The 51,459-nt window shown below is 36.5% G+C and carries 54 protein-coding genes and 1 tRNA gene (1 of these 55 cut by a window edge); 20 read left to right on the top strand and 35 right to left on the bottom strand.

Annotated features, from left to right (window positions below; genetic code table 11):
• Nucleotides 1-249, bottom strand: the 5' portion of a protein-coding gene (locus A7A78_RS03695) for a pyrophosphohydrolase domain-containing protein (protein ID WP_068761102.1). 138 nt of this gene lie to the left of the window's left edge; 249 of the gene's 387 nt are visible here — the first part of the coding sequence; it begins with the start codon at nt 247-249; its stop codon lies beyond the left edge, outside the window.
• A 457-nt stretch (nt 250-706) separates the two neighbouring features.
• Between A7A78_RS03695 and A7A78_RS03705 the strand changes: the two genes are divergently transcribed.
• The gene (locus tag A7A78_RS03705) at nt 707-1,414 is read left to right on the top strand and encodes a hypothetical protein (protein ID WP_068761104.1); all 708 of its coding nucleotides are present in this window, start codon (nt 707-709) and stop codon (nt 1,412-1,414) included.
• Between the two features lie 76 nt (nt 1,415-1,490).
• Here the strand turns inward: A7A78_RS03705 and A7A78_RS03710 are convergent, their stop codons facing one another.
• On the bottom strand, nt 1,491-3,530 hold the full coding sequence (locus A7A78_RS03710) for a dipeptidyl-peptidase 3 family protein (protein ID WP_068761105.1): 2,040 nt from the start codon (nt 3,528-3,530) through the stop codon (nt 1,491-1,493).
• 150 nt (nt 3,531-3,680) lie between these two features.
• Here A7A78_RS03710 and A7A78_RS03715 point away from each other — a divergent pair, with 150 nt between their 5' ends.
• Entirely contained in the window at nt 3,681-4,736 is a 1,056-nt protein-coding gene (locus A7A78_RS03715) for an SRPBCC family protein (RefSeq protein WP_068761106.1), read from the top strand.
• The gene (gene crcB, locus A7A78_RS03720; RefSeq protein WP_068761107.1) at nt 4,737-5,108 is read left to right on the top strand and encodes a fluoride efflux transporter CrcB; all 372 of its coding nucleotides are present in this window, start codon (nt 4,737-4,739) and stop codon (nt 5,106-5,108) included.
• On the opposite strand, the gene A7A78_RS03725 is transcribed toward crcB, so the two are convergent.
• Nucleotides 5,105-5,710, bottom strand: a complete 606-nt coding sequence (locus tag A7A78_RS03725; RefSeq protein ID WP_068761108.1) for a DUF1684 domain-containing protein — start codon at nt 5,708-5,710, stop codon at nt 5,105-5,107. The two genes, crcB and A7A78_RS03725, sit on opposite strands and share 4 nt — an antisense overlap.
• 75 nt (nt 5,711-5,785) lie before the next feature.
• Between A7A78_RS03725 and A7A78_RS03730 the strand changes: the two genes are divergently transcribed.
• The 3 genes from A7A78_RS03730 to A7A78_RS03740 all read left to right on the top strand — a co-directional run bounded on the left by A7A78_RS03730 (nt 5,786) and on the right by A7A78_RS03740 (nt 8,541).
• Entirely contained in the window at nt 5,786-6,484 is a 699-nt protein-coding gene (locus A7A78_RS03730; protein WP_068761109.1) for a hypothetical protein, read from the top strand.
• An 11-nt stretch (nt 6,485-6,495) separates the two neighbouring features.
• Nucleotides 6,496-7,122, top strand: a complete 627-nt coding sequence (locus A7A78_RS03735) for a hypothetical protein (protein WP_068761110.1) — start codon at nt 6,496-6,498, stop codon at nt 7,120-7,122.
• A gap of 195 nt (nt 7,123-7,317) precedes the next feature.
• The gene (locus A7A78_RS03740; protein ID WP_068761111.1) at nt 7,318-8,541 is read left to right on the top strand and encodes an MDR family MFS transporter; all 1,224 of its coding nucleotides are present in this window, start codon (nt 7,318-7,320) and stop codon (nt 8,539-8,541) included.
• A gap of 2 nt (nt 8,542-8,543) precedes the next feature.
• Here the strand turns inward: A7A78_RS03740 and A7A78_RS03745 are convergent, their stop codons facing one another.
• On the bottom strand, nt 8,544-8,747 hold the full coding sequence (locus tag A7A78_RS03745) for a hypothetical protein (RefSeq protein WP_068761112.1): 204 nt from the start codon (nt 8,745-8,747) through the stop codon (nt 8,544-8,546).
• A gap of 101 nt (nt 8,748-8,848) precedes the next feature.
• Entirely contained in the window at nt 8,849-9,292 is a 444-nt protein-coding gene (locus A7A78_RS03750; RefSeq protein WP_068761113.1) for an Lrp/AsnC family transcriptional regulator, read from the bottom strand.
• Nucleotides 9,293-9,416: 124 nt separating this feature from the next.
• Here A7A78_RS03750 and A7A78_RS03755 point away from each other — a divergent pair, with 124 nt between their 5' ends.
• The gene (locus A7A78_RS03755) at nt 9,417-9,812 is read left to right on the top strand and encodes a hypothetical protein (protein WP_068761114.1); all 396 of its coding nucleotides are present in this window, start codon (nt 9,417-9,419) and stop codon (nt 9,810-9,812) included.
• Between the two features lie 61 nt (nt 9,813-9,873).
• Here A7A78_RS03755 and A7A78_RS03760 read toward each other — a convergent pair whose 3' ends face one another.
• On the bottom strand, nt 9,874-13,299 hold the full coding sequence (locus tag A7A78_RS03760) for a methylmalonyl-CoA mutase family protein (protein ID WP_068761115.1): 3,426 nt from the start codon (nt 13,297-13,299) through the stop codon (nt 9,874-9,876).
• Between the two features lie 316 nt (nt 13,300-13,615).
• Between A7A78_RS03760 and A7A78_RS03765 the strand changes: the two genes are divergently transcribed.
• The 3 genes from A7A78_RS03765 to A7A78_RS03775 all read left to right on the top strand — a co-directional run bounded on the left by A7A78_RS03765 (nt 13,616) and on the right by A7A78_RS03775 (nt 15,453).
• Nucleotides 13,616-14,356 carry a T9SS type A sorting domain-containing protein gene (locus A7A78_RS03765; protein ID WP_165593545.1) on the top strand — a complete coding sequence of 247 codons (741 nt, stop codon included), beginning with the start codon at nt 13,616-13,618 and terminating at the stop codon, nt 14,354-14,356.
• A gap of 81 nt (nt 14,357-14,437) precedes the next feature.
• Nucleotides 14,438-15,151: a DUF4197 domain-containing protein gene (locus tag A7A78_RS03770; protein WP_068761117.1), complete on the top strand. Its 714-nt coding sequence runs from the start codon at nt 14,438-14,440 to the stop codon at nt 15,149-15,151.
• A 119-nt stretch (nt 15,152-15,270) separates the two neighbouring features.
• Complete coding sequence (locus A7A78_RS03775) at nt 15,271-15,453, top strand: Lacal_2735 family protein (protein WP_068761118.1); 183 nt, start codon at nt 15,271-15,273, stop codon at nt 15,451-15,453.
• 2 nt (nt 15,454-15,455) lie between these two features.
• On the opposite strand, the gene A7A78_RS03780 is transcribed toward A7A78_RS03775, so the two are convergent.
• The 13 genes from A7A78_RS03780 to A7A78_RS03840 all read right to left on the bottom strand — a co-directional run bounded on the left by A7A78_RS03780 (nt 15,456) and on the right by A7A78_RS03840 (nt 29,714).
• A complete protein-coding gene (locus A7A78_RS03780) occupies nt 15,456-16,241 on the bottom strand; it encodes an ABC transporter substrate-binding protein (RefSeq protein ID WP_068761119.1) in 786 nt (261 codons plus the stop codon).
• Complete coding sequence (gene pyrF / locus A7A78_RS03785) at nt 16,228-17,049, bottom strand: orotidine-5'-phosphate decarboxylase (protein ID WP_068761120.1); 822 nt, start codon at nt 17,047-17,049, stop codon at nt 16,228-16,230. The genes A7A78_RS03780 and pyrF overlap by 14 nt, the downstream gene beginning before the upstream one ends.
• 24 nt (nt 17,050-17,073) lie before the next feature.
• A complete protein-coding gene (gene prfA / locus A7A78_RS03790) occupies nt 17,074-18,150 on the bottom strand; it encodes a peptide chain release factor 1 (protein WP_068761121.1) in 1,077 nt (358 codons plus the stop codon).
• Between the two features lie 111 nt (nt 18,151-18,261).
• Nucleotides 18,262-18,993, bottom strand: coding sequence for a hypothetical protein (locus A7A78_RS03795; protein ID WP_068761122.1), 732 nt, complete (start codon nt 18,991-18,993; stop codon nt 18,262-18,264).
• Between the two features lie 67 nt (nt 18,994-19,060).
• Complete coding sequence (locus A7A78_RS03800; RefSeq protein ID WP_068761123.1) at nt 19,061-20,239, bottom strand: AIR synthase related protein; 1,179 nt, start codon at nt 20,237-20,239, stop codon at nt 19,061-19,063.
• 82 nt (nt 20,240-20,321) lie between these two features.
• A complete protein-coding gene (locus A7A78_RS03805; protein ID WP_094746027.1) occupies nt 20,322-21,818 on the bottom strand; it encodes a carboxypeptidase regulatory-like domain-containing protein in 1,497 nt (498 codons plus the stop codon).
• A 7-nt stretch (nt 21,819-21,825) separates the two neighbouring features.
• Nucleotides 21,826-23,235 (bottom strand): CsgG/HfaB family protein, encoded by a 1,410-nt coding sequence (locus A7A78_RS03810; RefSeq protein WP_068761125.1) that lies wholly within the window; start codon nt 23,233-23,235, stop codon nt 21,826-21,828.
• Nucleotides 23,236-23,242: 7 nt separating this feature from the next.
• Entirely contained in the window at nt 23,243-23,614 is a 372-nt protein-coding gene (locus A7A78_RS03815) for a curli assembly protein CsgF (RefSeq protein WP_068761126.1), read from the bottom strand.
• Nucleotides 23,615-23,735: 121 nt separating this feature from the next.
• Nucleotides 23,736-24,488: a CsgE family curli-type amyloid fiber assembly protein gene (locus A7A78_RS03820; protein ID WP_068761127.1), complete on the bottom strand. Its 753-nt coding sequence runs from the start codon at nt 24,486-24,488 to the stop codon at nt 23,736-23,738.
• A gap of 48 nt (nt 24,489-24,536) precedes the next feature.
• Nucleotides 24,537-25,061 carry a hypothetical protein gene (locus A7A78_RS03825; RefSeq protein ID WP_068761128.1) on the bottom strand — a complete coding sequence of 175 codons (525 nt, stop codon included), beginning with the start codon at nt 25,059-25,061 and terminating at the stop codon, nt 24,537-24,539.
• Nucleotides 25,062-25,156: 95 nt separating this feature from the next.
• A complete protein-coding gene (locus A7A78_RS03830) occupies nt 25,157-25,945 on the bottom strand; it encodes a hypothetical protein (RefSeq protein WP_068761129.1) in 789 nt (262 codons plus the stop codon).
• A 489-nt stretch (nt 25,946-26,434) separates the two neighbouring features.
• A complete protein-coding gene (locus tag A7A78_RS03835) occupies nt 26,435-28,621 on the bottom strand; it encodes a glutamine synthetase III family protein (RefSeq protein WP_068761130.1) in 2,187 nt (728 codons plus the stop codon).
• 139 nt (nt 28,622-28,760) lie between these two features.
• A complete protein-coding gene (locus A7A78_RS03840; RefSeq protein ID WP_068761131.1) occupies nt 28,761-29,714 on the bottom strand; it encodes a calcium/sodium antiporter in 954 nt (317 codons plus the stop codon).
• A 157-nt stretch (nt 29,715-29,871) separates the two neighbouring features.
• Between A7A78_RS03840 and A7A78_RS03845 the strand changes: the two genes are divergently transcribed.
• A complete protein-coding gene (locus A7A78_RS03845) occupies nt 29,872-30,024 on the top strand; it encodes an SsrA-binding protein (protein WP_068761132.1) in 153 nt (50 codons plus the stop codon).
• On the opposite strand, the gene A7A78_RS03850 is transcribed toward A7A78_RS03845, so the two are convergent.
• Complete coding sequence (locus A7A78_RS03850) at nt 30,021-30,533, bottom strand: adenine phosphoribosyltransferase (RefSeq protein ID WP_068761133.1); 513 nt, start codon at nt 30,531-30,533, stop codon at nt 30,021-30,023. The two genes, A7A78_RS03845 and A7A78_RS03850, sit on opposite strands and share 4 nt — an antisense overlap.
• 75 nt (nt 30,534-30,608) lie before the next feature.
• Between A7A78_RS03850 and A7A78_RS03855 the strand changes: the two genes are divergently transcribed.
• Together A7A78_RS03855 and A7A78_RS15070 are read left to right on the top strand one after the other, a co-directional pair.
• Nucleotides 30,609-30,682, top strand: a tRNA-Arg gene (locus A7A78_RS03855).
• 102 nt (nt 30,683-30,784) lie between these two features.
• Complete coding sequence (locus A7A78_RS15070) at nt 30,785-30,943, top strand: hypothetical protein (protein WP_165593546.1); 159 nt, start codon at nt 30,785-30,787, stop codon at nt 30,941-30,943.
• Here the strand turns inward: A7A78_RS15070 and A7A78_RS03860 are convergent.
• From A7A78_RS03860 to A7A78_RS03900, 9 genes are all read right to left on the bottom strand, one after another.
• Nucleotides 30,940-31,215 carry an ATP-dependent Clp protease adaptor ClpS gene (locus A7A78_RS03860; RefSeq protein ID WP_068761134.1) on the bottom strand — a complete coding sequence of 92 codons (276 nt, stop codon included), beginning with the start codon at nt 31,213-31,215 and terminating at the stop codon, nt 30,940-30,942. The genes A7A78_RS15070 and A7A78_RS03860 overlap by 4 nt on opposite strands.
• A 31-nt stretch (nt 31,216-31,246) precedes the next feature.
• Nucleotides 31,247-32,083, bottom strand: a complete 837-nt coding sequence (gene prmA / locus A7A78_RS03865) for a 50S ribosomal protein L11 methyltransferase (protein ID WP_068761135.1) — start codon at nt 32,081-32,083, stop codon at nt 31,247-31,249.
• Nucleotides 32,083-32,832, bottom strand: a complete 750-nt coding sequence (gene tpiA, locus A7A78_RS03870; RefSeq protein WP_068761136.1) for a triose-phosphate isomerase — start codon at nt 32,830-32,832, stop codon at nt 32,083-32,085. The genes prmA and tpiA overlap by 1 nt, the downstream gene beginning before the upstream one ends.
• The gene (locus A7A78_RS03875; protein ID WP_068761137.1) at nt 32,829-33,305 is read right to left on the bottom strand and encodes a TlpA family protein disulfide reductase; all 477 of its coding nucleotides are present in this window, start codon (nt 33,303-33,305) and stop codon (nt 32,829-32,831) included. The genes tpiA and A7A78_RS03875 overlap by 4 nt, the downstream gene beginning before the upstream one ends.
• Before the next feature lie 8 nt (nt 33,306-33,313).
• Complete coding sequence (locus A7A78_RS03880) at nt 33,314-33,658, bottom strand: hypothetical protein (protein WP_068761138.1); 345 nt, start codon at nt 33,656-33,658, stop codon at nt 33,314-33,316.
• A gap of 15 nt (nt 33,659-33,673) precedes the next feature.
• On the bottom strand, nt 33,674-34,747 hold the full coding sequence (locus A7A78_RS03885; RefSeq protein ID WP_094746028.1) for an ABC transporter permease: 1,074 nt from the start codon (nt 34,745-34,747) through the stop codon (nt 33,674-33,676).
• 3 nt (nt 34,748-34,750) lie between these two features.
• Complete coding sequence (locus A7A78_RS03890) at nt 34,751-36,463, bottom strand: BT_3928 family protein (protein WP_068761139.1); 1,713 nt, start codon at nt 36,461-36,463, stop codon at nt 34,751-34,753.
• A 71-nt stretch (nt 36,464-36,534) separates the two neighbouring features.
• A complete protein-coding gene (locus A7A78_RS03895; RefSeq protein ID WP_242649246.1) occupies nt 36,535-36,891 on the bottom strand; it encodes a four helix bundle protein in 357 nt (118 codons plus the stop codon).
• A 60-nt stretch (nt 36,892-36,951) separates the two neighbouring features.
• A complete protein-coding gene (locus tag A7A78_RS03900; protein ID WP_068761141.1) occupies nt 36,952-37,509 on the bottom strand; it encodes a DUF1599 domain-containing protein in 558 nt (185 codons plus the stop codon).
• 115 nt (nt 37,510-37,624) lie between these two features.
• Here A7A78_RS03900 and folP point away from each other — a divergent pair, with 115 nt between their 5' ends.
• Together folP and cdaA are read left to right on the top strand one after the other, a co-directional pair.
• The gene (gene folP, locus A7A78_RS03905; RefSeq protein ID WP_068761142.1) at nt 37,625-38,449 is read left to right on the top strand and encodes a dihydropteroate synthase; all 825 of its coding nucleotides are present in this window, start codon (nt 37,625-37,627) and stop codon (nt 38,447-38,449) included.
• A gap of 50 nt (nt 38,450-38,499) precedes the next feature.
• Entirely contained in the window at nt 38,500-39,273 is a 774-nt protein-coding gene (gene cdaA / locus A7A78_RS03910) for a diadenylate cyclase CdaA (protein ID WP_068761143.1), read from the top strand.
• Nucleotides 39,274-39,275: 2 nt separating this feature from the next.
• On the opposite strand, the gene A7A78_RS03915 is transcribed toward cdaA, so the two are convergent.
• Both A7A78_RS03915 and truA read right to left on the bottom strand, forming a co-directional pair.
• Nucleotides 39,276-41,042, bottom strand: coding sequence for an ABC transporter ATP-binding protein (locus A7A78_RS03915; protein ID WP_068761144.1), 1,767 nt, complete (start codon nt 41,040-41,042; stop codon nt 39,276-39,278).
• Entirely contained in the window at nt 41,042-41,785 is a 744-nt protein-coding gene (truA, locus tag A7A78_RS03920) for a tRNA pseudouridine(38-40) synthase TruA (RefSeq protein ID WP_068761145.1), read from the bottom strand. The genes A7A78_RS03915 and truA overlap by 1 nt, the downstream gene beginning before the upstream one ends.
• Nucleotides 41,786-41,928: 143 nt before the next feature.
• On the opposite strand from truA, the gene A7A78_RS03925 reads away from it, so the two are divergent.
• The gene (locus tag A7A78_RS03925; RefSeq protein WP_068761146.1) at nt 41,929-42,420 is read left to right on the top strand and encodes a metallophosphoesterase family protein; all 492 of its coding nucleotides are present in this window, start codon (nt 41,929-41,931) and stop codon (nt 42,418-42,420) included.
• 164 nt (nt 42,421-42,584) lie between these two features.
• On the opposite strand, the gene A7A78_RS03935 is transcribed toward A7A78_RS03925, so the two are convergent.
• Nucleotides 42,585-42,995 (bottom strand): DUF4293 domain-containing protein, encoded by a 411-nt coding sequence (locus A7A78_RS03935; protein WP_068761148.1) that lies wholly within the window; start codon nt 42,993-42,995, stop codon nt 42,585-42,587.
• Nucleotides 42,996-43,197: 202 nt separating this feature from the next.
• On the opposite strand from A7A78_RS03935, the gene rho reads away from it, so the two are divergent.
• Nucleotides 43,198-44,904, top strand: coding sequence for a transcription termination factor Rho (gene rho, locus A7A78_RS03940; RefSeq protein WP_068761149.1), 1,707 nt, complete (start codon nt 43,198-43,200; stop codon nt 44,902-44,904).
• A gap of 52 nt (nt 44,905-44,956) precedes the next feature.
• On the opposite strand, the gene A7A78_RS03945 is transcribed toward rho, so the two are convergent.
• Together A7A78_RS03945 and A7A78_RS03950 are read right to left on the bottom strand one after the other, a co-directional pair.
• Nucleotides 44,957-45,652, bottom strand: a complete 696-nt coding sequence (locus A7A78_RS03945; protein ID WP_068761150.1) for a LytR/AlgR family response regulator transcription factor — start codon at nt 45,650-45,652, stop codon at nt 44,957-44,959.
• The gene (locus A7A78_RS03950) at nt 45,649-46,701 is read right to left on the bottom strand and encodes a sensor histidine kinase (protein WP_068761151.1); all 1,053 of its coding nucleotides are present in this window, start codon (nt 46,699-46,701) and stop codon (nt 45,649-45,651) included. The genes A7A78_RS03945 and A7A78_RS03950 overlap by 4 nt, the downstream gene beginning before the upstream one ends.
• 215 nt (nt 46,702-46,916) lie before the next feature.
• Here A7A78_RS03950 and A7A78_RS03955 point away from each other — a divergent pair, with 215 nt between their 5' ends.
• Together A7A78_RS03955 and A7A78_RS03960 are read left to right on the top strand one after the other, a co-directional pair.
• Nucleotides 46,917-48,170, top strand: a complete 1,254-nt coding sequence (locus A7A78_RS03955; protein ID WP_068761152.1) for a T9SS type A sorting domain-containing protein — start codon at nt 46,917-46,919, stop codon at nt 48,168-48,170.
• 111 nt (nt 48,171-48,281) lie between these two features.
• Nucleotides 48,282-50,021 carry a M14 family metallopeptidase gene (locus A7A78_RS03960; RefSeq protein ID WP_068761153.1) on the top strand — a complete coding sequence of 580 codons (1,740 nt, stop codon included), beginning with the start codon at nt 48,282-48,284 and terminating at the stop codon, nt 50,019-50,021.
• On the opposite strand, the gene A7A78_RS03965 is transcribed toward A7A78_RS03960, so the two are convergent.
• The gene (locus A7A78_RS03965; protein ID WP_068761158.1) at nt 49,983-50,612 is read right to left on the bottom strand and encodes an NUDIX hydrolase; all 630 of its coding nucleotides are present in this window, start codon (nt 50,610-50,612) and stop codon (nt 49,983-49,985) included. The two genes, A7A78_RS03960 and A7A78_RS03965, sit on opposite strands and share 39 nt — an antisense overlap.
• Before the next feature lie 7 nt (nt 50,613-50,619).
• Between A7A78_RS03965 and pyrE the strand changes: the two genes are divergently transcribed.
• Nucleotides 50,620-51,261: an orotate phosphoribosyltransferase gene (pyrE, locus tag A7A78_RS03970; protein WP_068761154.1), complete on the top strand. Its 642-nt coding sequence runs from the start codon at nt 50,620-50,622 to the stop codon at nt 51,259-51,261.
• The last annotated feature ends 198 nt before the right edge of the window (nt 51,262-51,459 follow it).

The following is a 51,459-nucleotide window of genomic DNA, read 5'->3' on the forward strand; positions in this document are numbered from 1 at the left end:
CTCAATTTTATGTTGCATTCCGTGCTCGATAATTGTCCCGCAGAGAATATAGAGCATGTCGCCCAAAGCATCGGCAACTTCCACCAAATCATTATTATTGGCAGCTTCAAGATATTCCTCATTTTCCTCGCGCATCAATTCATAGCGCAATAAATTCTTTTTTATTCCAAGATTGGCGGTTGGTGATTCTTTCATTCCGAGACCAAAAGCTTTGTGAAATTCAGAAACTGCGGCTATTTTATTCTTCATAATATAAGTTTAAGGTTGTAAATTTGCTTCGTAAAACTACAAATTTATGTTTACTACCGGCCAGTTGATTTTTGCTATTTTATTTTTTGTTGCTTTTGTGGGCATCCTAATTTATAGCTATCGTGGCGATAAGAAACTTCATAAAAAATATTATAAAGGGAGCCTTTGGATATTGTTGGGGTTTATTCTTTTTATCGTTTTTTTGCTGGCGATAAAAACATATATGAAAAATTAATTTCATTTCTCAAGATTACTCTTTTCTAGACCTTCAAAAATAAGTTTGACTTGAAGGTATCATCTTACCAATTCTAAAAATTTCTCCAAAACATTTTTCATAAGATGCAATATTAGTTCTGTTAATCTAAAATTTATCTCAATAAAGTTGATAATTTGCTTCAACTTTATATTTTAGCCAAAATTTTTAGAAATTAATACTAACCAACCAAAATTTAAAATTATGATTTTTAAAACAAAATTACTTTTTCCATTATTATTACTTATTTTTTCAATCTCCGTTTCTTGCGATAAGGAGGAAGACGAAATTTCTGGCTGTACAGACTCTTTAAGCTACAATTATAATCCTAGCGCTGTTTCTGACAATGGAACTTGTGAATATTACTACGGTGGTCGTGAGAAAGGTCAAATAGATGTTGGAGCAATAGTGGATTTAAACAATGAATACAATATTTATATAGATGGTGAATATATTGGCAGACTTACTTATTATTTCCCTAACGGACTAGAATGTGGAAACCCAGATGCGGTAGGCAGAATTTTTGATTCTGGATCCCATGTAATAAGGGCTGAAGGAAATGGTGGAAGTGAAATACGTGAAGGATTGGTAGTGTTGGATCCACAGGAATGCCTGGTAGTTTTGGTGGAAAATTTACCCATTATTGGCAACAATAAAGGGGATGTTAAATTTTGGGTAAATCAAGATTATGGTTGTGGATTAATAACTGTAAATTTGAATGGCGTGGGTTCTAGCACAATTAGCGGTTATTACAATGGTAGCCCAGATTGTATAGTAGATGGAGTTGGAGGGAACTTTAATGATCTTTTGCCAGGAATCTATAATTATTCAGCAAGTTGCCAAGGCTATAATTGGAACGGGTCAGTTACAATCACTCAAAATGGTTGTTTTAAGCTCCAGTTAGTTCTTTAAGTTTTTTTTTTAAAATTGTTTATAAAAAAAGCTCTTCGGATATTCGAAGAGCTTTTTTATTACTGTAAAATTTTTATTAATTAGTTGCAGGCAAATTGCTGTAGTTTTCAGAATAGAATAACATTTGTTCTGCAAATGTTTTTGGCTGCTCAATTGTGAAACTTTCAATCTCGCCGTTGTCATCCATCTTAGGCACAAGTACTGGATTTACAAATCCGCTGTAAGGCGCAGAAGTAAACTGTTTGTTGCGCTCCAAAATTTCTTTGTGAAGGGTTTGATCCACTTTTACACCGTAGGTTTCAACCAAATGTTCAACCGCTGCATAATCGCCTTCACTTTTAATGCGTTGTGTTTCGCGAAGCAATTCACCGAAAAGTTCGTGCAGTTTTTCATAATCGTTAATGTTATAATAGGTTTTTCCGTCACGTGTAATTTTTTCAATTACATTATCGGCTTTTCCTTTTTCAAAAACCCAAGCAGAAACCCATTGACGGTTACGCATATGCGCTTCTTCAACGTCATCACCTAAATTCAAACGAATCAATTGCGTCATCAAACCATTGCGAATGTAGCCGTCATAAGCTGCCATTCCCACTTTTTTCCAATCGTCAACCAAACCAAGTTCCTGTAATTTTGGGCTATATAAATAATAAAGTCCTACCAAATCTGCGCGACCTTCTTCCAAAGTAGAAGCGTAATTTTTAAGCGTTTCCTTCGTTTCGCCCACACCAGGATTTAATTGTCCGGAAGCGTGACCAATTACTTCGTGAAGCGCAGTGTGAAGTTTATCTGCAAGTTGGCCGTATTTTTCTTCAAGTTCAAGTTCGGTGGAATCGTTTACAAATTCCTTCAATCTGCCTGTGCTTCCTGCGTTGTTGTATGAATCAATAATATTTCCAAGGGAAACGGATTTACTGCCCACAGCTGCGCGAATCCAGTTTGCATTTGGAAGGTTTACCCCAATTGGCGTGCTTGGGGAAGCATCTCCGGCTTCGCCGGCAACGTTCACCACTTTATAGGTTACTCCCACTACATTTTTCTTTTTATGCTCTGGCATCAATGGAGAATTATCCTCAAACCATTGTGCATTTCCTGAAATAACAGACATTTTTTCAGACATATCAAAATCCTTTATTTGCACAACGGTTTCGTAAGAACCTCTGTAGCCCAATGGATCGTTATAAACTTCAATAAAACTGTTTATATAATCTATGTTTCCTTCGGTTGCACCAGTCCAAGCTACGTTATAGTCATCCCAAGTTTGAAGGTCGCCAGTTTTGTAGTATTGAATCAAAAGACCGATTGCATCTCCCTGTGCTTGGTTTTCGGCAACGCCTTGGGCTTTTTCAAGCCACTCTATTATTTTATCAATTGCAGGACCGTATAGCCCACCAGATTTGTAAACCAATTCTTTAAGCTGTCCATTTTCCTTAACCAATTTAGAATTCAAACCGTACGAAAGTGGTTTTTCAGGATTTGGAGATTTCATTTTTGCATAGAAATTTTCCACATCTTTATTGGTAACGTCCGGTCCGTAGAAATTTACTGCGCTCATAGCAACATTATCCACACCTTTTGCAAGATTCACTTTTTTGGAATCCTTATCGTTGAAGATTACCTCAAAAGCTTCTCCTTCCAAAGTGGTATTGGTATCGGTTAAAAGTTGTTTTAAATATTCCGAAGAAAAGTCCGGCTTCATTTTATCGTTGGAATAGTGATGGTGGATACCGTTGCTGAACCAAACTCTTTTCAGGTATGTTTCAAAATTTTTCCAATCTTCGGTAGTTTTATCACCTTTATAGTTTGTGTATATGTTTTCCAAAGCTTTTCGTATTGTAAGGTTGTAACGGTAGTTTTGGTCCCACATAATATCTCTTCCTGCCAATCCGGCTTGGGTAAGGTAGTACACAAGTTTTTGTTCTTTTAGTGAAAGTTTTTCCCAACCCGGAATTTGATAACGTAAAACCTTTACGTCGCCAAACTGCTCCACATTGTAATCAAATTCTGTGGAAGCTGCTGTTTCCACTTGGGCTACATCTTTTTCCTCCTTGTTTTCTTTACAGGAAAAAAAGAATAAACCAACCATTGCCATTGCAATAAAAAGGGTGTTCTTCATTTTAAGAAATTTTAGATTTTCGCAAATGTACTAAAATATTTTCCGCAATATTAAATGCGTTGAACTACAATGAGATTGCACATACTGATTTTCAAAAGCATCAATGAAATTTCCTTATCTTAGCAACACCAATTAACACCCCGCTAACACATGAAAATAATAAAATACTTACTCTTTCTTATTCTTCTTATAATTATTGGCAGCGCCATCTACTTCGGAACGAAGGAAGGAACCTACGATATTCAGGATTCCATGGTTATTCAAGCGCCGCCGGAAGTTGTTTTCAATAAGGTAAATGATTTTAAAAGTTGGGAAAAGTGGGGTCCTTGGAAAAAAGAAGACTCTACAATGACTTTTACCTATGCCGAAAAAACGGCGGGAGAAGGTGCGTCCTATTCCTGGGATGGCGATATGAGCGGTTCTATGACCACGACAAAAGTAATTCCAAATAAAGAAATTCAACAAGATTTAACCTTAGATACTCCAGGTGGGGAAAGACATCCGAAAGTGTATTGGACTTTTGAGGAAGTAGAAGGCGGAACCAAAGTAACTTGGGGAATGAAAGGCGAACATACCTTGATTGATAAAGCCTATTATTCTTTGAGCGGAATGGACTTTGATGCGGAAATGCACAAAATGTACAAAAGTGGTTTGGAAGGAATTGCTACCGAAGTAGCCGAAGACATGAAGCAATATTCCATAAACGTTGATGGTGTAACCCAATACGGCGGCGGCTATTATATGTACACAACTTCAGTAGCAAAACTGGACGAGCTCGACGAAAAAATGAAACCGATGATGGATGTGGTTATGGGCTTTATTGCGAAAAACAGCCTAAATATGGCCGGAAAGCCATTCACTATCTATAATGAAATTGACAACGCAAACGGAACGGTTATCTTTTCAACAGGCGTTCCTGTAAAAGAACAAGTAATTACACCCGAAGGAAGCCCCGTGGTTTGTGGGTTTATGGAGCCAGTATCGGCTGTAAAAATTTCATTAAAAGGAAATTATGACCATCTTCCCGAGGCTTATACAAAAGGAAGGCAATACATAGAAAAAAATGGCCACCAAATTGACCCAAACGGAAAAATGTTCGAGGTTTATATGACCGACCCAGAAACAACTCCAAATCCGGCAGCGTGGTTGACGGAAGTTTACATTCCTATAATTATAGCACCAGAACCCGTTGAAGAAGGCATTTAGATGAAACAATTAGCACTCGTTTTTATTGGTGGTGGTTTTGGAAGCACTCTTAGATATGGGTTTTCAAAATATTTGAATAATTATGAAACCGGTATTCCCTACGGTACATTTGCAGCGAATATTTTAGGGAGTTTATTGATAGGAATTATTCTCGGGATCGCCTTAAAAAATGAAACTCTTTCTGAAAATACCGTGCTGTTTTTGGCAACCGGTTTTTGCGGCGGGTTTACAACCTTCTCAACCTTTGCGTATGAAAACCACGTTTTTTTAAAAAGTGGCGACTTTATGTCTTTTGCGCTTTATACCATTGCAAGTTTTGTAGTGGGTTTTGCAATGGTTTTTTTGGGAATGTGGTTGGTCAAGATTCTTTAATGTTTCCCAAAATCTTTCACTCCCGCTTCAATTCTGATTAAAAGATCATTTTCCTTTGGCGGAATGGGGCAAGAAAAACGAGCACTATAGGCACAGTATGGATTATAGGCTTTGTTGAAATCTATATTAATTGTATTCCCTTCCGGAATACGTTGGTCCAAAAATCTGCCGCCTCCGTAGGAACCGTCCCCACTGGTTAAATCTGTAAACGGAAGGAACAAATAATCTTCATAACCCGGTTCATCGTATGGCTGTGTGCTTTTGAAAAGGTTCAGCACAAAATCCTTTCCTTCCAAAGAAAAATGGGCTTCGCCATATTTAACATATTCCGGAGTTCGCGAAGTGGTTGTTGGCATCAGAAAAGGTTTTTCATCTGGTGTGCGAATAAATTGCGCTTCAACAATAAATTTTTCAGTGATTGGGTAAAATTCCAAACCGTGAAAATCTTTAAAATCCTCAGGCTCCAAAATCGTGGTTTCGGGATTGCTGAATTCTTCATTCAGTTCTATTTGTGCGGCTTTGCTTTCAGAAATAAGAGCTTCGTCCTGCGCGGAAACAACAATACTTAAAAGCAAAAACGAAAGAAAAAATAAATTCTTCATGATTAGTTTTTAGTAAAAATAGAAAACAATTCCATACTTCATAATTATTTCTATTTTTGGGCAAAACAAAATTTTATGAAATTTAAATTTTTACTATTCACCCTTTTTGTTGCTATTGGCACCCAATTTTCAGTTGCACAACATATTAGACTTGACAAAAAGGAAATGTCGTTTTTAGCTTCTCAGCAAAAAGTAAATGTAATTTTTACTTATGAGGATCTTCATTTCAATGCCGATAATTTTACAGAGAGTGAATTTCTTGATTATATAAAGAAAAAAATAGAAGGAAAATTAAATCTGGAAGAAGCTTTGGATTGGGAACAAAAACATCTCACTGCCAAAGACTCTATTTATCCTAAAATTTTTGTTGCTTCATTAAATAATCGCATCAAAAATTATGACCATCCCATAGAATTTGTTTGGAATGATCCCTCCATAAAATATACAATGAAGGTTCAAACGGACTGGATGTATTTTGGTTACGACGCTGGAATAGCGCAACAACCTGCAAAAGCAAACCTTAAAATTTATTTTTATGAAACCTCAAATCCTGATACTATTATTTCACAAATTGATGTAGAAAGAGCCGAGGGTTTTGATGTTGTTGGTAATCTTTCATTTACTCCAAATGTTGGAATAACCTCAACGAATTGGGTGGAAGAATTTTTAAAAGCAAATGAAGATTATCCAAAACCGAGCCTTATCAGAATGGGGAATATGTATGACAAAGCGGCTGTTAGGTTTGGGATGACTTTAAAAAGAGTTTTGGATTAATAGTCAAAACCATGAAAATTAAATATCTGTTGCCATTTTTAATATTCTTTTTTGCATCTATAAGCCTTAATGCCCAATGGGTAAAATTTAATAAGAAAGAGCTCGCTTTTTTGAAAAATGTAGATACCGTTTCGGTTCATATAACATTTAATGATTTGCATTTCAATGCTGATAATTTGAACGAAAATGATTTTTTGGAACATATAACGCAAAAAATTAATAAACACCTAAACCATACGGAGGCAGAAAATTGGAAAGCGGAATATTATAATTCTAAAAGGGAATTTTGGCCAAAAGCTTTTGTAAATACTTTGAATGAAACCACTGCTCTTTATAAAAATGCTCCCGTATTTGTTTTGAATAAACCAAACGCTAAATATGAACTACGTGTAAATGCTTTTTGGATGTATTTTGGCTATCAGGCTATAGCACATACAGAGCCAGCAAAATTGCATCTTTCCATGGATTTAAGCGAAGTTGAATCAAAAAAAATTATTAGTAGTTTACGCATTAAAGAAACTCTCGGTTTAGTGGTTCCAAAACCGGAATTCCCAAAGGTTAGTTTGAAAAGTATGGAAAATGCTTTTGAAAGAGCTGCTGAAAATTTAGGCTTATCGCTAAAAAAAGTTGTTAAGTAACAAGTATTTTTCACTACATTTGGTTTCAAATTAAAGAAAAATGAAAAATAGAACATACACCAGTCAACCAACCCAGGTCATTTCTAAAAAGAAATGTCGGCGATGTATGTATTGATTATATAGAAATAAATTTATTCAATATAAAAACGTCCCGGCCAAAACCGGGACGTTTTACTTTTATACCACCAACCAACGATGAAAAAAATTTACACCAATTATTTAGCAAACTTTCGGGGTCTCTCCCGGGAAATTTGGCTATTGTCTTTGGTGACCTTCATCAATCGTGCTGGGGCAATGGTAATTCCATTTTTGTCACTATACCTTATAAATGTTGAAGGATTCAGTTTACCGCAAGTGGGCTGGATTATGTCTTGCTTTGGGCTGGGGTCATTATTTGGAACTTTTATTGGAGGCAGATTAACAGATTCCATTGGTTTTTACAAAGTTATTCTCGTCAGTCTTTTTATGGGGGGTGTGGGTTTTATTTTGTTGCAATTCATAAATACTTTTTACGGATTTTGTATTGGCATATTTTTATTGACATTAATGGCAGATGCCGGCCGGCCGGCCATTTTTGTTGCGGCTGATGCGTATAGTAAGCCAGGAAATATAACCCGAAGTATTGCTTTGATACGGCTGGCAATAAATTTGGGATTCTCAATAGGTCCATTGATTGGGGGATTGATTATTGCAAATATTAATTATACTTCCCTTTTTTGGATTGATGGACTTACATGCATGATTGCATCTTTAGGGGTGTTCCTGCTATTAAAACCTAAAAAACAAAAAGACCCACTACTTGAAAAGCTCATTATAATAAAAGAAGGAGTACCGCCATATTTAAACAAGCTTTTTATGGTTTTTTTCATAATTATGGTGGCGTACAGTCTTGCGTTTGTTCAATATTTTTCGGTGATGCCAGTGTATTATGAAAAAGTACATTTTCTTTCAGAAGATGTTATAGGGTGGCTTTTGTTTATAAACGGAGCAACGATTGTTCTTTTTGAAATGCCTTTGATTGCTTGGTTGGACCGAAAAAAAATATCAAAAACCATGGCAACATTTTGGGGTATTTTCTTTTTGGGCCTCAGTTTTCTTGTTTTGAATCTTTCAAGTTGGGGCGGTGTGCTAATAATCGCTATGTTTCTTATGACTTTGGGAGAAATGATTGGATTTCCATTTTCAAATGCACTTGCTCTGGAAATGTCACCCAAGGGAAGAAAAGGTAGCTATATGGCATTGTACAGTATGAGTTTCAGTTTTGCGCATTTAATTGGGCATAACGGCGGAATGAATATGGTTAATAGTTTTGGGTATTTTAATACCTGGACAATCTTTTCCATTTTCCTTCTTTTATTGGCGTTGCTAACTATTTGGCTGTATTTTTTATTGAAGAAATCTGAAACAAAAAATATTTAAATCTAACTTTTAATACTGGGCTTTTTATTGTTATTCCTTTTTTTCCTGCTTATAATAACGGCATCGAGACAGGAAATCATTAGTGCTATTCCAGCGAAAAGACAAATTATTCTAATAGCGGTGTCTCCTGGGAATTCCAAACCTGTAAATCCTAAAAGTGCTGAAGAGATTGTTATTATCAAAAAATGTATGGTATAGTTTTTCATGGCTATTTATTTTAGAATTTTTTTCCATTTAAAGATAACTCCAACTAAAATTTTAAACTCTTAAAAAGAAACCAATTACCAGATTTTTAACATTGCAAAAATTATTTCAAAGGCTTTAAATCATTGTTTTTAACTACGTGTGAAAGCACAATCTGTGTCTTGGTTTCACCATAAACAATTAACTGGTCAATAAATGTTTCCAGATGCTTTTGGTTTTTAAGAACTACTTCCATCACAATATTTTCGTTTCCAGTGATACGGTAACAATTTAAAACTTCATCGTAGGTTTTTACGATTTCAAGAAAGGGCTTTAGTTTTCCCATAAAAGCTCGAAGTGTAATGATGGCCTTAAACTGATATCCAGCTTCAAAAGGTGAAACAACCGTAAAGTAACCATTGATAACACCGGAATCTTCCATCTTTTTTATGCGCTCTGAAACGGCAGGTGAACTAATGCCTACTTGCCTTCCAATCTCTGTATTGGGTTGTCGTGCGTTTTTCTGAAGACAATTCAGTATTTTCCAATTTAAAGTATCTATGCTCATATTAAAGTTAAAAAATAAAATTAACGTATTATTTAAAGCAAATATATCAATTTACTTTAAAGTATATTGTGCAAAACCAATGCTTCTGAGTAAATTTGATACGCTTTAAAAAAAGAAAAGAAAAATGTCGCCCCACTCTTTCGGAAACAATCCGCATTCGCCTTTATATAAAAAGGCCCAGGAAATATTTACATTATCCAGACATATTTCCTTTTATTTAAGTCACGATTTAGCCTATCTTCAAAGAAATGGCAAAGAAGACACGAACATATATTTTACGGGCGATATTGTGCAACAATCCGTTTCGCTTGCACCACAAATACTAAAAGCGGAAAGCCAATCTTTTTCTGAAGAAAAACACAAGTATGCCGCATCAGTTATGCGCCTGTCAAACCTGCTTTATAAAAATTGTGAACGATTAGAAAAGGTTAACAGCAACGGGAAGGATTTTCTGCCATTGCTTCGCAAAGAGCTTAAAAAATTTAGAAAACTTCAACACACCTGGAGGTTAACACTCTAAATTTCAAAACTGTAATCTCTTAAAATTCAAGTCCATTTATTTAAAATTCTTCAACCGATTTTTACATATTTCTTCTATATTGTCCGCCTACTTCAAAAAGCGCTTCCGTTATCTGTCCCAAAGAACAAACTTTAGTCGCTTCCATTAATTGTTCAAACATATTTTCATTATGAATGGCCGCAGCCTTTACTTTTTCTATTGAGGCCGTCGCGCTCTCTGTATATATTTTATGAAGGTTTTTTAATGTTTCAATCTGTACCATTTTTTCCTCTTCCGTAGCTCGGATAACCTCCGCTGGAAGAACCGTTGGGGAACCTTTACTGCTTAAAAAGGTATTTACGCCAATAATCGGGAAATCACCGTTATGTTTTAAAGTTTCATAATAAAGACTCTCTTCCTGAATCTTACTGCGCTGGTACATTGTTTCCATAGCGCCCAAAACCCCACCGCGTTCAGTAATGCTATCAAATTCTTTCAAAACCGCCTCTTCAACAAGATCGGTTAATTCTTCGATGATGAAAGAACCTTGAATTGGATTTTCGTTTTTTGCGAGTCCCAACTCTTTATTTATAATCAATTGAATGGCCATGGCACGGCGAACACTTTCCTCTGTTGGGGTTGTGATAGCTTCATCATAAGCATTTGTATGTAAGGAATTGCAATTGTCATAAATTGCATACAATGCTTGAAGCGTAGTTCGAATGTCGTTAAAATCAATTTCCTGGGCATGCAGGGAACGCCCTGATGTTTGAATATGATATTTTAGCATTTGCGCTCTTGGGTTTGCACCGTATTTTTCCTTTAGTGCCTTCGCCCATATTTTACGGGCAACACGACCAATTACTGCATATTCCGGATCAATTCCATTACTGAAGAAAAAAGAAAGGTTTGGTCCAAATTCATTGATGTCCATACCACGACTCAAGTAATATTCCACATAAGTGAAACCGTTTGAAAGCGTAAAAGCCAATTGGGTGATTGGGTTTGCACCAGCTTCTGCAATGTGATAACCACTAATAGAAACAGAGTAAAAATTTCGAACTTTTTTCTCAATAAAATATTCCTGCACATCCCCCATCAATCGAAGCGCAAATTCTGTAGAAAATATACAAGTATTCTGTGCTTGGTCTTCCTTTAAAATATCAGCTTGTACGGTACCGCGAACTTGTTGAAGGGTTTCAAATTTAATTTTATTATAAACTTCAGCCTCCAAAACTTGGTCGCCGGTTACGCCAAGCAGCATCAGCCCTAATCCGTTGTTACTTTCTGGAAGATCGCCGTGATATTTTGGGCGTTCAATTCCTTTTTCTTTATAAATTTTGTTGATTTTCTTTTCAACTTCACTTTCCAAACCATTTTCCAAAATATACTTTTCGCAATTTTGATCAATAGCAGCATTCATAAAAAAGCCAAGCAACATAGGCGCCGGACCATTAATGGTCATACTTACCGAAGTCATTGGGTGGCTTAAGTCAAAACCTGAATAAAGTTTTTTGGCATCATCAAGGCAACAGATAGAAACGCCTGCGTTCCCTATTTTTCCATAAATGTCGGGACGTAGATCTGGATCGTTTCCGTATAGTGTTACGCTATCAAAAGCCGTGGAAAGCCTCTTTGCCGGAAGCCCTAAACTTACATAATGAAAACGCCGATTTGTTCTTTCAGGCCCACCTTCTCCAGCAAACATTCGCGCAGGATCTTCGCCCGTTCTTTTGAAAGGATAAAGCCCCGAAGTATAGGGAAACTCCCCTGGAACATTCTCTTGAAGTGTCCATTTTAAAATATCACCCCAAGCTTGATATTTGGGCAATGCTACTTTTGGTATTTGGGTGTGGGAAAGCGACTCGGTATGGGTATCAATATTTATTTCCTTTCCACGTACCTTAAAGGTGTAAATCGGGTTTTTGTATTTATTCAGTTTATCTCCCCAAGCTGTAATTATTTCCCAATTATAGGGATCTAAATTTAGTTTTTCACGATCAAATTCAGCGAGCAGAAGCTTTAATAAATCCTTGTTTTTTTCTGAAGCAGAAATTGATTCGGAAACAATTCCCGCTTTATCGAGTTGTGGCATTTTCCCAGAAATGGATTCGATGGTTTTGAAAATTCCATAAAGCCGTTGTGCTACTTCCCCTTGCTCAGCAGCCTTTTTATCGTAAGCTCTGTTGTTTTCCGAAATTTCTGAAAGATAGCGCGTTCGCGAAGGCGGGATCACAAAAACCTTTTCTTCCATTTCTTCCGAAACATGGAAATCACTTTTAAGATCTGCTTCAGTTTTTTCAACAATCCCATTCATTACCGCCTTATAGAGTTTGTTCATTCCCGGGTCGTTGAACTGTGAAGCTATAGTACCATAAACAGGGAGTTCATCTTGAGGTGTTTCCCAAAGTTGATGGTTGCGCACATATTGTTTTTTTACATCACGGAGCGCATCGAGCGAACCGCGTTTATCAAATTTATTAATTGCCACAAGATCGGCGAAATCCAGCATATCAATCTTTTCAAGCTGTGTGGCTGCGCCAAATTCAGGTGTCATTACATATAATGAAACATCACTGTGTTCAAGAATTTCGGTATCGCTCTGCCCTATTCCGGAAGTTTCAAGGATAATCAAATCATATTCCGCAGCTTTTAAAACCTCAATAGCTTCCGAAACATATTTTGAAAGTGCCAGATTGCTTTGGCGCGTTGCCAAGCTTCGCATATAAACTCTTGGCGAATTTATTGCATTCATTCGAATTCTATCGCCCAACAAAGCGCCTCCGGTTTTCCTTTTGGAAGGATCTACGGAAACAATTCCAATTGTCTTCTTCGGAAAATCTATTAAAAATCTTCGCACCAATTCATCAACCAATGATGACTTTCCAGCACCTCCGGTTCCCGTAATTCCCAAAACTGGCGTTTTTACCTTTTCGTTTTTGATATGGATTTTCTGAAGCGTTTCCTTTGCAACCTCGGGAAAATTTTCGGCAGAAGAAATAATTCGCGCAATGGCACCCATTTCCTTATTAGGTAATTTTGAAAGTTCACCATTTAATGTATCACCTATCGCAAAATCAGATTGCTCCACTAAATCGTTTATCATTCCCTGCAGCCCCATTTCACGTCCATCATCCGGAGCATATATTCTAGTAATGCCATAATCCATTAATTCCTTAATTTCAGAAGGAAGGATAACGCCGCCACCGCCGCCAAATATCTTTATGTGTCCCGCTCCTTTTTCCTGCAACAAGTCATACATATATTTAAAATACTCATTGTGGCCACCTTGATAGGAAGTCATAGCTATTGCGTTTGCATCTTCCTGAATGGCAGTATTAACAACTTCTTCCACACTGCGATCGTGGCCAAGGTGGATAACCTCTACTCCGGTAGATTGGATAATACGGCGCATAATATTTATTGCGGCATCGTGCCCATCAAAAAGAGAAGCAGCCGTAACAATACGTACTTTATGTTTTGGTTTATAGGGAGTTATTTGTCGCATGGAATATTTCTTAAAATAATAAAACGCAAATTTAAGGAAAAGCTAACGAACATAATGCTTTAAGTGGAGAAGGATGTAAAAAATATTTTATTTAGAGCCTTGCTTTTTTTTATAATTTTTGTATATTGCACACTCAATATTAAACAATTAAAAATTTAACATTATGAAAAAAATTTACTTATTAGCTTTTGCTCTAGGAGCTTTTACTTTTTCTGCAAACGCACAATTAATTGACGACGATATGGAAGGTTACACTCCAGGTCCAGTACATGAAGACCATTGGTCTAGCTGGAGTGGTGCTGCAGGTCCAGAAGACATGGTGATTACTACTGACCAAGCTTTCAGCGGTGGACAGTCTGGATACATCGGTGACGATGGTGTTCAAGATGCAATGCTTTTATTAGGAAACCAAACTTCTGGAACTTATACTTTAGATTGGTATATGTATATACCTGGTGGAAAAACTGGATACTATAATGTACAAGAAGATGAAGACACTGGTGCTACTGGAGGTATTTGGGCAATCAACGTTCACTTTAACTTGGATAACTTAACTCCAGGTACTGGATATGTTGTTGATGATGCAAACCCTGCAAACATTGTTTCTACATTTTCTTACCCAGAAAACTTTTGGTTCCAAATCAGTCACGTAATTAATCTTGACACAGATACTGTTGTAATGTCTATTGACGGAACTGAAATCTATAATGGACCTTTCTATTCTGGTGGTAACTTAGGAGGAATTGACTTCTTTTCTATTGACGCAAACAATCAGTACTATATTGACGATGTAGTTTTCTCTAGTGCTGCTGGAGTTGAAGATTTCTCTGCTGATTCTTTTAGAGTATATCCTAATCCAGTAAAAGATGTATTGAACATCAGTACTAAAACAGCTGTTGACAATATTGAAGTTTACGATGTATTGGGCAAAAGAGTACTTTCAGTACAACCTGATGTAATTTCTCCAAAAATCAACATGAGCGGTCTTGCTTCTGGTGCTTATATGGTAAAAGTTACTATAGGTAATGCTTCTAAAACTGTGAAAATTATTAAATAATAATTTAAAGTTTTTTTATCAAAAGACCCTTCATTAATGAAGGGTCTTTTTTTATATTTGAAATTCATTTAATCCAAACCTATGTTACTTAAAAAAATCTTTCTTTTCTGTTCTTTATTTATTTTGATTTCTTGTGCTGAATTGCAACAAGTAGTAAACACCCTTCCCAACCAAACAGGAATTGGCACAGACACAACAATGATTGCAAATGGCTTACGGCAAGCATTGGATTTCGGAATAGACAAACAAGTAACAAAGCTTACCCAAACAGATGGTTTTTACAAAAATCAATTGGTAAAAATATTATTGCCCCAAGAATTACAGAAAGTGGATCAAACATTAAGAGATATTGGATTAGGGAGTTTAGCTGATGAAGGGCTAAAAGTACTTAACAGAGCAGCTGAAGATGCCGTAAAAGAAGCTACTCCAATTTTTGTAACTGCCGTGAAAGACATTACTTTCAATGATGCAAAAAATATACTTTTAGGTCCAGACAATGCAGCAACAAACTATTTGCAACAACGCACCAATTCTGCCTTATATTCAAAATTTAATCCCGTTATTAAAAATTCTTTTTCAAAAGTAGGTGCGGACCAAATTTGGAGCAACATCATTACTAAATATAACTCCGTGCCATTTGTTACTAAAGTGAATCCAGATCTTACAGATTATGTAACAAACCAAGCTCTCAATGGAGTTTTTAAAATGATAAGCGTTGAGGAGAAAGATATCAGAAACAATATTTCAGCAAGAACCACAACACTTTTAAGGCAAGTATTTGCATTACAGGATTAATTTCCGTGACTTTTTAACTAAAATCGTAACAATCTATTCTAATTTATGATACTCTTAACCATGCATTAATAATTACTTTTCTTAATTGAAATTATCTTTGTTTTATTAAGAAAAGCGCAATGTTCAGTTGGTTCAAAAAAAAATCTAAAGTAGAAAAGTTAAAAGAAAGGTATACTCTTTTAATGAAAAAATCCTATGATACTGCATTGAAGGATGTAGAAAAAAGTGAAAAAGTACACCATCAAGCAGACAAACTTTTTCAGGAAATAAAATATCTTACATTTCAACAAGGCGATAAATAAAACTATTTTCCATCTTTATGAAATGTTTTAAAATATTCCATTGAACGCATAAAACGGGAACCATACCAACTAAAATATTCTCCATCTGCAAGCTTAACTTCAGCTTCCAGTTTTTCACTCAATTTCAAGACATCACTATTTCTGAAAGGATAAGGTTCTGTGGAAAGGAGAACTAAATCGGCCTTGTTAAATTCTTTTTCCCTTATTTCAGGATAGCGAGTTGTTTCAGAATCAAGAATATTTTCAAAATTATTCGCCTGAAGAAGCGCGTCAATAAAAGTATTCTTTCCCGCCGCCATATAAGGGTCTTTCCATATAATATATAAAACTTTCCTTTTGGGGAAATTTTGGGTGATTGTCCTTAACTCGGAAAACTTCTTTTTAATGTTTGAAGTTATTTCTGATGCTTTCTTAGCTACATTGAAAATTTCTCCCAATTGTGTAATTAGCAAAATACTTTCATCAATCGTCCTTACATCACTGATCCAAACGGGTGCTATTTTTTCAAGTTCAAGCACCATTTTTTCAGTGTTTTCTTCTTTATTGCAAATAATAATATCTGGATTGAGGGATTTTATTTTGTTGTAATTCACTTTTTTAGTCCCGCCAACAATCATTTTTTCTTTTTTCAAATCTGCTGGATGCACACAAAATTTAGTGATGCCCACAATATTTTCGCGCAAACCAAGATCTACCAATAATTCGGTTTGGGAAGGAACAAGCGATATTATTCTTGAAGGAGTTTTTTTAAGAAATACTTTTCTATTTAATTGATCAACGAATTCCATCAATTATAGTATTCATTTCCTGTTGCATTTTTTTTGCCTCTCGGGCGGCGGCGGCGGCAAAATCAATATCATTTGAAGCATAAATAATTCCGCGTGAAGAATTCACGAGCAGGCCAATATTTTCGGAAAGACCGTATTTACAGACCTCTTTAAGGCTTCCGCCTTGCGCGCCAACTCCGGGAACCAGCAAAAAACTATTAGGGAGATTCTTTCGTATTTCTTCAAAATATTCAGCTTTTGTAGCGCCAACCACATACATTAAGTTTTCGCTATTTTTCCAATCTTTTGAAGTTTTCAATACGTGTTTATAAAGCTCTTCGTCTCCAACTTTTTTAGTTTGAAAATCAAAAGCACCTTCGTTTGAAGTTAAGGCTAAAAGAATAGTGTGTTTATTTTCAAAAGCGAGAAAAGGCTCTACGGAATCTTTCCCCATATATGGAGCAACCGTTATTGAATCAAATCCCAAATCCTCAAAAAAAGCTTTCGCGTAACGGCTTGAAGTATTGCCAATATCGCCGCGTTTTGCATCAGCGATAGTGAAAATTTCAGGGTAGTTTTCGTTTAAATATTTTATTGTTTTTTCCAGCGATTGCCAACCCTTTAAACCATAAGCTTCATAAAAAGCTGTATTTGGTTTGTAGGCAACCGCATATTGATGGGTTGCGTCAATAATAGCTTTGTTGAAGGAAAATATTGGATCTTCTTCTTTTAAAAGAAATACGGGAATTTTTTCAAGGTCAACATCTAGGCCAACACAAAGAAAGGAGTTCTTCTTTTTTATTTCTGAAATTAAACTTTCTGTAGTCATACTTTAGATTTCAGAAGATTATTGTTAAAAGGTTTCACCTGTTTCCTTCAGTTTTTCTGTATTGCTAACCAACTGAAGTTCGTCAATTATTTCTTGAACATCGCCGTTCATAATATTCCCAAGATTGTACAAGGTAAGATTTATACGGTGATCTGTAACGCGGCCTTGTGGATAGTTATAGGTTCTAATTTTCGCACTTCTATCACCACTCGTCACCATTGATCCACGTTTTAAGGCATCTTCTGCTTGCTTTTTTGCCAACTCAAGATCATACAAACGAGAGCGCAATACCCTAAAAGCCTTTTCTTTATTTTTATGCTGTGATTTTTGGTCTTGGCATTGTGCAACAATTCCCGTTGGAACGTGTGTTAAACGCACCGCAGAATAGGTTGTGTTTACGGATTGCCCTCCCGGACCCGAGGAACAAAAGAAATCTACACGAACATCTTTTGGATTTACTTCAATATCAAATTCTTCAGCTTCAGGAAAAACCATAACGGTTGCCGCACTTGTGTGAACACGCCCTTGTGTTTCAGTCTGTGGAACACGTTGCACACGGTGAACGCCAGCTTCAAATTTAAGGGTACCATAAACGTCTTCCCCTTCAATTTCTATCTGTACTTCTTTAAAACCACCGCTGGTTCCTTCATTAAAATCAATAACATTGGTTTTCCAACCCTTGCCTTCACAGTATTTTGTGTACATTCTGAACAGGTCTCCTGCAAAAATACTTGCTTCATCACCACCCGTTCCAGCTCTAATTTCCATTACGGCGTTTTTGGCATCTTCGGGATCTTTCGGAACCAATAAAAATTTAATTTCTTCCTCTAGTTTTGGCAAACGGGCTTTCGCTTCATCCAATTGTAGCTTGGCCATTTCCACCATCTCGGTATCAATTCCGTCAGAAATTATTTCTTCAGCCTCGGTAATATTATCGGTAAGCTCCAAAAATTCTGAGCGTTTATCCATCAAAATCCTTAAGTCTTTGTATTCTTTATTCAACTGAATGTAGCGTTTTTGATCGCTAATAACATCTGGTTGAATAATAAGGTCGCTCACCTCGTCAAAACGTTGTTTTATTATTTGAAGCCTGTCTAACATATGGATTTTATAATGGGTGCAAATTTACAATTTTTTAGCTGAATCAAAACTATAGAAATACGCATCTATTTAGAAAAAGAGCAATGTAGAAAAAGATTGATTTCTGATTTTTTAAGAGTAGGCTGGCTTTAAGTTTCTTGCCGGTTTTAAGTCAAGAAATGAAAAGTGAACAATCACACAGAGACTGAGCACCAGAAAAATTCTTGCCAAATACACAAACAAAACTCCATCAGCAAGATTGTAGTACGCTATTCCCCTAAATATTTCGGCAAAAATTATCAAAAAAATTAAAAGCGTAAAAGCCATGGATTGTGGGTTGTTGTAATAATGATTATAAAATAATGCTAAAAACCCAAGTAAAATTCCACAGCAAGCACATAAAAGCATAAAAATGTACTGCGTTGTATTTAGTGTCATTTCTTTCATTAATTCAACTAATTGAAAAAATAAATATCCATTAACAAAAACCATAACAATGAAAAGTAGTGTAAAGGTTTTGGTTATTTTTTTTAAGGTAAATTTTGGAAGTATATAGAAAAAAAGTGCTGAAAATGCAATGAAGTTTAAAATCATAGAAAGGCTCGCCATAATTCCATTTTCATACCAAACCGTTGTAATACTTGAAGCGCCATAAAAAAAGAGAAAACCAACAATCCATTTTTGGATTTTTTTCCCATGAGCCACAAATAAATATATTAGCGCGGTATAGCATATAATTCCACGCAACAAACGAAACAAAAAATAATTTTGAAAATAGTGGATTGCTATGCTCAAGCAGATAAAAAAAACTGCCATAATTGCCAAGCCCATCTTGTAATTTTTGAAGAAAATTTTCTCTGACATCCGCTTTTGACGATTTGAAAATAAAATGTAATTAGCTCAAAATCATCTGCGAATATAGCTGAAAATATCAATATACAAATTCGCCCATTGCTGTTTTTACAGTTAGCTTTTTGGAAGTGGCAGCTTCTACCCTACCTATAATTTGTGCATTTACATTAAATGATTTCGAAATTTTTATAATGGCCGCTGCTATTTTCTCGGGAACATAGAGTTCCATTCTGTGGCCCATATTGAAAACTTGATACATTTCTTTCCAATCTGTTTTACTTTCAGATTGAATAAGTTTAAAAAGTGGGGGCACGTCAAACATATTATCTTTAATTATATGAAGATTCTCTACAAAGTGAAGAATCTTTGTTTGGGCGCCACCGCTGCAATGCACCATTCCGTGGATTTCCTTGTTGCTGAATTGAGTTAAAATTTCTTTTATGATTGGAGCATATGTGCGCGTAGGTGAAAGCACTAATTTTCCAGCATTCAATGGGGAATCCGCAACTGCGTCCGTCAATTTTTTTGAACCTGAATAAACAAGCTCACTTGGGACTGAGGCATCAAAACTTTCAGGATATTTTTTGGCCAAATAGTTATCAAAAACATCGTGCCGTGCAGAGGTTAAACCATTGCTGCCCATACCACCGTTATACTCTTTTTCATAAGAAGCCTGACCGAAGGAGGCCAACCCAACTATCACATCTCCGGGTTTAATATTTGCATTGTCAACAACCTCGCTTCGCTTCATTCGGGCGGTTACGGTTGAATCAACAATAATAGTACGGACAAGATCTCCAACATCTGCTGTTTCACCCCCTGTAGAATTTATAACAATTCCATATTGTTTCATTTCGGCTATCAATTCTTCCGTACCATTTATGATTGCTGAAATAACTTCTCCTGGAATCAGATTTTTATTTCTTCCAATGGTAGATGAAAGCATTATATTATCAACAGCACCCACGCAAAGCAGATCGTCAATGTTCATTATGAGGGCATCTTGGGCAATACCTTTCCATACAGAAACATCACCTGTTTCTTTCCAATAAGTATAGGCCAATGAAGATTTGGTACCAGCACCGTCTGCGTGCATTATCAAGCAATAATCTTTATTATTGGTGAGGTAATCGGGAACAATTTTGCAGAATGCTTTTGGAAAAAGGCCTTTATCTACATTTTTGATGGCATTGTGCACATCTTCCTTACCTGCAGACACGCCCCTTTGTGCATACCTTTTTGAAATCTCTTTGCTCATGGACTGAATATTATGTTTGCAAAAGTACGGATTAAAAAAAAGCCCACAAAGGTGGGCTTTCAGGGTTTTGAAATTTATTTGGTTATTCCCAATCGGGCATAAAGGCATCCGTATAAAGTAATTCTCTGGTTTCTTCTTCACCTATCTCAAGTGAATAAACGTCTTTTTGGGAAATACCATCGTTAGAAGTATTTGTATAAATCACAAAGGCTTCGTTTGGTGAAAATTTACAATCTAAATCGTTGGTTCCATTTGGTTTTTCAGCTGAAATATCTGTGGTGGTGCCGTCAGTTATATCATACATAAATATTCTTGAATCCAGCCTTCTATAATCAGAGCTCTGAAACTCAGAAACGTCATATGAATAAATTATTTTTTTATTTGTAACTGAAATATCCAATCCACTGGCCGCTCCAGAAACACCCGAAATTAGTGTGTCAATAACAGTTCCATTAAAACGGATGGTGAATATTTTTATATTATAGCCGTTTAAATCATTTGTTTTCAAAACAATAAAATCGTTGTTACCGCTAATTCCTATTTCAGAAATTAAAGAACCATCTGGTGTTTGGTAAATAAGTTGAATACCTTGTCCATTTGGCCTAATTCTATAGAGTTTGTCCAAACTTGGAAAGTAGATTTTGTCACTTGTAGGCGGCCAAGCAATATTTATTTCATTCAAATTGAAACCATTGGGCTGAATGTTTGTAGTAACCTTAACTTTATCTGTTCCATCACGCTTCATGGTATAAATATCAGCTTGGGCACCTGTAGTTTGAAGATAAGCTATTCTATTTGCAGCAACATTTCTTCTTGGGCGATAGCTATTTGTGTTTTCAGAAGTAAGTTGAAATTCATTTCCATCTTCATCTGCGGAAAAAATTACGTTGTTACCGTTTATATTTCTAACAAACAAAAATCTATTTTCCACTGGCGCAGTCATTACTTTAAAAGTTCCAACTGTACTTAAAACCGCTGGATTATATTCATCTTTCGCGGAAACTTGCCAAAAATATTGTGCGCCAAGCATTAAATCAGAATATGTGAAAGTAGGTTCTGTAATATCCTCAAAAAGCAAAACATCCTCATTTTGATCGTTTCTCAATTCTAGGGTATAAGTTATTGGATCTTCTTCTGGGTCGGTAGATTCCCACTCAAAGACAACTTCTGTACTTTCCAAAACTTCGTTTTCTGCAGGGCTGGTTAATTCTGGAGCTGTTGGCGGCCTGTTATTTGCTGTAGAAATTTGCATTTCAAAAATAACGTTTACGGCTAAGTTTGTTACCACTGTGGCCGGTTCAAAAGTAGCGAGATAACCATCTAAACGGGCTCCTACTGAATATTCACCGACGGGAACGTTTTCAATTTTGAAATTACCTTTATTGTCAGAAAAAACGGTACTTGTAAATGGATTTGTTGATATCCTTACATTCTCCAAAGGCGCATTGGTTCCTTCCATTACCACTTTTCCTTTAATGGTGCCAAAATCATTTTCACTAATTCTATCCTCATTACAAGAAACTAAAAGAATCAAGAAAATACCCAATAACTTTATATATGTTAAACTTCCTTTCATCATCGTTCGTTTATTGATTAGTTTTAAATTTAGATTTTACAGACCCAAAATGGTAATTTAGGCCCAGACTGAATGTGTAATAATAATCGTCTCTTCTGCCGTGTGGTAAATTGTCAATTTTATCTGAAAAGGTTACATTCCATTCGCCATTTAATTCAAACGAAATCCTGTCTGACACATCATATTCCAAACCGGCGCCCAATTTCAAGTTAAAGAAACTGTCCCAACGCTGCAGATAAAGCAAAGGGCTATCGTCCGCAAAAAGTAAAATACCAGGAGCAGCATAAAAAAGCGGTGAAAGCCTGTCATGTGGAAGCATATTGTATTCAACCTTTATACTCTCGCTCACCCACCAATGGTTGGTTTTAGGAGAAGAATTTAATCTAAAAATTTGAAAATCTGAACCTACACTTAGCTCTGGAATTATACGGTATTTGTAACCCAAGCCTGCTTTATAATCCAATATACCGGTGGTATAATCACCGTCAACCAAAGCCATTCCAAAATTAATATTTGCAGTATTTCTATAATCATTTTTTAAGAATCTTCTTTCATAAAGTCCAGTAGATTCTTCCACTTCCTTTTCGAGTAAGTATTCATCAACAATTTCTTTATTTTTTTCTTCACCTTCAGCTGTGGACCATAATTTATCTTTTATTCCTTCCACTATAAGCACTTCTACAGATTTTTCAATAGCCTCCTGTACAGCCATCTGTGCAGGTTCGTTTTTTGTGAATCCTGTTTCCACCTCAAGTAATCTCTCAAAATTAACGTAACGAAAAAGGCTTACATCAACGGCTTGTGACAAAATTGTTTTTGAAACATACACAGTTTTTAGAACTTCGCCCGTAGATGTTGATACGGCTCTTAAATAAACAGTTATTCTATCCTGCCTATACTGTGTAGATCCACCTACGCCAAAATAACGTGCCCCAGCACCTCCAGTCATGATATTGGAATCATAGGAAACTACGCCGCCTTCCAATAAAATTCCAGCAAATAAAAGTGGTGATAACCTTGTTGGGCTATTATCATCGGGCTTTTTATATTCTTCACGAGTACTTCTAATGATATTTCGTTCGTTTAAAAGATTGTTCAAATTTTCTCTTTCTATAGGTCTGAACCATTTGGAATCTTGCAGAGCCTTTATGAGTATTGTGGTCGCTCCTTGCGTTATTGCGGTACTGAACGTGCTTCCTGCCTCAATACTTTTATATTGCCCCGTTTGGTCCTTAAAGTTATAAACGCCCGCTATAATTGGTTCAGCGGGATCTGGCAGTGTATAAAGTTTTTTTGTTTGCTTTGTTGTTTCACCTATACGAGCTTCTTGATTCCCTACTGGTTGGTTGAAGTAGGCACCACAACTTACCAATAGAAAAGAGGCAAATACAATACATAACTTTGTAAGTGTATTATTCATAATATTTTTAATTTGGGATAATAATCTGGCTCGCTTCTCCAGTAATAATGTTCAAAACATTGATAACCAGTCCCGCTGTTGATTCAAATACTTCATATTCAAAATTTCCTTCGGTGGATGTTCCAAGAGGGGGAGTATTATTTTGACCGAATTGATTTCCAAATTGACCATCCAAATTACTAGTTAAATCAGTCAAGCCTTCAAATCCAGCCAGACCCGTATCATCATCAAATGAATTTTGTGCGTTGGCAGAGTTCAAAAGCCAGGTATAATTAAAAGGATCTCCTCCAAAAGCTGGATTTACTGGTGTATAAACTAATTGTTGGGCAAAGCCGTATGAGGAAACTATTAAAAAAAGAAGTGTAATAATAGGTTTCATTTGGTTGTAATTTTAATTGTTAATCTATATAATTTGAAGGGGAAGCTCCTCAAATTTAAGTAAATATTTCCATCTTTTTGCTTTTTCAAAACGATAGCTTGCTTAAAATACATTCAAGAAATTAATAATATTTTTTCAAATTTTTATTTTGCTTATACTTTTGAAGATACCAATAGACTGTTCTAATGGAAGTTTCAGACATTTTTTTTAAATATTCATTTTGCGGTGTTACAAAAAATTCAACCACCTTTTCATTGGCCACATAAATTTCAATTTTTGTATTGTTGTTTAGCGCCAGAACTTCCTTAACGGTAACTATTTCTTCGCCATTTACATTATTTGCGGAATAGAGAGAGTAGAACATTTTATAAAAATCCCTACCTGGCTTCGTTTTGGTTTCTTCAATTACAATGCCCCGAAGGGTAACCCCGTCATTTTCTTTTTGGGTTGCATCTGGAGAAACATTCAATATTTGCTCTTTTTGTTTATTCTCTTCCAGTTCTAATTTTTCATCTTCTTCGTTACCATTAACGACGATACGATCCATCCCCAGCAATTTGTCTTTTTCATCATAAACTAGCAAAAGAATAATTATTCTGTCTTTTTCATTAGTATTTATTGTGGTGGTGGAAAGATTCTTTTTTTCGCCAAGATCAAGAACAAACCGGCCAGTTTGGTCATTTTTAGAACTATTTGAACTTTTTGTGTCATTTTTAATAACAGAGAGAATATAACGTAAGCTTTGGCTTGAGGAGGTTTTGTTTAGTGCAGAACCGGTAATCTGAATTACATCTCCATATTGTTGCAAATTTATCTTGGCCTCAACACTAGTATTATAGACTTGTGAAAAAGCAAAATCTGTAAACAATACCATGGCCAGTATTATTAATACGCTATGTATATTTTTAGTAAACAAAATATTTTAATTTCTTATGTTGCGAACAAGGATAGTTTGTTTCTTTCCTTGCATTGAGATTATCATATTATCTGAGATGGAATTTGATCCCAGCATAATGAGGTTTTGATTCGCTCCCTTTTGAAAGACAGCAGTTGTATGCAAAATAGAACCTTTTGTATTAATATCAATAACACTATTATTGATTCCGGTTTGCAAAACATTTTCTTTTATTGCACCCGCGGTTATATCGAGTAAGATTTCATTATTATTTCCTTTTTGAAATAACCCGACGTCACTATAGACAGATTTTGTATTGGAAACGATATCATTTTTATTTCCTATCTGTTGGATATATATGTTGTTTGAAGCAGAAACATTTTTTGAATTACTGAGTGAACCAGCTTGGGAAGAAAAAAGTTTGAATTGATCTGCTTTAATTTGAAGATTGGATGTTGTAGAGGAATTATCAACTTTATAGGTTTGGGCGTCTGTGCGGTTGCCTATAAGCAAAACTAAAATAGCTATCGATATTCTAATTATATTTTTCATCCTTTTTTTATTTGAGTAAAGCGTAAGAGCACTTAGAAAGTGCTCTTACAGTTTTACTATTTCCTCTATAAATATAACTATTTATTTCAGTTTTATTATAGGTTATTTTGAACTACTAAAGAGCCGTTACCCAAACCTATTTGGTTCACAACACTGTTGTGTCCAAGACCAGTTTGCAAAACAATACTTCCGTTACCAATTCCGAATTGGTTTACCAAAGAAGTGTTGAAGAAACCTATTTGAGCTACTAAACTTCCGTTAGCAATACCTATTTGGTTTACATCTGAATCGTTAGCAATACCTAATTGACCTACATAAGATCCGTTTCCAGCTCCCAATTGGAAAACATCAGAATCGTTGAATAAACCAATTTGGTCTACATCAGATCCGTTTCCTAAACCAATTTGAAGAACATCAGAGTCGTTCAAAATACCGAATTGCATTACAGATGAACCGTTTCCAACACCAATTTGAGTAACATCAGAGTCATTCAAAATACCAGTTTGGTCAACATCAGATCCGTTTCCAACACCAATTTGTAATACAGCAGAATTGTTTGCCAACCCTAATTGAGTTACAGTAGAACCGTTACCAGCTCCAAACTGCAATACTTGAGAATCGTTAAGGATACCATCTTGATCTACATCAGATCCATTTCCAACACCGATTTGCAATACATAAGAATCGTTAGCGATTCCATACTGATCTACGTTAGAACCGTTTCCAAGACCTAACTGGATTACGTCAGAGTCATTCACCCAACCTTGTTGGTTAACTGCTGAACCGTTTAAAGCCCCTACTTGAAGGACGTTACTGTCATTGAACTGTGCGAACATTGCTGTTCCTGCCATTAGCGCTACTGCGCAAAAAACTACTTTTTTCATAATTAAAAGATTTAAAGATTAATATTTGGTTAAAAAAATATTCTGCTTTTGATAAGGAATTATTTCCTTATTTTTTTGACAAATCATATAAAATAATTCATCAAACTTTAATTATGGGGATAGTTTAAAAATGAACTTTTATAGTACATTTTAATTTTAGGGGAGGTCTTAAAAGCTTTCTAAAAACAATGGACAAAATAATGTGCCACAGAATTCAAAAACTACTAAGGGGATAGGTTTGTTATTTAACAATATTTTGAGGAGAAGTGATTTTGATATTGTTATCTCTCAATCACAATTCAAAGATGCGACAAAAAAAAATACTATGCAAAGGTTTGCAAGCCCCGAAAGGAAAAAAGGGGGAAATCCCCCTTTTCAAAAGTGGTTTTTCCTATCAATAAATAGCATTTTAATAGATGAAAAATAAAAAAAAACCGATTAAAAGTATTTAATCGGTTTTTAACAGTAATTGTTAATTTTTTGTTAAAATTATTTAGTAAACAAAAGTTCTCTGTATTTGGTCAATGGCCAAATTTCATCATCAACCAGAAGTTCAAGTTTATCACAGTGATATCGTATTATTTCAAAATAAGGCTTAACATCGTCACAATAGGCAAAAGCTCTTTTCTCTGCATTTTCAATCTTATTGGCCTTTTTTCTAGCATCAATCATTTCAGTGATTCCCTTGTTTATTTTAGCTATATGCTCACTTATTTGTTCTATAAGTCGCATTTGTTCAACAGAGAATTTTTTGAAATCGGTTCCATAAATATTTTTTAGCCCCTGAACATTTTCAATCAAAATATTTTGGTATCTAATTCCAGTAGGAATAACGTGGTTACGAGCAATATCGCCAAGAATTCGGCCTTCAATCTGTATTCTTAAAGCATAATCCTCAACTTCTATTTCGTGGCGGGCCTCAATCTCAACCTTGCTCATAATTCCCAATTCCTCAAACAATGCAATTGTCTTCTTGGAAACTTTAGCTTTTAGAGCTTCTGGAGTTGTTTTATGATTGCTCAATCCTCGTTTTTTCGCTTCCTTTTCCCAAGCGTCGCCATAACCATCACCTTCAAAACGAATTCTTTTCGAATCCTTAATATATTCCTTAAGGACATTGAAGATAGCATCGTCCTTCTTCATCTTCTTATCCTTTATAAGAGCATCAACTTCTGCTTTGAAATCTATCAACTGCTTTGCTACAATAGCATTAAGAACCGTCATCGGGTTAGCGCAGTTGGCAGTTGAACCTACGGCACGAAATTCAAACTTGTTTCCAGTAAAAGCAAATGGTGAAGTACGGTTACGATCTGTATTGTCCAATAAAATCTCCGGGATTTTACCAACTACATTCAGTTTTAGATCCGTCTTTTCTTGTGGAGAAAGTTTTCCGCTTGTAACTTTTTCAAGCTCATCCAACACCTCTGTTAACTGCGAACCTATAAATGCAGAAATGATGGCCGGAGGAGCTTCGTTAGCTCCAAGACGGTGATCGTTACTAGCACTTGCAATGGAAGCTCTTAATAATTCCTCATATTCATTTACAGCTTTCAGCGTATTAATAAAAAACGTTAAAAACTGAAGATTCTTCATTGGCGTACTACCAGGGCCAAGTAAGTTTACACCTGTATTGGTTGCCAATGACCAGTTGTTGTGCTTCCCGCTTCCGTTTACGTTAGCAAATGGTTTTTCGTGAAACAAAACTTTAAAATTGTGTTTCTCGGCAATTTTGTGCATCAAATCCATTAATAAGGAGTTGTGATCTACTGCCAAATTAGTTTCCTCAAAAATTGGAGCCAATTCAAACTGGTTAGGTGCAACTTCATTATGGCGTGTTTTCACAGGAATACCCAAAAGCATACACTCCGTTTCCAAATGACGCATAAAATTAAGGACCCGTGCAGGGATAGAACCAAAATAATGGTCGTCCAATTGTTGTCCTTTTGCAGAAGAATGACCCAACAAACTTCTTCCGGCCAACGAAATATCCGGGCGAGATGCAGCCAAGGCACTGTCTATAAGGAAATATTCCTGTTCCCAGCCCAAAGTAGCAATCACTTTAGTAACGTTTTTATCAAAATATTTTGCCACGGCAGTCGCTGCTCCGTCAACACTTTGAAGTGCTCTTAATAAAGGTGTTTTATAATCAAGTGCTTCCCCTGTATAAGCAACAAAAACTGTTGGTATACATAAGGTAGTGCCATAAATAAATGCTGGTGAAGTTGGATCCCAAGCAGTATATCCGCGTGCCTCAAATGTATTTCTTATACCTCCATTCGGAAAACTGGAAGCGTCCGGCTCCTGTTGTACTAATTGTCCGCCACCAAATTTTTCAATAGCCTGTCCATTTTCCATGGTTTCAAAAAAAGCATCGTGCTTTTCGGCAGTTGCCCCTGTTAATGGTTGAAACCAGTGCGTGTAATGTGTTGCGCCTTTTGCAATAGCCCATTCCTTCATTCCTGTTGAAATGTGATCGGCTATATGGCGTTCAATCTTGGAACCATTTTCAATGGCATCCATTACACTTTTAAAAGAATCTTTAGTAAGATACTGCCGCATTGCAGTTTCGTTAAAAACATTTTTTCCGAAAATATCGGAACGTCTTTCAGGTTCGGTAACTGGAATAGGAACTCTATTAAAAGTTTCCTTTAAAGCATGAAATCTTAAAGTGGGCATAATGTGAATTTTATGGTTTGACAGTGCAAAAATATAAAAAACACACCCACACCCCCTTATTTTTTAAATAAATTTAAAAATAAAATTAGAAAAGTTATAAACACCCCCTTAATATGTAGGGGGTGTTATGAGATATTAATTATTTAAGAATTGTCATCCCTATAAAAATGGCATAGGCCGCTACTAATAAAATTCCCCTTTTCCGGCCAAGTTGATAGGATTTCGGAAGAAATGCCAAAGGAACCAATATTGCCGCAAAACCAATCATCCAAAAAACATCATTGGTAAGTACTTCAGAGCTTTTTACAGCGATTGGTTGAATGATTGCCGTAACACCCAATACAGAAGAAATATTGAAGATGTTTGAACCAATAAGATTTCCCAGTGAAATGGCTTTTTCCTTTTTTAGAGCAGCAATTACAGAAGCAGCAAGTTCCGGAATGCTGGTTCCAACAGCTATCATCGTTACAGCAATCACACGCTCGCTTACCCCAAAATCTTCCGCAATACTTATTGCACTACTAACAAGAAGCTCACTTCCAAAATACAAAGAAACACCACCAATTAGCAGCCAAATAATTATTTTAAAATTCGAAGCCTTGGACAAACCTTCATCAATACTGTCATCCACAGGCATAGCACCTCTTTCCTTTTTCGCTTTTCTTATTAAAACCCAAAGATAAACCACCAAAACCAGTAAAAGACCCACACCTTCGGAACGGGAAATCTCCAAACCACTTTTCAAAATAAAATACAGCCCTACAGAAAGAATCATCATTACGGGCCAATTCAATTTATAAAAACCCTTATCGATTGCCAATGGAGAAATAATTGCAGTAATACCCAAAACCAGACCAATATTTGCGATGTTTGAACCCATTACATTCCCCAAAGCAATGTCTGAAAAACCATTAAGGGCAGCCTGAAGACTCACCAAAAGCTCTGGTGCCGAAGTTGCAAAGGAAACCACGGTTAAACCTATAACCATTTTGGAAAGGTGAAGTTTAAAAGAAAGCGCAACCGAGGAACGCACCAAAAACTCCCCACCCACAACAAGCAAGGCCAATCCTATAAAAACATATAAATATTCCATAAATTATTTAAAGATTGCGAAGATAATGAAATGAACTGCCAAATGGAAAGTGGGAAATAAAAATCGGTTCCACCGTAACTTTAAAAAAATACGGCTTCTGAAAAACTTATAATAATTTTTACATTGTTAAAATCCAATTTCTATACCTTTATATATTATGAAAAAGAAAATCTTTCAATTTTTGGCAAAAGTGAATAAGAAGGTCTTGCCAAGTTTTACCAAAAAAGGCTTGGATTTAGCCAAAGCATCAAAGCTTCAAATGGCTATTTTCGGCTATAAATTGTGGGTTACGAAAAACGCCCTGGATTAATATTTCAACAATGATTTAACTAATTGTTTTTGCAATTTCTGTCTCCCTTTTAAAAATTCCAGTTCAATCAAAAAATTACACTGCACTATTTCGCCACCCAAACTTTCTATTAATTTGCAGGCAGCTTTTGCAGTACCTCCCGTTGCCAAAACATCATCATGCAACAAAACCCGCTCCCCTTTTTTTATTGCATCTTCATGAATTTCAAGTGCATCTATCCCATATTCCAATTGATAGGGCTCTTTCAGGGTTTTATAGGGAAGCTTGCCCGGTTTTCTGATGGGCGCAAAACCAGCGTTAAGTTTTTGGGCGAGTAATGTTCCAAAGAAAAAACCGCGGGACTCTATTCCCACTACTTTATCTATTTTTTCTCCGCCTATCATTTCCAACAATTTATCTAAGCAGTATTCGGAAGCTCCTTTATTTGCAAGCAAGGGAGTAATGTCCTTAAACTGGATACCAGACTTTGGAAAATTTTCAATATTTCGAATATATTCAGATAAATCCATAATTTTACAACTATTAATTTGTCTTGCAATTTAAAAAGAAATATATTTGCACCCGCTTAAAGCGAAATTTATTTAGGCCTTGTGGCGCAACTGAATAGCGCACCTGATTACGGCTCAGGAGGTTCCAGGTTTGAATCCTGGCAAGGTCACAAACCAAAAACCACGTTTTTAAAAACGTGGTTTTTTTATGACTTAATTTTCATAAAAATCTCAGGATTTTTAAGTATTTTGGAGGCATAAAACCATCAAAAATGACGAAAATAGTAAAAGATGCCGATAACGAAAAAGAAAGAGATTATATACTTCAGGATAATAAAAAAACCCGCTTTGGTGCAGGTTTCATTATTACTATACTGATTATTTTAATATTAGCCGTAATTATTTCCGGATTATATTTTGAGTGGTTTTAAATAATCTCTGCGCTCAATCCAGCTTCCAATAACATAGAGCAGCGCGGCTTTAACTCATTAAATTCGCCGGTCTTTACAGTACATTTTCCTTTATAATGGACTATGATGCTGCATTGTTCTGCCTGTTCTGGCGTGTGTTCACAAGCGAAGATCAAACTGTTTATTACGTGGTCAAAAGTGTTTACGTCATCATTGTAAAGCACAATTTCATTTTGGTTGCTCTCCTTTTCCAAGACCGATACATCTTCCTGAATTTTTTCCTTGGTACTCATAATTTTTAAACTTTACTATAACTAATTAAATTTACGAAATTATAAACTTCGCGGCAACCCAATTATTTTTCTCCTTATTTTCAACGAAAGTGAAGCCGAGATTATTGCAAGTTTCTGTAATTATTGGTAAATCTTCTAAATAAAAACCACTTAAATACAATTCTCCAACATCATTTAAACTTTCCATATAAGCCTGCATATCATTAAGTAGAATATTTCTATTGATGTTGGCTATTATCACATCATACTCCCTATCAGAAAGCAACGACGCATCTCCCAAATAAACTGAAATATTTTTACAATCGTTTCTTTGAATATTTTCCATAGAATTCTCAAAACACCACTCGTCAATATCTATTGCGTCCAGTTTTGAAGCGCCGCGCATTTCGGTCAAAATCGCCAAAACTGCCGTGCCACAGCCCATATCGAGTACGGTTTTGTTTTTGAAATCGTTTTCCAAAATAAACTGCAACATCATAAAAGTGGTTTCGTGATGGCCAGTGCCGAAAGACATTTTCGGCTCAATCACAATCTCGTATTCAAAATTTTTAGCTGGGTGAAATGGCGCGCGAACGGTGCATTTTCCATCCACTTCTATTGGATCGAAGTTTTTTTCCCATTCAGAATTCCAGTTGATTTGTTCTATTTCTGAAAAAGTATATTCAATTTTAAATTCGTCAGAATTGAGAATATTTATGTCTTTCAAAATATGATCGTTCCAATCATCCTTTTGAATATATGCCGTAACGCCTTCTTCCGTTTCCACAAAACTTTCAAAACCTGCATAACCCAATTCAGCAATCAAGATTTCCGTTCCTGGTTGCAACGGATTTACCTTAAAATCATAACCAATATAGATCTGTGACATTAAAAAGAATTTACAATTTTCATAAAACTATCCACTTTAAGGGAAGCTCCACCAATTAAACCGCCGTCAACATCAGCTTGCCCAAAAATTTCAGAAGCATTGTCTGGTTTCACGCTTCCACCATAAAGAATTGAAACTTTTTCAGCAATTGCTTTCGAATAACTTTCAGAAATCGTTTTCCTGATAAATTTATGCATTTCCTGCGCTTGTTCCGGGCTTGCGGTTTCACCCGTGCCAATTGCCCAAACGGGCTCATAGGCAATTACAATATTTTCCCAAGCGTCATCGGAAACGTGAAAAAGCCCTTCGGAAAGCTGTCTTTTTATCAATTCAAAATGGTTTCCCTTTTTTCTGTCATCCAATTCTTCGCCTATGCAGAAAATAATGCCCATATCATTTTCAAGTGCCGTATTCACCTTTTCAGCAAGAACAGCACTGTCTTCGTTGAAAAAAGCACGACGTTCGCTATGGCCCAAAATAACAGTTTTGGCGCCAACACTTTTCAGCATTTTAGCTGAAATTTCACCAGTAAAAGCGCCTTCGTTGCTTTGGTGCATATTTTGTGCGGCAAGTTCTACGGGATGCTCGCGCAACGATTTAAATGCATGGTTTAAACTCGTGAATGGCGGTGCCATCATAATTATTACATTCTCTGGAAATACCTGCTTTTTTAAATCCACCAAAAACATTTCTGTTTCGGCCAAATCGTTGTTCATTTTCCAGTTTCCAGCTACTATTTTTTTTCTCATTTCAATGCTTTTAAAAGATTTTCATCATCAGTTTCAATGGCTTTATAAAGGCTAATTTCCCCTTCGGGATTCAGTACCATATATCTGGGAATCCAGTCCAAATCTATGGAAGAGCAGAAGGGTCCTTTCCATCCGGAAGGGATAAAATAATTTTCGCCAATTACACCATATTTTTCAATGCCGTGTTTCCAACTCTCCGTTTCTTTGTCCAATGAAAGGAAAAGAAAAACAACTTCAGGGTTTTCTTCGCGAAGCTTTTGCACCTTTGGCATTCCGGCGATACAATCTTTGCACCAACTGGCCCAAACGTCTATAAAAACGGTTTTCCCTTTGTATTGCTGAAGAATTTCGGAAAGCGTGATTTCCTCATTGTTTTCAGAAACAAAAACATCATTTAATGCGGCTTCGGTAAAGAATTTTTGTTGCGCTTGCGCAAATGTTACAAATAAAAGTATGGCAATTAGTGTTTTCATTTTTATTGTTATTTCGTTAAAATCATATTATCGCTGATAAAGAAATCGATTAGTTTATAAATTAGGAAGCAAATAAAACAAATTAGAAAGAACCATCTTATATATTTTTCAATGGGGTGCTTATATTTCTCTTCGGAAACTGCATTTTCTTTATCCACTTCTTCCTTTAAAAGAAACGCTTCGTCAAAATCTTTATTTGCAACGTAAAATATAACAAAGCCGGAGCCGTCTTCATAGGAATCTTTATGAAATTCCCTAAAATCAATTTCTTTATCAATCAATTCGGTTTTAAATATTTCGGCAGGAAAAGGGAACGCAAATTCAGCTACTTGTACGTTACAACTATCATTCATATCTCAAACTGATTACTAACGACTAATCTTCGGATCCAGCCAACCGTAAATTATATCCACAAAAATATTGATAATAATAAACAATGTGGCAATCACGAGGACTGCTCCCATAATTATTGGTAAATCCAAGGTATTCAATGCGTTTACAATTTCCTTCCCCAAGCCATTCCACCCGAAAATATATTCAACAAAAACGGCTCCAGCTAGCATACTTGCAAACCATCCTGAAATAGCCGTAACAACAGGGTTCAAAGAGTTTTTCAAGGCGTGTCTTTTTATAATTTGAAAAAAAGAGAGCCCTTTTGCCTTTGCCGTACGAATGTAATCCTGGTTTAAAACCTCGAGCAACGAGTTGCGCATCAATTGGCTAACAACTGCCAACGGACGAATTCCCAAAACAATTGCGGGAAGTATCAAATTTTTCCATTGGATGTACTTTCCATTTCCCAAATCATCCACTTCATAGAGGCTTCCGGTCATATTAAAATTTGTGTATTCGTGTAGCAAAAAGCCGAAAATCCACGCAAAAATAATCGCACTGAAAAATGAAGGGACGCTCATTCCCAAAGTGCTTACCAACTGGATCATTTTATCAATAAATCCATCTTTAAAAAGAACGGAAATTATTCCCAAGAAAACCCCAATAATCATTGCAATGACAATTGCTGAAACCGCCAATATAAAAGTGTTTGGAAGGGTTTCCGCAATTACTTCACTTACCTCTTTTCCATTCTTTTGAAAGGATTCCCGCAAATAGGGTGTTTTCAAAACCACGGTTGTATTTCCGATAGAGAATAATTTTGCTGCATTGTATTTCCCTTCGGAAAGAAACGTGTAATCCTCCGGATTTTTACTGTGGAAGGAAATGGGCGATAAATCATTCAAATACCGTACATATTGAACCGAAACAGGCTGGTCAAAACCGTATTTCTTTTTTACCACGGCAAGTTGTTCCGCGGTTTCGTTTTGGCCGAGCATCATGCGAGCGGGATCTCCGGGAAGTATTGTAAACAGCAGAAAAATCACGGTCACAACCCCAAATAACGTGAGCAAGGCATAACCCAATTTTTGAAGTATGTAACCCGTCACTTATTATTGTTTTATTTGTTCTATGGAGCGAGGCTCATATACAAAGTCGTCGCCGAAAAGAATTTTGGCATATTCCTCAACAGTTTCTTCAAAACCTGCTTCTTTTCTTCTTTGGTTTACCGTTTCAGGATTTTCAATGGGCCATATAAATGAGCCACGGGCATCATCGTACGTCATTCCCTGTGTGCCGTATATTTGTGGTTTCCCTTCCATCATCAAATAGCGGTCTTCCATCATGGCGGCGGAAGTTTTGGGTATTTCGCCAGCTTCAGCAGCTTTCTTTACCAATGGTAAGTAAAGTGGAATTTTATCTGGGTTGTGTTGCAGCACATTCCACGCAACAAGACTTGATTCTTCACCAACTACAGATTTGCCCGGATAGCCTTTTTGAATAAAATATTTTTCAATAAAAATCATATTTACGCTGTCCAAAACACTTTGCATCTGCGAAAGATCACCGCTGTATTCTGCTTCGGAAAGCCCCATGCTTTCGCCAAGCTTTTTCCGTTCATCCAAAGATTGTGTCTGCATCAACTTTCGGTATTTTTGATCAAGCACTGCTATGCTGTCCAAACGTTGCTTTAAAGAAAGGTCCAACTTTGGTTTTGCGTTTTCAACTACGGGAAGCTGCAATTTTTCAGCATCGTTCCAGTGAAGTTTTTGTTTAATGGTTCCGTTATCAAGTTCCAAAATCCCTGGATTACTGCGGACAATGGTTTTCAAAGTGGTTTCATCACAGAAATAAAATTTGAAATTCAGCTTGTATTCTTCCGTCAAAGCTTCCGTCATTTCTTGGGAAGAAGCCGAAAGACCAATAACATTATAACCATTTTTCAAAGCCTTATCGGTAATTTCCTTTACAGGAATGAATCCGTCCTTTTCAGTATTCCCTAAACTATACGCAATAATAACCACGAGATTTTCTTCATCCAAAAACTGGGCTGTATAATCCTCTCCGTCCCTTTCCATTGTGAAATCGTGGATTGGCGGCGTGTAGCCTTCTTGGATCATTTCGGTTTCGGTGCTTATCAATTCCCCGTCAACTTGAGGATATTCGCCGTTTGTGGTTATTGTTTTTTCTTCGCCGTTCACTTTAAATTTCCAATTGTATTCATAAACCGGAGCTGGCGCATTTTCAGGAACGGTCATTCCTTCTTTGATATTCGCGCCAATTTTATACGGACGGAAATCAATTATCGGAAGATGTAATAAAACATAATAAGTTATTCCAAGGCAAACTACGAAAGATGCAAAAATGATAATGCTTCGCGTCCCTTTTGTGAAAAATGGCTGGATGTATTTTCTTCCAATAAAAAGAATCAAAACCAAAACCAAAAGCACAATATCTTTGCTAAAAGATTCCCACGGCGTAAGCGGAATAGCATCTCCAAAACAACCGCAATCGGTTACTTTGTTGAAATAGGCCGAATAAAAAGTTAGGAATGTGAAAAACACAATCATAAGCAATAAGGCCCAAAGCGTGAATTTTTTTAAATATCCCAACAGCAATGCCACACCAACCAAGACTTCGAAAATCACTAAGAATATAGCTATCAACAAAGCATACGGAACCAAAAATCCAAGGTCCAAAACTTCGGGCGCGAAGTAATCTTTCAGTTTGAATGAAAACCCAACGGGATCGTTCAACTTTATCAATCCGCTGATTATAAATAATACGCCAACGATTACTCGTGATATTCCAACTAAATATTTCATAAATTATAAAATTCTAACTTTATTAAAAATTCCAAATTTCAAGTACCAAATTCCAAAGAAATTCCAAAGCACTACTCAAACTTTTTGATTATTGCGGAAAGTATTTTTCTAAGCTCTTCCGATTCATTTATTAATTTGTCTATTTCTTTTATTTCGGGATTTCCAGTTTTTAATAACCTCAACCAATAACGTGATTCCTTTGCTTCTTTTCTTGCTATTTTAAGACGAAAAACGAAATCTTTTTCACCTAACTTTTCATTTGCTTCAATATAATTAGCCCCTATTGAACCTGAAGATTTTATCAATTGCTTTCCATCTTCCACGTTAGCTGACGAAAACTTTAAAGAACTTATCATCTTACGACAATCATTGGCAAATTGAAAAGTTCTTTCTTCTAAATCATATTTTGAATCCATTTGTATGGTCATAATATTTTCAAAATTTTAAGTATCCGTTTTTGGAATTTCAAGCTTTTTAATTTTGGGATTTTAATTACGCGGTTTTTGCGCTGATTCATTTAAATGAATTAGCGCAAAAACCGCATAATTAATCATATCCTGATAATTCGCATCAATTCCTTCCGAAACCAAAGTTTTCCCGCTATTGTTTTCAATTTGTTTTACGCGCAATAATTTCTGAAGAATTAAATCCGTCAGCGAACTTACCCGCATATCGCGCCAAGCTTCGCCGTAATCGTGATTTTTATCTAGCATCAACTGTTTCGTTTTCGCCACTTGCTCATCATAAAGTTGAGTTGCTTCTTCCAAAGACATATCTGGTTGTTCCACCACGCCTTTGTCCAATTGAATCAGCGCCATTATTGAATAATTTACAATTCCAATAAACTCGCTGGTCTCATCTTCAGCTATTTTTTGTTCTTTATTTTTTTGCAAACCGCGTATGCGCTGTGCTTTTATAAAAATTTGGTCGGTAAGGGAAGGAAGTCGAAGAATGCGCCACGCACTTCCGTAATCGTGCATTTTCTTGATAAACAGCTCCCTGCATTTTTCAATCTGGTCGTTGTATTGATTTGAAGTATCGGCCATTAGTGGTTTGTAAGATTTTGCGTAAATTTCGCTTAAATAGTTTAAAGTTCAAAGTTGAAAGCTTAAAGTTATTTGTGAATAGCACTTTATCTTTTCAAAATTAAAGTTGAAAAAAATGACAATCAATTGCCGAGGCAACCTTATAGACCTTTCCAGTCCAAAAGTGATGGGCATTATAAACGTAACGCCCGATTCATTTTATGACGGCGGAAAAACTTTTTCTGAAAAAGAAATTCTGAAGCAAGCCGAAAAAATGCTTTCGGAAGGTGCCACATTTTTGGATATTGGCGGTTACAGCACACGGCCAGGTGCGGAAGAAATTTCAGAAACCGAGGAAATTAAAAGAGTTGCTGGTGCGATTGAAAGTATTCTGAAAAAGTTTCCCGAAACTTTAATTTCCATAGATACTTTCCGAAGTGAAGTTGCAAAAAAAGCAGTTGAAGCAGGAAGTGCAATTGTGAATGATGTTTCAGGCGGAATTTTAGATAATGAAATGTATAAAACCGTGGCAAAACTAAAAGTTCCGTACATTTTGATGCACATGCGCGGCACCCCAAAAACAATGACAAAACTCACCGATTACAAAAACGTAACGGTTGATGTTTTAAAGGATTTATCAGAAAAAATTACGCTGGCACGTGCTGAAGGAATAAACGATATTATTGCCGATCCGGGATTTGGTTTTGCGAAAACCCGTGAACAAAGTTTTCAGCTTTTGAATAATCTTGAGCTTTTTAAAAATTTGGAAATTCCAACTTTAGCCGGTCTTTCACGAAAATCGATGATATATAAAACGCTGGCAACTTCCGCAGAAAATGCTTTAAACGGAACCACTTCCCTCAACACTATCGCACTTTTAAAAGGAGCTTCAATCTTGAGAGTTCACGATGTGAAAGAAGCAGTGGAATGTGTAAAATTGTTTGAAAACCTCAAATCCTGAACGCAATCCATTAAAATTTTTAAAGTACTTTTACAAAAAAACACACCCCTTTGGATTTTCTAGACATTCGGATTATAGATATTGTAGACATTGTCCTAGTGGCCTCTCTGCTCTACTATCTCTATAATTTGGTGAAAGGTACTGTAGCAATCAATATTTTGGTAGGGATAATTATCGTTATCGCCATAAATATTGTTACCCGTCTTTTGGAAATGGAGCTTTTGAGCAAAATTCTGGGAGAGTTTCTCGGGGTAGGAATGTTTGCTTTGGTGGTGGTTTTTCAACCGGAAATCAGGAAATTTCTTTTAATGTTGGGTTCAACCAACTTTAACGCGAGGCGCCGGTTTTTGAAACAGTTTCGATTTTCGGGGAATGATTCTGGTCTTAAGACTAATTTGGAAGGAATAATTACCGCTTGCAAAAAAATGTCAAGCACCAATACGGGTGCTTTAATTGTGCTTCAGCGAAACAATAGCCTTGATTTTGTGAAAAATACCGGGGACAAAATGAACTTGGAAGTGAACCAGCCCATTATTGAAAGTGTTTTTTTCAAAAATAGCCCGTTGCACGATGGCGCGATGATTATTGAAGAAAACAGAATTACTGCAACACGGGTTATCTTGCCCGTTTCCAATGACAAAAAAATTCCGTTACGTTTTGGGCTTCGGCATCGTGCAGCCGTTGGTATCACTGAAAAAACAGATGCTGTTTGTTTAGTTGTTTCCGAAGAAAATGGTCAGATTTCCTATTTAAAGGACGGTGATTTTGTGCTTTTTGAAGATACTGACGAACTGCTTAAAATTTTAAAGAAGGATTTAAGCTAACCTTAAATAGCTTCTTCCGCCATAAATTGCACCTCGTAAAGATTTCTATAAAAACCGTTTTGGAGTTTCAACAATTCTTTGTGCGTGCCTTCTTCCACAATTTTCCCAGCATCCATCACAATAATTTTATCCGCTTTTTTAATGGTTGCTAATCTGTGGGCAATTACTATTGAAGTTCGGCCTTTCGTTATTTTATCGGTAGCCGTTTGGATCATTTCCTCGGAATAGGTATCTACGGAAGAAGTTGCCTCATCCAAAACCAAAATGCTCGGTTTGCTCACGTATGCCCGAAGAAAAGCAATCAACTGTCGCTGCCCCGAAGAAAGCATGCTGCCGCGTTCTTTTACATTGTAATGATAACCATCGGGAAGTGATGCAATAAATTTGTGCACGCCAATCTCCTTTGCCGCGACTATAACTTCTTCTTCGGAAATGTTTGGATTATTGAGCGTAATATTATTCAAAATTGAATCCGCAAAAAGGAAAACATCCTGCAAAACCACTGCAATTTGGCCTCGCAATGAGGCGAGTTTGTATTCCTTTAACGAGATTCCATCGATCAAAATTTCACCACTGTTAATTTCATAAAAACGGTTCAACAAATTGATGATCGTACTTTTTCCCGCTCCCGTTGCACCAACTATAGCAATGGTTTCGCCCGGATTCGCTTTAAATGAAATCCCCTTAATTACTTCTTCATCCTCATTATAACCAAAGTGAACGTTTTTAAATTCAATTTCACCTTTCGTGCTTTTGTAATCAACCGTTCCCGTATCTGCAATATGCGATTCGGTATCGAGAATTCCAAAAACACGGTTTGCGGCAACCATCCCCATTTGCAGGGTATTGAACTTATCGGCAATCTGCCGCAACGGTCTAAAAAGCATTTCAGCATATTGAATGAAAGCTGTAATAATTCCGAGTGTAATTACACCGCCCGCAACTACGTTCAACCCTCCGTACCAAACAACCAATCCTGTAGCCACAGCTCCCGTCATCTCTGCAATTGGAAAGAAAATAGAGTTGTACCAAACTGTTTTTATCCACGCTTTCCGGTGATCTGCGTTAATTTCCTTAAAACGTTCGTACTCGGTTTTTTCACGGGTGAAAATCTGTACTATTTTCATTCCGGTAATGCGTTCCTGCACAAATGTATTGAGGTTCGCAACTTGGTTCCGTACGTCTTCAAAGGCAACTTTCATCGCTTTTTGAAAAACGCGGGTTGCATATAGAATGAAAGGCAAAACAATAAAAACGATCAAAGACAACCGCCAACTTTGATAAAGCATAAATCCAGCAATAACAAGCATTTTAAGCAAATCGCTGATAATCATAAAAAGCCCTTCGCTGAAAATACTGGAAATGGTTTCCACATCGTTCACGGCGCGGGTTGTCAATCTTCCCAAGGCACTTTTGTCAAAATACTGCATTTTGAAACTCATCATCAACCGGAACAATCGTTGGCGCATATCGCGGATTACGCTTTGGCCCAGCCAATTTGTGTAAAAGATAAAGGCGAATTGAAAAATAACTTCCAATAAAAGAACGACAACCATTAAAATGACGTACTTCATAAATTCGTCGCCATCTTTTGGCACCATGGAATTATCAATGGCCAATTTTAAAAGATAGGGGCGCAATACTGCAAGAACTGACATTACAATTGCCGCCAATGCGACAAAATAGAATATCAATTTATACGGTTTTGTATAAGCCAACAAACGCTTAAATAGTTTGAAATCGAATGCGTTACCTGTGGATTCTGCCATTATACTTTTATGTTTTCAGGATAGACAACTTTCGTTAAATACAATCCGTGAGCCGGTGCTGAAGCGCCTGCCTCTTCCCTACTTTTACTTTTCAATATTTCTTTAAATTCTTCCAAGGAAGTCTTTCCGTAACCAACGTCCAAAAGAGTTCCCACAATTGCGCGAACCATATTTCTAAGAAAACGATCTGCAGCAATGGTAAAAATAAGCCTATTATTTTTTACCCCCCAAAACGCTTTCACAATTGTGCAATTGTACGTTTTTACATCGGTTTTTGAGCGCGAAAAGCATTGAAAATCTTTATGGTTTAATAGCAATTTTGCTGCTTCGTCCATTAAATCCACATCGGGTTTGTTATTTATTTGAAAAGCAAAATCCTGAGAAAAAGGGTCTTTTTCAAGCGAAATAATATATTCGTATTCCCTTTCAACAGCATCAAAACGAGCGTGGGCATCTTCCTTTACTGCAAAAATATTTTTTATGGAAATATCTTTTGGAAGAAAGGAGTTTATTCTAAAAATAAAATCGTCAAAGCTTTCAATTTCTTCAAAATCAAAATGTGCAAACAATTGTTTAGCGTGAACGCCGGAATCGGTCCTGCCCGCTCCGGTTAGCTTAATTTCCTTCCGAAGCAAGGTGGAAAGCGTTTCTTCCAAAACCTGCTGTACGCTAATTTGCTCGGGTTGGCGCTGCCATCCAAAATAGTTTTTGCCGTTGTAGGCTATTTCAATAAAATATCGCAAATCTTTTTTTTCGGAATTGACAAAATTACAATTTACCAGCCAGCATTTCTGTTATAAATTTGAAAAACTTAATACCTTCGTATTTCCAAAAGTCGATGAGTTTAGAAGTTGATGAGTTGAGAAATAATATTTAAAAATCCAAATTGAAAAAAATCCTGCTTCTTAGCGACACTCACAGCTACATAGACGAAAAAATCCTGAAACACGTAAAGCAGGCAGATGAAGTGTGGCATGCCGGCGATATTGGTGATCTTTCTGTTACAGATGCAATTAAACAACTAAAACCCTTGCGAGCGGTTTACGGAAATATTGACAGCACTGAAGCGCGAATGGAATTTCCGCTTCATAACCGTTTTATGTGTGAAGGGGTTGATGTTTGGATTACGCATATTGGCGGTTATCCAGGAAGGTATAATCCGTCAATTAGGCAAGAAATTTATTCCAATCCCCCGAAGATATTTATATGTGGTCACTCACATATTCTGAAAGTGATGCCTGATAAAACCACGAAACTACTTCATATGAATCCTGGCGCAGTTGGCAAACACGGTTTCCAAAAAGTTCGCACTATGTTGCGTTTTGAAATTGATGGTGAAAAAATTCAGAATTTGGAAGTTATTGAATTTGAGAAGTAAATTGGAACAACGAGTTGCGAGCGACGAGCGACGAGAAATTTGGGATTTGGGATTTGGAAATAAAAAATTTTCAACCTGCAACCTGCATCCACACCCCAATAAAAAGCAAAAAACCCCTAAAGGTGGCGCCTTCAGGGGTCCTGCACTAATATACTAAGATCGGTTTATCGTAAACGATCAACAGATTTTACGAGGTCCTCATCCCTTTTTATGGCCTTGTTGGCCAGCACTAAAAATACGATAGAAATGATGGGAAGTACTACCCCAATACCCTTCTCTGAAACTATAGTTTCTCCGGATAACGTTAGCAATCTGTAAACGAAAACTCCCAGTAATACAAAGTTTGATATGATGTTTAAACGGTTGAGCACAAACTGCATTTGCCGTTTTTTAAAACTTAAAATTGAAATAATAGCCAATGCAATAGAAACAAAGACCAACCCGAAAATTAAAGGCTCGTTGCGCTCCATAACTACAGAACCATCTTTGCCCAAAACCACAGGAAACCACATAAACAAGGCTCCCATAATTATGGCAGAAACAATTAAATAGATTGTTTGGACGCGTTGTATCATTTTTTTTAAAACTCTATTGCGGAGCAAAAATACGCTATCTTTTTAAAAAAAATAACAGTACTTTTTAATTTATTATTGTATTATTGCAGTATCTATTCGTAACCAACTCAACAAAGGTTACTTAGTCTTCGAAAATTTTTTCAACGTACTTACCTTCTCAACAGGAACAAATAGTATCAACTTAAACTACAGTATTTTCTACATGTTTGAAATTTCAGAATTAAAAGATAAAAAGCTTCCTGAGCTTCAGGATATAGCCAAAGAACTTAATGTGCCAAAGTACCGCACTCAAAAAAAATTGGATTTGGTGTATCAAATTCTTGACTACCAAGCTGCCAACCCTAAAGCGGTAAAAGCTGTCATCAAATCGGAAGAAGTTTCTCCAGAGACCAAAAAAGTGGAATCTGAAAAAACCGAAACGCCAAAACCCGCTCCAAAAGAAAACCAAAGCAAGGAGCAAAAGCCTCGCCCCCAAAGGAACGACAATCGCCCCAACAAACCGCAACATCAAAAATCACATCACAATAAAAAAAGTGATGATGAGAAAAAATCAAATGATGACAAGCGTTCAAATAACGATAAAAATGATAAAAGGGAGAGCGACAAAAAACCGCAGCACCAAAAATCAAATTCAAACGATAACGACAATAGACAAAAGAATCAGCGGAACGAAAACCCAAATTCTGACAACCGCCAAAAACACCAAAACCACAAACAAAAAGACGGTAACGTCCACGACAACAAAAACGGAAACAAAGATTCCCGAAACCGTTATCGCGAGCCAGATTATGAGTTTGACGGCATTATAGAAAGCGAAGGTGTTTTAGACATTATGCAGGATGGATACGGTTTCTTGCGCTCAAGCGACTATAATTATCTATCGTCTCCCGATGATATTTACGTTTCGCAATCACAGATTCGTCTTTTCGGATTAAAAACCGGAGATACGGTTTTGGGTGAAGTGCGTCCGCCAAAAGAAGGTGAAAAATATTTTCCTTTAATAAAAGTGAGCAAAATAAACGGTTTGAACCCAAATGTGGTTCGCGACCGTGTTTCTTTTGAGCATTTAACGCCGCTTTTCCCACAGGAAAAATTCAACCTTGCGGATAAGCAGAGTACAATTTCAACAAGAATTATAGATCTTTTTGCACCAATCGGAAAAGGACAACGCGGAATGATTGTTTCGCAACCAAAAACCGGTAAAACGATGTTGCTGAAAGATATTGCAAATGCAATTGCAGCAAACCATCCGGAGGTTTATCAAATCATTCTTTTGATTGATGAGCGCCCTGAAGAAGTTACAGATATGCAACGAAACGTTCGCGGCGAAGTGGTTGCTTCAACCTTCGACAAAGAAGCCAGTGAGCACGTTCGTGTTGCGAATATTGTGATTGACAAAGCGAAGAGATTGGTAGAATGTGGCCACGATGTGGTGATTCTTTTGGATTCCATTACACGTTTAGCGAGAGCTTACAACACGGTTCAACCAGCGAGTGGAAAAATATTGAGTGGTGGTGTGGATGCAAATGCGCTTCACAAACCGAAGCGTTTCTTTGGTGCCGCACGAAATATTGAAAATGGTGGTTCTTTGACCATCATTGCTACCGCACTTACGGAAACCGGATCAAAAATGGACGAAGTTATTTTTGAGGAATTCAAAGGAACTGGAAATATGGAGCTTCAGTTGGATAGAAAAATTTCCAACCGAAGAATTTTCCCTGCCATCGACCTTACTTCTTCAAGTACGCGTCGCGACGATCTATTGCTTGACGAAAACGTTATTCAACGTATGTGGGTAATGCGCAAATATCTTGCAGATATGAACCCTGTGGAAGCTATGGAATTCATAAACGATCGAATAAAACAAACTCGAAATAATGAAGAGTTTTTGATTTCGATGAACGGATAAAAATTCTTTCATTATAAAAACAATCCCCGAAAGCTCTAGTTTTCGGGGATTTTTATTTGATGCCCAAAGCTGAATGCACTTCGCTTTTATAACTTCTGCCAATGGGCAAACGCTTGCCGCGAATTTCAATTTCCTGTGCATCCACAAAATCTATTTTTGGTTTTGAAACAATATAGGATCGATGGATTCGAATAAAATTTTCCGGCAACTGTTTTTCCACTTCGCTGATGGCAATTCGGGTTTGAATTGTATTGTTTTCAGTAACAATTTTCACGTTTTCCCGCTGACTTTCAATGTAAATTATGGATTGAAATGCAACGCGAGCTTTCTTTTTATTTACGATGAAAAACAATCCCTCGTTTCCTTTTTCTTCGGAAGGAATAATTTCTTTGTTTGATTGGCTTGCAGCTTTTTGGACCGCAACCATAAATCGACTGAATTCAATGGGTTTCAATAGATAATCCAACACATTGTAATCATAACTTTTCAAAGCAAATTCGTGATAAGCAGTCGTAATGATTACCATTGGCGGGTTTTTCAAAGTGCTTAAAAAATCCAAACCTTTCAGTTTTGGCAAATGAATATCGAGAAAAATTAAATCGATTTTCTTTTCATTTAAAATTTTCATCGCGGCTATTGCATCGGTGTAGGTTTTTTCCAATTTAAGAAATGGAACTTGGCTGATAAAATCGACCATTACATCCATCGCCAACGGCTCGTCTTCAACAACAATGCATCGAATCGTCATAGTTTTTGGCTTAAATTAAGTGAAAGTTCCGCAGTGAATTTTTGGTTTTCCTTCTTCGTTTGAAGGTTAAAATTTTTATACATCAACTCCAATTGACGGTTCAAATTTTTTAGACCAATTCCTTCTTCTTCCTCAGTAATTTCAATAGGTTCAAATGAATTCTCTACTTTAAAATACAATTCATTTTTTACAAGTTTCAATTCAATTGATATAAAAGAAAGCATTGTCGATTGGCTTGCGCCGTGCTTAAAAGCATTTTCAACAAAAGGCGTTAAAATGTTGGGCATTATTTGCGCATTCAAATCATCCAATTCATAATTGAAATTTATTTTAAGTCGGTCGTCGTAACGAATTTTATGCAATTCAATATAATCCTTTAAAAACTCCAATTCTTTCCCCCCAGAAATATATTGATGCTTTGTTTCATACATCACAAACCGCAGTAGTTTTGATAGTTTCAGCACAACTTCGGGCGTTTTGTCAGATTTTTTTCGCGCCAAGGAATAAATATTATTCAAGGTATTAAACAGAAAATGCGGATTGATTTGCGATTTTAAAAGACTGAGTTCGGTTCCCAACTTTTCCTTTATCAGCAATTGTTCCCTATCGCGAAGCCGCTGGCTGTTGGACATTTGTTTTAATGCAATTGCCAAGCAGGCAATAAATACCTTATCCATAAACGAGTTGACTATTCCCTGAAAAGCAAAGGTTTCGACTATGTTCACGTCTTTATAAATGGTGGGCAAAAGCATGTAAACTATAATGAGCTGCGCCAAAATGCTGAACAAAATAAGGATTGTACTCAGCGAAAAAACGAGTTTCCAGCGGTTGGGTCTTTCAACGGTATATTTTGAAAGAAAATGAAACATGATGTAAACCATTGGCAGTTTTATGGCCAAAAGGATCACGGTTTCAGCAATGAAAGACATTTTGAAAGCTTCCCAAACCGAAAGATTGTATTGGTTCAGCATCCATAAAAAGTCTGTATAGACTTCAAACGAATGGTAAGCCAACCAAAAGAAAAGGTGTTTAATCCATCTTTTTTGCATTGCATAAAAATACAGTTTTGGATTTGAGTTTTTCAAAAATTGCTACAAACAACCGGTTTGTGCATACCAACGGTAATTTTCAGTGGATTTTTATAAATAATTACGCTTCATAAACTGAAAAATGCTTTCCATTGACGAATAGCATGCATCTGCAACAGTTTGAATTTAGAGACTCTATAATGACTTAATTTTAAGTGAATTCTAAACTAATCATTATGAAAAAACTTCTATTTTATATTGTATTTTTCTCACTTGCAATTCCAAATGCAATAGCCCAATGGAGCGCGGGCGCCGATATTCCGGAACGAATACGCGCCGGGCAAACAATAGGCTACAGCAGTGGCAGCGATGGGTATCTTTTTATGGTTTCGGGAAGAAATCAGGATGGAATTATCACTCCAATTACGCAGCGCTATCAACTAAGCACAGATACTTGGACCAACGTTGCGCCGCCACCCACGCAGCTTTTGGGAGGTTCCATCGCTATTTTAAAAGACACGATTTATACGATTGGCGGACTGTTGACCACGCCGGGAAATGCAATAAGAAAGGTTCGGAAATACAACATCGCTTCAGATACATGGACGGACGCGGCAGATTTTCCCCGAACCATTGTGGACGCCAGAGCGGTTTCATACCAAGACAGTTTGATTTATGTGGTTGGCGGCTATCAGCACAAAACTTATTTGTATAACAGTACTTACAATCGCTGGCGGGAAGCTACCCCAATGCTGCCACCGGGAAGCAGTATAAGCTGGGGTGGTTTTGCAATACACGGCAATAAAATGGTGTATATGTGCGGCAGCGATGGGTTTATGTCAACCAATTATTGGAACACCGTTTGGGTTGGAACCATTGATGCAAACGACCGTTCCCTAATTACTTGGGAAGAAAAAACACCTTTTCCCGGACAAACGCGAACTTTTTTCGAAGCCCAAACTTGGCGCGATGGCGTAATCATGACGGGCGGAAGTACAGACAATACTTTTGAGACTTTTTCCGATGAAACGTATTTCTACAATCCCGATACCGATTTCTGGCGGCAATTACCCTCAAAACCCACCGCTTGGGTAACGGGGAATAGTGGTTCCGTTTTTATTGGTGATACTTCAAAATTGATCTGTGCTTCCGGATTTCAAACCGATTATCTTTTTGAAACAGAGATTTTTTTGCAGGAAGGCAGTCTTTCAATAGGCGAGTATTCAACAAATGAATGCGGAATCCAAAATTTCAAAATTTTAAATGACAGCATACAAAAAGTAAATTTTTGCATTCTTGAAGATGGTAATGTAGATGTTATGATTATAGATAATAACGGCAGAATTGTTTCCAAATATGAAAGTATTGCAAATGTTGCAGGAAATTATACCATTCCTTTAGAAGGGTTGAATATTACCAATGGAATGTATTTCTGCACCGTTTCGCAGAATGGCAATTCAAAAACGAAAAAAATGTTGGTTTCAAATTAGTTAGTATTCTTTTGTTTATTGGGTTAGGGTGCTAAAATTTTAGCACCCTTTTTATATTGATTGCAACCAAAATTAAAAATGTACTTTCCATATATTTGATAAAAACTTTTTATGAAGCCAATTTTTGTACTTTTTTGCCTGTCTATTTTTTTAATGACAAATTCCACCCTTGCACAAACATTCACTACAACATTTGAAAGTTCAAACGGTCTAAAAGCGGCAACCTATGCTGAAACCATCTACTATTATACTTCCCTCGCAATAAAATATCCTTCCATCTCAATATTTCAAATGGGCGAAACGGATAGCGGTCTTCCGCTTCATGTAATTATTTTTGATCCCCAAAATGAAAAACATTCAAAAGAAAACTTTTCAAAAAACGGCAAAAATCTTCTGTTAATAAACAATGGTATCCATCCAGGAGAACCCGACGGAATTGATGCCACGATGCTGCTTTTTCGGGATTTGGCCGAAAATAAAATTCCTTCGCCAAAAAACACGATTATAGCAACCATTCCAATTTATAACATCGGCGGTGCTTTAAACCGAAACAGTACAAGCCGTACCAATCAAAACGGTCCCGAGGAATACGGGTTTCGCGGCAATGCGAGAAATTATGATCTAAACCGTGATTTTATAAAAAGTGACACAAAAAATGCCCGCGCTTTCGCCGAAATTTTTCATTTGCTGAATCCGGATTTATTTATTGATAACCACGTTAGCAATGGTGCGGACTATCAATATGTGCTTACACATCTTTTTACACAACACGATAAATTGGGTGGTGAATTGGGAAATTATTTGCACACTTCACTAATGCCACAATTAGAGAATTCGCTTCAACAAAAAAATTGGGATATCACGCCTTACGTGAATGTTTTCAACCAAGTACCCGAAAGTGGTTTTCAACAATTTATGGATTCGCCACGGTATTCCTCTGGGTACACAACCTTGTTCAATGCGTTGGGTTTAATTGTGGAAACACATATGCTGAAACCCTACAAACAAAGAGTTGAAGGCACTTATGAGTTGATGAAAACTTTTATAAATATTGCAGATGCGGATGCTTCAACAATAAAAAATCTTCGGAAGAAATCCTTGGAAAAATATAAAGTTGGCAACTATTACCCAATTTCATGGGAAGTAGATTCGTCAAAAACATCCACGCTTAAATTTAAAGGTTTTGAAGGAAAAATGGTGCCAAGCAATATAACTGGTGCCAATCGTTTAAAATATTTCCGCGACAAACCATTTACAAAAGATGTTACATATTACAATAATTTCAAAGCAATGGATTCCGTGACAATTCCTTCGGCATATATTGTTCCGGCAGGTTATTGGAATGTTACGGAACTTTTGAAATTGAACAAAATTGAATTTTCAGTAGTCAAAAATGATTCTACCATTTCAGCGGAAGTTTATCACATAAAAAGTTTTGAAACCGTGAAAAGCCCATTTGAGGGGCATTATCTTCATTACAAAACAGAAGTATCAAAAAAAATTGAAAATGTTTCTATAAAAGCTGGGGATATTTTAATAAAAACCCAGCAGCCGGGCGTTCGTTATCTATTGGAAACTTTGGAACCATCTGCGATTGATTCATTTTTTAACTGGAATTTCTTCGATGCAATCCTTCAGCAAAAAGAAGGTTTTTCTCCCTACGTTTGGGAAGATATGGCTGAAAAATTTCTGAATGAAAACCCTGCAATAAAAAAGGAATTTGAAGCCAAAAAGAAAACCGATTCCACCTTTGCCAATAATTGGTATTTGCAATTGGATTGGATTCACAAACAATCGCCCTATTACGAAAAATCACACCTCCGTTATCCTATCGTTCGGGTGGGTGGTTAGATATTCTTTTGGGAAAAGCAATTTTATATTTTCATAGGAATCCAACAAAGCTTTTTGCGATTTTTCAAAATTTTTCCACTTTACTTTTTTGATGCCTTCCTCGGGTTCGGGAATCAATGGCCCATCATAATCACTGAACATATCGTACCAGTACGTTATTTTCAATCGAAATTTATTGTTTCGGGTAAACACGTGATAGGTAGTCATTAAAAAATCGCGAATTTCAAGATCCTTTACCCCCGTTTCTTCAATAACCTCCCTAATGGCGGCCTCTCGGTGGGTTTCCCCTTTTTCAATTTTACCTTTCGGCAAATCCCACTTTTTGTTTCTTCTTATAAAAAGAATCTCCTTTTTACTGTTATAGACCAGTCCACCAGCGGCTTCAACCACCTTTATTTTCTTCCGAAGAAAACGCTCCAGCTTTTCCGCATTTTTGTGGTAGAGGTTCACGTAAAGCAGTTCGCCATTGTTTATTTTTTTTACCAACTTTTTAAAACGCGCCTGTTTTAAAGGAATGGTGGTGTAATGCTCCCCAATATTTTCTTCCGTTGAAAGAATAATGGGAATATCTTTTACAAAAACTTTATACATTTGCAGCATGATATTAAACAAAGAAACGGCGCAAAAAACCGCTGCCTTACTATTGCAAATTAATGCAATAAAATTGCAACCACAAAACCCTTTTACGTGGGCATCGGGATGGAAATCTCCAATTTACTGCGACAATCGCATTACACTTTCCTATCCGATGATACGGAATTACATCCGTGAAAACCTTGCAAAACAAATTGAGGAACTCTACGGAAAGCCCGAAATGATTGCCGGCGTGGCTACTGGAGCTATAGGAATTGGCGCTTTGGTTGCCGATTATTTAAACGTTCCTTTTTGCTACGTTCGTCCCGAAGCAAAGGGTCACGGCCGCCAAAATAAAATTGAAGGCCATTTGGAAAAAAACACAAATGTTGTTGTTGTTGAAGACCTAATCAGCACCGGGAAAAGTAGTTTGTTGGCCGTTGAAGCTTTAAAGGAAGCCGATGCGAACGTTAAAGGTATGCTCGCAATTTTCAGCTACGGTTTTAGCACTGCGGAAGAAAATTTCAAAAATGCGAACGTTACTTTAAACACTTTGAGCAATTATGAAATGTTACTGGAAGAGGCCGAAAAATCCAGATATATCAATTCTGAAGAAGCTGCGCTGCTTTCTGAATGGCGGGAGAATCCTGCTGTTTGGGGGAAATAGTATTCAGTGTTCAGTAGCAGTGGGCAGTAGCTGTGCACATTTATGAAACAAATGATAAAAAATATTATTTTAGTCTCAGCTTTTTTTATTTTTTCTAATTGCTTTTCACAAGATTACGAATTAAGGGCAACACCTTACGTAAAATGTGAGATTGCTTACAAAGACGGAACTTTAGAAAAAGGCTTCTTACGATTGGCC

The organism is Aequorivita soesokkakensis, from assembly GCF_001641085.1.
GTDB lineage: Bacteria > Bacteroidota > Bacteroidia > Flavobacteriales > Flavobacteriaceae > Aequorivita > Aequorivita soesokkakensis.

Bases quoted from the DNA above. Each gene is read 5' to 3' on its own strand.
- A7A78_RS03725 (WP_068761108.1), bottom strand. From the start codon at position 5,710: ATGAAGAATTTATTTTTTCTTTCGTTTTTGCTTTTAAGTATTGTTGTT.
- A7A78_RS03705 (WP_068761104.1), top strand. From the start codon at position 707: ATGATTTTTAAAACAAAATTACTTTTTCCATTATTATTACTTATTTTT.
- A7A78_RS03860 (WP_068761134.1), bottom strand. From the start codon at position 31,215: ATGAGTACCAAGGAAAAAATTCAGGAAGATGTATCGGTCTTGGAAAAG.
- A7A78_RS03825 (WP_068761128.1), bottom strand. From the start codon at position 25,061: ATGAAAAATATAATTAGAATATCGATAGCTATTTTAGTTTTGCTTATA.
- tpiA (WP_068761136.1), bottom strand. From the start codon at position 32,832: ATGAGAAAAAAAATAGTAGCTGGAAACTGGAAAATGAACAACGATTTG.
- A7A78_RS03880 (WP_068761138.1), bottom strand. From the start codon at position 33,658: ATGAATGATAGTTGTAACGTACAAGTAGCTGAATTTGCGTTCCCTTTT.
- A7A78_RS03760 (WP_068761115.1), bottom strand. From the start codon at position 13,299: ATGCGACAAATAACTCCCTATAAACCAAAACATAAAGTACGTATTGTT.
- A7A78_RS03805 (WP_094746027.1), bottom strand. From the start codon at position 21,818: ATGATGAAAGGAAGTTTAACATATATAAAGTTATTGGGTATTTTCTTG.
- A7A78_RS03780 (WP_068761119.1), bottom strand. From the start codon at position 16,241: ATGGAATTCGTTGATCAATTAAATAGAAAAGTATTTCTTAAAAAAACT.
- prfA (WP_068761121.1), bottom strand. From the start codon at position 18,150: ATGTTAGACAGGCTTCAAATAATAAAACAACGTTTTGACGAGGTGAGC.
- A7A78_RS03795 (WP_068761122.1), bottom strand. From the start codon at position 18,993: ATGTCAGAGAAAATTTTCTTCAAAAATTACAAGATGGGCTTGGCAATT.
- A7A78_RS03710 (WP_068761105.1), bottom strand. From the start codon at position 3,530: ATGAAGAACACCCTTTTTATTGCAATGGCAATGGTTGGTTTATTCTTT.
- A7A78_RS03950 (WP_068761151.1), bottom strand. From the start codon at position 46,701: ATGCAAAAAAGATGGATTAAACACCTTTTCTTTTGGTTGGCTTACCAT.
- A7A78_RS03845 (WP_068761132.1), top strand. From the start codon at position 29,872: ATGAAAAAGAAAATCTTTCAATTTTTGGCAAAAGTGAATAAGAAGGTC.
- A7A78_RS03750 (WP_068761113.1), bottom strand. From the start codon at position 9,292: ATGAGCATAGATACTTTAAATTGGAAAATACTGAATTGTCTTCAGAAA.
- A7A78_RS03740 (WP_068761111.1), top strand. From the start codon at position 7,318: ATGAAAAAAATTTACACCAATTATTTAGCAAACTTTCGGGGTCTCTCC.
- A7A78_RS03735 (WP_068761110.1), top strand. From the start codon at position 6,496: ATGAAAATTAAATATCTGTTGCCATTTTTAATATTCTTTTTTGCATCT.
- A7A78_RS03840 (WP_068761131.1), bottom strand. From the start codon at position 29,714: ATGGAATATTTATATGTTTTTATAGGATTGGCCTTGCTTGTTGTGGGT.
- A7A78_RS03755 (WP_068761114.1), top strand. From the start codon at position 9,417: ATGTCGCCCCACTCTTTCGGAAACAATCCGCATTCGCCTTTATATAAA.
- A7A78_RS03850 (WP_068761133.1), bottom strand. From the start codon at position 30,533: ATGGATTTATCTGAATATATTCGAAATATTGAAAATTTTCCAAAGTCT.
- A7A78_RS03765 (WP_165593545.1), top strand. From the start codon at position 13,616: ATGGTGATTACTACTGACCAAGCTTTCAGCGGTGGACAGTCTGGATAC.
- A7A78_RS03775 (WP_068761118.1), top strand. From the start codon at position 15,271: ATGTTCAGTTGGTTCAAAAAAAAATCTAAAGTAGAAAAGTTAAAAGAA.
- A7A78_RS03945 (WP_068761150.1), bottom strand. From the start codon at position 45,652: ATGACGATTCGATGCATTGTTGTTGAAGACGAGCCGTTGGCGATGGAT.
- A7A78_RS03915 (WP_068761144.1), bottom strand. From the start codon at position 41,042: ATGGCAGAATCCACAGGTAACGCATTCGATTTCAAACTATTTAAGCGT.
- A7A78_RS03800 (WP_068761123.1), bottom strand. From the start codon at position 20,239: ATGAGCAAAGAGATTTCAAAAAGGTATGCACAAAGGGGCGTGTCTGCA.
- A7A78_RS03900 (WP_068761141.1), bottom strand. From the start codon at position 37,509: ATGGCCGATACTTCAAATCAATACAACGACCAGATTGAAAAATGCAGG.
- pyrF (WP_068761120.1), bottom strand. From the start codon at position 17,049: ATGACTACAGAAAGTTTAATTTCAGAAATAAAAAAGAAGAACTCCTTT.
- A7A78_RS03830 (WP_068761129.1), bottom strand. From the start codon at position 25,945: ATGAAAAAAGTAGTTTTTTGCGCAGTAGCGCTAATGGCAGGAACAGCA.
- A7A78_RS03960 (WP_068761153.1), top strand. From the start codon at position 48,282: ATGAAGCCAATTTTTGTACTTTTTTGCCTGTCTATTTTTTTAATGACA.
- A7A78_RS15070 (WP_165593546.1), top strand. From the start codon at position 30,785: ATGACGAAAATAGTAAAAGATGCCGATAACGAAAAAGAAAGAGATTAT.
- prmA (WP_068761135.1), bottom strand. From the start codon at position 32,083: ATGTCACAGATCTATATTGGTTATGATTTTAAGGTAAATCCGTTGCAA.
- A7A78_RS03810 (WP_068761125.1), bottom strand. From the start codon at position 23,235: ATGAATAATACACTTACAAAGTTATGTATTGTATTTGCCTCTTTTCTA.
- A7A78_RS03715 (WP_068761106.1), top strand. From the start codon at position 3,681: ATGAAAATAATAAAATACTTACTCTTTCTTATTCTTCTTATAATTATT.
- folP (WP_068761142.1), top strand. From the start codon at position 37,625: ATGACAATCAATTGCCGAGGCAACCTTATAGACCTTTCCAGTCCAAAA.
- A7A78_RS03815 (WP_068761126.1), bottom strand. From the start codon at position 23,614: ATGAAACCTATTATTACACTTCTTTTTTTAATAGTTTCCTCATACGGC.
- rho (WP_068761149.1), top strand. From the start codon at position 43,198: ATGTTTGAAATTTCAGAATTAAAAGATAAAAAGCTTCCTGAGCTTCAG.
- A7A78_RS03835 (WP_068761130.1), bottom strand. From the start codon at position 28,621: ATGCCCACTTTAAGATTTCATGCTTTAAAGGAAACTTTTAATAGAGTT.
- A7A78_RS03965 (WP_068761158.1), bottom strand. From the start codon at position 50,612: ATGTATAAAGTTTTTGTAAAAGATATTCCCATTATTCTTTCAACGGAA.
- A7A78_RS03875 (WP_068761137.1), bottom strand. From the start codon at position 33,305: ATGAAAACACTAATTGCCATACTTTTATTTGTAACATTTGCGCAAGCG.
- A7A78_RS03770 (WP_068761117.1), top strand. From the start codon at position 14,438: ATGTTACTTAAAAAAATCTTTCTTTTCTGTTCTTTATTTATTTTGATT.
- A7A78_RS03730 (WP_068761109.1), top strand. From the start codon at position 5,786: ATGAAATTTAAATTTTTACTATTCACCCTTTTTGTTGCTATTGGCACC.
- A7A78_RS03935 (WP_068761148.1), bottom strand. From the start codon at position 42,995: ATGATACAACGCGTCCAAACAATCTATTTAATTGTTTCTGCCATAATT.
- A7A78_RS03895 (WP_242649246.1), bottom strand. From the start codon at position 36,891: ATGACCATACAAATGGATTCAAAATATGATTTAGAAGAAAGAACTTTT.
- pyrE (WP_068761154.1), top strand. From the start codon at position 50,620: ATGATATTAAACAAAGAAACGGCGCAAAAAACCGCTGCCTTACTATTG.
- A7A78_RS03955 (WP_068761152.1), top strand. From the start codon at position 46,917: ATGAAAAAACTTCTATTTTATATTGTATTTTTCTCACTTGCAATTCCA.
- crcB (WP_068761107.1), top strand. From the start codon at position 4,737: ATGAAACAATTAGCACTCGTTTTTATTGGTGGTGGTTTTGGAAGCACT.
- A7A78_RS03890 (WP_068761139.1), bottom strand. From the start codon at position 36,463: ATGAAATATTTAGTTGGAATATCACGAGTAATCGTTGGCGTATTATTT.
- A7A78_RS03745 (WP_068761112.1), bottom strand. From the start codon at position 8,747: ATGAAAAACTATACCATACATTTTTTGATAATAACAATCTCTTCAGCA.
- A7A78_RS03820 (WP_068761127.1), bottom strand. From the start codon at position 24,488: ATGGTATTGTTTACAGATTTTGCTTTTTCACAAGTCTATAATACTAGT.